At 34.4% G+C, this 57671-nt stretch carries 34 protein-coding genes, 2 tRNA genes and 3 rRNA genes (2 of these 39 cut by a window edge); 15 read left to right on the forward strand and 24 right to left on the reverse strand.

Going from position 1 to position 57671, the window contains the following annotated elements; translation table 11 throughout:
- The 3 genes from MYRA21_RS11555 to MYRA21_RS11565 form a co-directional block, all read left to right on the forward strand.
- Positions 1-917, forward strand: partial view of a hypothetical protein gene (locus MYRA21_RS11555; protein WP_006266687.1) — the 3' portion only. It extends 508 nt beyond the left edge of the window; only the last 917 of its 1425 coding nucleotides appear in the window; the start codon falls outside the window, past its left edge; its stop codon occupies positions 915-917.
- 21 nt (positions 918-938) lie between these two features.
- The gene (locus MYRA21_RS11560) at positions 939-3467 is read left to right on the forward strand and encodes a hypothetical protein (RefSeq protein ID WP_006256709.1); all 2529 of its coding nucleotides are present in this window, start codon (positions 939-941) and stop codon (positions 3465-3467) included.
- 69 nt (positions 3468-3536) lie between these two features.
- Positions 3537-6143: a hypothetical protein gene (locus MYRA21_RS11565; protein WP_006256708.1), complete on the forward strand. Its 2607-nt coding sequence runs from the start codon at positions 3537-3539 to the stop codon at positions 6141-6143.
- 124 nt (positions 6144-6267) lie between these two features.
- On the opposite strand, the gene MYRA21_RS11570 is transcribed toward MYRA21_RS11565, so the two are convergent.
- A complete protein-coding gene (locus MYRA21_RS11570; RefSeq protein WP_039329083.1) occupies positions 6268-8394 on the reverse strand; it encodes a M3 family metallopeptidase in 2127 nt (708 codons plus the stop codon).
- A gap of 313 nt (positions 8395-8707) precedes the next feature.
- Here MYRA21_RS11570 and MYRA21_RS11575 point away from each other — a divergent pair, with 313 nt between their 5' ends.
- From MYRA21_RS11575 to MYRA21_RS11605, 7 genes are all read left to right on the forward strand, one after another.
- On the forward strand, positions 8708-10699 hold the full coding sequence (locus MYRA21_RS11575; protein WP_039329085.1) for a S8 family peptidase: 1992 nt from the start codon (positions 8708-8710) through the stop codon (positions 10697-10699).
- 1073 nt (positions 10700-11772) lie between these two features.
- A 16S ribosomal RNA gene (locus MYRA21_RS11580) occupies positions 11773-13290 on the forward strand.
- Positions 13291-13369: 79 nt separating this feature from the next.
- Positions 13370-13443: transfer RNA gene (locus MYRA21_RS11585), tRNA-Ile, on the forward strand.
- Between the two features lie 93 nt (positions 13444-13536).
- Positions 13537-13610: transfer RNA gene (locus MYRA21_RS11590), tRNA-Ala, on the forward strand.
- Positions 13611-13729: 119 nt separating this feature from the next.
- Positions 13730-16612: ribosomal RNA gene (locus MYRA21_RS11595) — 23S ribosomal RNA — on the forward strand.
- Positions 16613-16719: 107 nt separating this feature from the next.
- Positions 16720-16829: ribosomal RNA gene (gene rrf, locus MYRA21_RS11600) — 5S ribosomal RNA — on the forward strand.
- The 16S, 23S and 5S rRNA genes sit together here with 2 tRNA genes alongside, the layout of an rRNA operon.
- Positions 16830-17108: 279 nt before the next feature.
- Complete coding sequence (locus tag MYRA21_RS11605) at positions 17109-19040, forward strand: nucleoside-diphosphate sugar epimerase/dehydratase (RefSeq protein WP_006260845.1); 1932 nt, start codon at positions 17109-17111, stop codon at positions 19038-19040.
- Here MYRA21_RS11605 and MYRA21_RS11610 read toward each other — a convergent pair.
- Positions 19037-20686: a hypothetical protein gene (locus MYRA21_RS11610; RefSeq protein ID WP_039329087.1), complete on the reverse strand. Its 1650-nt coding sequence runs from the start codon at positions 20684-20686 to the stop codon at positions 19037-19039. The genes MYRA21_RS11605 and MYRA21_RS11610 overlap by 4 nt on opposite strands.
- 130 nt (positions 20687-20816) lie before the next feature.
- Positions 20817-22109, reverse strand: coding sequence for a methionine adenosyltransferase (metK, locus tag MYRA21_RS11615; RefSeq protein ID WP_039329089.1), 1293 nt, complete (start codon positions 22107-22109; stop codon positions 20817-20819).
- Between the two features lie 455 nt (positions 22110-22564).
- On the opposite strand from metK, the gene MYRA21_RS11620 reads away from it, so the two are divergent.
- Positions 22565-23209: a carbonic anhydrase family protein gene (locus MYRA21_RS11620; protein WP_006259454.1), complete on the forward strand. Its 645-nt coding sequence runs from the start codon at positions 22565-22567 to the stop codon at positions 23207-23209.
- Between the two features lie 4 nt (positions 23210-23213).
- Positions 23214-23864, forward strand: coding sequence for a carbonic anhydrase (locus MYRA21_RS11625; protein ID WP_006259453.1), 651 nt, complete (start codon positions 23214-23216; stop codon positions 23862-23864).
- A 10-nt stretch (positions 23865-23874) separates the two neighbouring features.
- On the opposite strand, the gene MYRA21_RS11630 is transcribed toward MYRA21_RS11625, so the two are convergent.
- From MYRA21_RS11630 to MYRA21_RS11640, 3 genes are all read right to left on the reverse strand, one after another.
- Positions 23875-25044, reverse strand: coding sequence for an LETM1-related biofilm-associated protein (locus MYRA21_RS11630; RefSeq protein WP_039329093.1), 1170 nt, complete (start codon positions 25042-25044; stop codon positions 23875-23877).
- A gap of 62 nt (positions 25045-25106) precedes the next feature.
- Positions 25107-26471 (reverse strand): 30S ribosomal protein S6--L-glutamate ligase, encoded by a 1365-nt coding sequence (rimK, locus tag MYRA21_RS11635; RefSeq protein WP_039329094.1) that lies wholly within the window; start codon positions 26469-26471, stop codon positions 25107-25109.
- Positions 26472-27001: 530 nt separating this feature from the next.
- Positions 27002-29536 (reverse strand): ATP-dependent Clp protease ATP-binding subunit, encoded by a 2535-nt coding sequence (locus tag MYRA21_RS11640; RefSeq protein ID WP_006260846.1) that lies wholly within the window; start codon positions 29534-29536, stop codon positions 27002-27004.
- 250 nt (positions 29537-29786) lie between these two features.
- On the opposite strand from MYRA21_RS11640, the gene gyrA reads away from it, so the two are divergent.
- Positions 29787-32300 carry a DNA gyrase subunit A gene (gyrA, locus tag MYRA21_RS11645; RefSeq protein WP_006259449.1) on the forward strand — a complete coding sequence of 838 codons (2514 nt, stop codon included), beginning with the start codon at positions 29787-29789 and terminating at the stop codon, positions 32298-32300.
- Positions 32301-32318: 18 nt separating this feature from the next.
- Positions 32319-33593, forward strand: coding sequence for a tetratricopeptide repeat protein (locus MYRA21_RS11650; RefSeq protein ID WP_006259448.1), 1275 nt, complete (start codon positions 32319-32321; stop codon positions 33591-33593).
- Positions 33594-33713: 120 nt separating this feature from the next.
- Here the strand turns inward: MYRA21_RS11650 and MYRA21_RS11655 are convergent, their stop codons facing one another.
- The 11 genes from MYRA21_RS11655 to MYRA21_RS11705 form a co-directional block, all read right to left on the reverse strand.
- Positions 33714-35597 carry a DUF349 domain-containing protein gene (locus tag MYRA21_RS11655; RefSeq protein WP_006263173.1) on the reverse strand — a complete coding sequence of 628 codons (1884 nt, stop codon included), beginning with the start codon at positions 35595-35597 and terminating at the stop codon, positions 33714-33716.
- A 133-nt stretch (positions 35598-35730) separates the two neighbouring features.
- Positions 35731-36483 carry a shikimate dehydrogenase gene (locus tag MYRA21_RS11660; protein ID WP_006263174.1) on the reverse strand — a complete coding sequence of 251 codons (753 nt, stop codon included), beginning with the start codon at positions 36481-36483 and terminating at the stop codon, positions 35731-35733.
- A gap of 39 nt (positions 36484-36522) precedes the next feature.
- A complete protein-coding gene (locus MYRA21_RS11665) occupies positions 36523-37920 on the reverse strand; it encodes a tetratricopeptide repeat protein (RefSeq protein ID WP_006259445.1) in 1398 nt (465 codons plus the stop codon).
- 29 nt (positions 37921-37949) lie between these two features.
- Complete coding sequence (locus tag MYRA21_RS11670; protein ID WP_006259444.1) at positions 37950-39143, reverse strand: aspartate aminotransferase family protein; 1194 nt, start codon at positions 39141-39143, stop codon at positions 37950-37952.
- Positions 39144-39147: 4 nt separating this feature from the next.
- Complete coding sequence (locus MYRA21_RS11675) at positions 39148-40830, reverse strand: OstA-like protein (RefSeq protein WP_039329097.1); 1683 nt, start codon at positions 40828-40830, stop codon at positions 39148-39150.
- A 123-nt stretch (positions 40831-40953) separates the two neighbouring features.
- The gene (locus MYRA21_RS11680; protein ID WP_006259442.1) at positions 40954-42225 is read right to left on the reverse strand and encodes an adenylosuccinate synthase; all 1272 of its coding nucleotides are present in this window, start codon (positions 42223-42225) and stop codon (positions 40954-40956) included.
- A 27-nt stretch (positions 42226-42252) separates the two neighbouring features.
- Positions 42253-42723, reverse strand: a complete 471-nt coding sequence (locus tag MYRA21_RS11685; protein WP_006264998.1) for a Fur family transcriptional regulator — start codon at positions 42721-42723, stop codon at positions 42253-42255.
- Between the two features lie 97 nt (positions 42724-42820).
- Positions 42821-45037, reverse strand: coding sequence for a bifunctional (p)ppGpp synthetase/guanosine-3',5'-bis(diphosphate) 3'-pyrophosphohydrolase (locus MYRA21_RS11690; RefSeq protein WP_006264999.1), 2217 nt, complete (start codon positions 45035-45037; stop codon positions 42821-42823).
- 589 nt (positions 45038-45626) lie between these two features.
- On the reverse strand, positions 45627-46418 hold the full coding sequence (locus MYRA21_RS11695) for a hypothetical protein (protein ID WP_039329103.1): 792 nt from the start codon (positions 46416-46418) through the stop codon (positions 45627-45629).
- Complete coding sequence (locus MYRA21_RS11700) at positions 46415-46897, reverse strand: GNAT family N-acetyltransferase (RefSeq protein ID WP_039329104.1); 483 nt, start codon at positions 46895-46897, stop codon at positions 46415-46417. The genes MYRA21_RS11695 and MYRA21_RS11700 overlap by 4 nt, the downstream gene beginning before the upstream one ends.
- Positions 46898-46989: 92 nt before the next feature.
- The gene (locus MYRA21_RS11705; protein WP_039329106.1) at positions 46990-47892 is read right to left on the reverse strand and encodes a helix-turn-helix transcriptional regulator; all 903 of its coding nucleotides are present in this window, start codon (positions 47890-47892) and stop codon (positions 46990-46992) included.
- Between the two features lie 213 nt (positions 47893-48105).
- On the opposite strand from MYRA21_RS11705, the gene MYRA21_RS11710 reads away from it, so the two are divergent.
- Positions 48106-49479: an MFS transporter gene (locus tag MYRA21_RS11710; RefSeq protein WP_039329108.1), complete on the forward strand. Its 1374-nt coding sequence runs from the start codon at positions 48106-48108 to the stop codon at positions 49477-49479.
- Positions 49480-49507: 28 nt separating this feature from the next.
- Here the strand turns inward: MYRA21_RS11710 and MYRA21_RS11715 are convergent, their stop codons facing one another.
- The 7 genes from MYRA21_RS11715 to MYRA21_RS11745 all read right to left on the reverse strand — a co-directional run.
- Positions 49508-50581, reverse strand: coding sequence for a YhcG family protein (locus tag MYRA21_RS11715; RefSeq protein WP_039329110.1), 1074 nt, complete (start codon positions 50579-50581; stop codon positions 49508-49510).
- Between the two features lie 206 nt (positions 50582-50787).
- Positions 50788-51252 (reverse strand): GNAT family N-acetyltransferase, encoded by a 465-nt coding sequence (locus MYRA21_RS11720; RefSeq protein WP_039329112.1) that lies wholly within the window; start codon positions 51250-51252, stop codon positions 50788-50790.
- A 1-nt stretch (position 51253) separates the two neighbouring features.
- On the reverse strand, positions 51254-53851 hold the full coding sequence (locus MYRA21_RS11725; protein ID WP_039329114.1) for an SEL1-like repeat protein: 2598 nt from the start codon (positions 53849-53851) through the stop codon (positions 51254-51256).
- A 112-nt stretch (positions 53852-53963) separates the two neighbouring features.
- Positions 53964-54758 carry an RNA methyltransferase gene (locus MYRA21_RS11730; RefSeq protein ID WP_039330424.1) on the reverse strand — a complete coding sequence of 265 codons (795 nt, stop codon included), beginning with the start codon at positions 54756-54758 and terminating at the stop codon, positions 53964-53966.
- Positions 54759-54762: 4 nt separating this feature from the next.
- Positions 54763-56097 carry a DUF58 domain-containing protein gene (locus MYRA21_RS11735; protein WP_006263185.1) on the reverse strand — a complete coding sequence of 445 codons (1335 nt, stop codon included), beginning with the start codon at positions 56095-56097 and terminating at the stop codon, positions 54763-54765.
- A gap of 14 nt (positions 56098-56111) precedes the next feature.
- Positions 56112-57110: a MoxR family ATPase gene (locus MYRA21_RS11740; protein ID WP_039329117.1), complete on the reverse strand. Its 999-nt coding sequence runs from the start codon at positions 57108-57110 to the stop codon at positions 56112-56114.
- Between the two features lie 9 nt (positions 57111-57119).
- Positions 57120-57671 carry the 3' portion of a hypothetical protein gene (locus MYRA21_RS11745; protein ID WP_039329119.1) on the reverse strand. The gene runs 654 nt beyond the window's last position, so only the last 552 of its 1206 coding nucleotides appear in the window; its start codon lies beyond the right edge, outside the window; it ends in the stop codon at positions 57120-57122.

Genomic DNA, 57671 nt, shown 5'->3' on the forward strand with positions numbered 1-57671 from the left:
GTGAAATGATGGAGGTGCATGTAGATAAAGAAAAAGAAATAGATCCTAATGCTCCTGTTGTACCTTCTTTATTAAGAACCTATAAAGCAAAGAAGTTTGTATATAAAAACGAACAGGAAGATCTTGTAGATATTAAAGGGAGTGATTTGTTTGGTGGTATTGGAAGTGACGGAAGTCCTTCTGGAATAGAAACAGTTACATCATTAAAGCTAGAAGATGATTATAATAGTAAGGGGAAAGCATTAGTGTATAGTGATGAAAATAAGGATATCACAACTATTTATGTAGCTGATATTTTTACTAATTCAGAAACGTTAACTTCATTAAAAGCTGATATTAATACGAAGCAATTAATCTATACAGATGAATTAAAGAGCCCTACTTTTATTTCGTTTAATCAGATCGCTCAAGAACCTTGGTACGTTGTTAATACAACAGAACAGGCTACTAAAAATAACCAAGATATCTACATCAATGGTTGGGTAGGAATTGGGTATTCTGAAAAGTCTGATTCAGCTAAAGTACCTAATGAAAAATTGAGAATAAATGGTAGTATAACTGCTACGAATAGCTATTATGCAGACTATGTATTTGATAATTATTTTGAAGGATATTCTAATTTAAAATACGATTATAAGTTCTATGATTTAACTAGTGTAGATAGATTTATTAGAACGAATAGACATCTACCAGGTATAACTCCTATTGCAGATTTAGAGAAAACAGATCTAGGCTACTCATTTAATGTGTCTGAATTATCTATTCAGCTATTAGAAAAGACAGAAGAACTCTTTTTACATGTTATTGATCAACAAAAAGAGCTGAATAAAAAAGGATATCGCATTGAGAAGTTAGAAACTGAAATGAATGAAATGGCTAAACGCTTGCAAGCGTTAGAAGCATTATTAGTAAAATAGTAATCATTAAAAATAATATTGATGGAAATTAAAAAACTACATATCGATTCGTTTTATTCGGTTCTTTTGATTATGATTCTATTTCTTGTAAATGCTTCATTGTCTTTTGGACAAAATGATATGACGAAGTTAAAAGATGGTTCTGTTGCAGGTGTGACAAATGCTACTGCTGCTCCATATTCTATCTTAGAATTAGAAAGTGTTACGAAAGGTTTTCTATTGCCTAGAATGACCACCGTTGAAAGGGATAAAATTAATATTGACGATAAAGTAAGAGGAAATGGACTTGTTATTTATAATACAGATAATGATTGTATCAACTATTGGAGTACAACAGCAAATAAATGGCTTAGTGTATGTGGAACATTGCCTCCTGCAAAATTAACTTTAGACTGTTCTAAGGTTTATTTAAATTCGAGTGGAGCTAAAGAATTAAAACAAGGCCAAAGTTTAAGAGATACAGATGTTTTATACATTACAATTAATGTGGTAGAAACAGGATCATATAATATTAGTGCAGTAACAACAAATGGGTATTCTTTTAGTAAATCAGGAATATTCGAAACAAAAGGAGTTTATTCAATTGCATTAGAAGGATTTGGAACCCCATTAGAACCAAATGAAACACCAGGAGATCTAGTTACTTTTATGATAAATGGTAAGAAAGATACGACTTGTACTTCTATACGTATTAAAGTGAAATCATCTGAGTTAGATTTTAGACTTGTAGAACCTCAAACAGTTGATGTTGCTTGGTCAGCTTATAAAGGAGTTGCTTTAAATGCAAATGATAATAAAATTAAAGTTCTTGTTGATGTGACAACGGTAGGGTTCTGGAGAGTACAAAGTACAGAGACTCTAAATGGTATTAGTTTTAGCGGGTCAGGAGAGTTTACACAAGAAGGGAGAGCGGAGATATATCTATATGCGCAAGGAGTTCCAATAAATGTTGTAAATAGTACTTTTAAGTTTATTACGAATTCAAAGAATAATAAAACATCTAACGTTACAGCTGAAGTAAAAGTAGTTCCTACTAGTTTTGAATTAGTATGTAATACTAATGAAATACAAATGAGAGGAGAATATAAAGAAGATACTTTTTTAACTAAGAGTAACTCTATATTACTTCCTTTAAAAGTATTAGCGCCTGGTATAGTTGATATAGAATTAAATGGAATAATAAAAGGAACAACAGATACTCCTGTGAAATTTGTTGCACCAAGTACAACTTTGACTTTTAATGGATCTGATAATGTACAGTATGTGACCTTATATCCAGAGATGCAAAATGGACAATATGTGAAGATTCCTGTAAAAGCAAAAACTATTGAGTTTACTACTATAACACCTAATTCAGGGGGAGCTTTCTGTTCTTCTTTTCCAGTTATAAATGTAGTGGAACGTTCTAAGAATTATACATTCGATTGTTCTAGTGCTTTTGCTTTTTCAAATGGATCTACTAGTAGAAATAACAATTTTTTGGTAAATACTCCTTTACAAGCAGGTAAACATGGTATTGAAGTAAGTGTAAATGTAGGGTATGCAGAGAATTATACAATTAAAACAAATACTGTTAATGGTGTTTATTTTACAAAAACAGGTGTTTTTACTGATTCGGATAGAATGAAAGGAAAAGCAACAGTGACTTTAGATCCAGTTGGGATATTTACTACAGGAGGACTGACAGTGTTTAATCTTATAGCAGAAGGATTAGATTCTAATTCGTCTCTGTGCTCTGTAGTTGCACAAGTAAAAGCACACGATATAGTAGTATTGTCTTTAGGTGGAACAAATTACGGTGCCAATAGTAGTACTGTTTATGCTGGAGGAGCAATTCTTAAGAGTAGTACTAATTTTGGCCCAATGGGAACAGTAAAAGTGAATTCGGTGAGAGTATTAAGTACTAATGCTCAAGGAGCTGATCTGGATAGATTCATTGCTTCCAATAATGTGGATATTATTATCAATGTAATAGGATATAATTTTACTAGAACAGAAACACAAGATGTATTAGTTGCATTTGTACGTGATAAGAAAGGAGTATTAATCATTGGAGATGAGAGTACACCTAGAACATATACTAAGAATGTTATAGAAAGGTTAGCTGGTTTAACAGTAGGAGGTAGTAGTATAAGTGTGTCTAATAATTATACTATGCTGAATCCTGTGTTGTCTTCTGCAAATAACGAATCGATTATAAAAGGGCCTTTTGGAGATTTATCTGGTAAGGTGATGGGGAATGATGCACATAATGGATGGTATTACTCTAATTTGCCAAATAGTTATGTTCCTTTAGTTTCAAAACAAGGAGATGTTAATTCTATTTGGGCTATGAAACATCGTGATTTAGGGTTTGTGTTTGTTGGAGATGGCGGATGGTTTATAGGGAAGAAAGATTATAAGAATCTATCTATATTCCCTTCTAATTTTGATAGTCAAGGTGTTCCTAAACCAAAGAATTATGCAGATAATGGTGTTGTTTATAATGCTGTTTTATATGCTAATACATTGGCTTGGGCCATTGATTATGTTATTGAACATAAAAAGTAATCCTTGTTAATAAAAATTATAAACTAGGGAAGAATAGATTCCCTAGTTTTTATCAAAAAAATGAAGTTTATGATACAACATATAAGTTTAAATAAAAGCATCAGAACTGTACTGTTGATTCTCCTTTTCTATGTGTTAGGCCCAACTCAGATAAGTGTAGCACAGGTATTGACAGAAAAAGGTACCCAAATATCAGATGATTCTTCTTCTGATGCGTTAAATCCATTGAATTTTAGCCTTTTAGAATTAAATTCTAAAGAAAAAGGTTTTTTATTGCCTCGTATGTCTACAACAGAACGTATGCGGATTCCTAGTCATGAATTACTAGGCGGAATGGTTATTTATAATACAACAATAGAGTGTGTTGAATTTTATAACACAAGTCGTCAACAATGGATGAATGTCTGTGGGGATGTTGGTCCTGCAACATTTATTATACCTGATGATAAGTGTAGAGCAATAAAGATTACAGGAGACTATATTGAAGGTGTGTTTTTAGATTCTAGAAAAAATGTTATTACAGTCGATGTTAGTGTTAGTATACCAGGATCTTATGAAATTCAGGCTATTGCTTATGATAATACGGGGAAGGAGAATGGTTATAGCTTTTTAGCTAGTGGTATTTTTCCTCAAAAAGGCGATTATACTTTAGTTTTAAAAGGAAATGGAACTCCTGTAAAAGGATATGAACGTACTAATGGGGTTTCTGGTGGAAAGGATACAATTAAGTTCTTTCTGAATAAGAAACTAGCAACCTGCACACTTAGTAATGAAGTAGAGAAAAGAGCGTTGACTTATGATATAATTAAAGTAGAGCAGATTGGTAACTTTTATACGGGAGTAGATTTAAATGACGTTAAAACTACGGGGAAAATGCGTGTTACTATTAATAATATTTCTCAAGGTGGAGTTGTAACAATTACCACCCCTACTGTTAACGGGATTTACTTTAAGAAAACAAGAACATTGACATCTCAAGAAGTTAGTAGTAAAACGGCTATTATTGAATTGGATGGTTATGGTACTCCTACGTGGCCTATGCAAACTGATTTGGATTTTATTAGTAATTCTTATGTAAAAGTAGAACAAGGTGAAACACCAAGTGTATATCCATATTTTGCAGTAATTTCGAAGGTTGAGGTTATTATTGATTGTACTAAAGTGACCTCTGTTGGAGAGTTTTTAAAGAATGAACCATTAACTACTTCTCATAAAATTATGGTACCTGTTAAGGTTATCGCCACAGGGAGAGGAAAAGTAAGAGGTGTAATTGAAATTAGTTCAACTCAGACACAAAAGATAGAGTTTGAATCTGATATAGTTGACTTTAAGTTTAATGTTGCTACGAATGATATTCAGATGGTAGAGATGAGACCGATTGTTAATACAGGAAAACCTACGGTAGGCGGGACTACTTTACCTATGGTTATACAAATGTCTTCTCAAGGTATAAAAGAATATAATCCAACTGCAAGTAATGAGAATATTGTTAGTGCTAGTTGTGTATATAACTTACCTGTCAAATCTAAAGAAGCAGTGTTGAAAATTTATTGTTTTCCGGGCAATCAACAAGTATTCGGTAAGTATAGAGCTGGTACACCACTTAATGCCTCAAATTATGTTACTATAATAATGGAGGTTGTGGAACCTGGCGAATATCATATTGTGACGAATACTGTTGATGGTATTTACTTTGAAGCAAAAGGAGTTTTTACAAAGAAGGAGATTTTTATAGATGATACAGCTTTTGTATTATATGGAAAAGGAACACCAACAAATAATGATAAGAAGACTATGATACTTAATATGCCAACAAGTGTAGGAGCTTCTACTTGTAGTTTTGATGTAACATTAGCATTGTCTTCAAAGAAAATGTTGACTTACTCGAATAAAACTAGTTATGGTTACGGTTTTGATAGAGGACATTCTAAGGCTTTTATAGATAGTCCAAATAATTTTGGATCTTTACCTACTAGCACAGTAGCTATGGAGGGAAGTATTACAGTGATCGTTAATAATGATTCGACGATTAATAATGTTGCCTCTGAAATAAATACTTCTAACCCAGCTTTAATCAGTATAGGTTATAATACAAGAATGAATGAGACTGCAGCCATAGCAATAGCAAACTATGTTAGGTCAGGAGGGGCTCTTTTAGCAGTAACAGATGCAAATGATAATGCAAGTACTTATTATTTATTGAATGCTGTATTAGGCACAACTAATATTAGTGCTGTAAATATAGGTACTCGTTCAGGAACTATTTGTTCTATTCTTAATGTTGATGATCCAGTTTTAAATGGACCATTTGGGGATATTCGCAATAAAAAATTAGGAGATGATGCTACAACAGGTATAGCTATAGAACCAAACTCTTTAGGAAGAGCAATAAATGATATAGAAGTACTGTCTAGAGATTCGAATGGTAATATTTTTGCATTTAGGCACAAAGAACTTAATTTTGTGTGGGCAGGAGATGGTGGTTTTAACTCACAGAGTGGAACTAGCGGAGCTATGAGAAGTGATAATATTTGTCCTTTTTTAGTAGATAGTAATAATAGACCTATAGGTAAGTCAGGATATGGAAGAACCCCTTCTTTAACGAATCAGACAGTTTATAATTCACAATTTACAGCGAATGCTTTAGCTTGGCTGTTTAGTGTTACAACAAAATAACTTTTATTTACTTTATATAGCTTATCACTACGTTATCAGTGAAAAGTTTTTAAGATAGAAATATTAGTTCAGTAGTAAATGTATAAAAAAACCCTCCAGCTGGAGGGTTTTTATTCTATTTCAATTACTTCTTCGTAAAACCAGAGTACTTTAATAAAGCATCTATTGTAGGGTTTTTACCTCTAAAGTCTTTGTATAATTTGTCTAATGGAACAGAGTTTCCTTTAGATAAGATTTTATCTCTAAAGATTTGACCATTCTCACGAGTCATACCACCGTTTTGTTCTAACCAATCATAAGCGTCGAAGTCTAACATTTCTGACCACTTGTATGAATAGTATCCAGCAGCATATCCACCTCCGAAGATGTGGCTAAAGTAAGTACTGCGGTATCTAGGAGGTACAGTAGGTAAGTCTAAACCATATTTAGCTAAAGCTTCTTTTTCAAAAGCAAGTACATCAGTGATATTCTTATCAGTAGACACAGTATGCCATTCCATATCTAATAGAGAAGCACCTAATAACTCAGTCATGCTATATCCTTTATTGAATGTTCCTGCATTTTTCATTTTTTGAACTAAAGCATCAGGGATTACTTCTCCTGTTTTATAGTGTTTAGCATAATTCTTTAATACAGAAGGTTCGAATGCGAAGTGCTCGTGGAATTGTGAAGGGAACTCTACGAAGTCTCGCGATACACTAGTACCTGATAGAGTAGGGTAAGTTTGATTAGCAAAGAACCCATGTAATGCATGCCCGAACTCGTGGAACATCGTGATTACATTATCTTGAGATAATAGAGTAGGTTGACCTTTCGCTGGTTTTGGGAAGTTACCTACATTGTAGATTACAGGAAGTCTGTTTAATAATTTAGACTGACCTACGATATTACTCATCCATGCACCACCGCGTTTAGAATCTCTTTGGTAGTAATCTGTGTAGAATAACCCTACCTGACTACCATCCTCATTGAAGATTTCGTATACTTTTACATCTTCTTGCCATACAGGGATATCTTTGCGTTCCTTAAAGCTTAGCCCATATAATTGCGTAGCCATATAGAACACTCCATTCTCTAATACACTATTCATCTCAAAATAAGGTTTAAGCTCATTTTGATTTAATGCATACTTTTCTTCTCTGATTTTTTCAGCATAGTAGTTCCAGTCAGCAGCTGTTAGCGTGAATGGATCAGCCTCTTTATTAATTAATGCTTGGATATCAGCCGCTTCTTCTTTAGCTGCTCCTACTGCATAAGGACTTAGGTCTTTCAGAATTTTAGTAGCATTAGTAGCATTCTGTGCCATAGAGCCTTGTAGACTCCATTCTGCATAGTTAGCGAATCCCATTAACTTAGCTTTCTCAGCACGTTTTTTCACTAGAGATAGGATAGATGCTTTGGTATCATTGTCATCTCCTTTTTCAGCTCTTACCCATGCCTGATCGAATAGTTTCTTTCTAGTTTCTTTATTGGTCAGTTTATCTAGATCTGGTTGTTGTGTAGTATTGTTTAATGCGATTACATAACTACCATCTTCTTGTTTGATGGCATTAAGCTCGTCATCAGATAATCCTGCTAATTCTTCTTTAGTGAATTTAACTCCACCTTGTTTAGTAGCTGCTAATAATTTATCCCCAAACTGATTGTTTAAAGTAGCAATGTCTTGGTTTAGTTGTTTTAATTTCTCTTTATCTTCAGGAGATAAATTAGCACCTGATTTCTCGAAGTTTTCATAATATACATTCAGTAGTCTATTCTGTTCTTCATTTAGATTCAGAGAAGCTTGATTGTCATGAAGCTTTTTAATGCGTTGGAACAAGCCATCATTTAAGTATATAGCATCTCTATGACCAGCAAACTTTGGTGCCAATTCTGAATTAATTGCTTTAAGTTCATCATTAGTATGAGCTCCTGTTAATAACCCAAATACAGAACTTACTCTATCTAGTAATTCACTAGAACGCTCTAGTGCTTCTAAAGTGTTTTCGAAAGTTGGTTCTTCTGTATTGGCTACTATTTTGTCGATAGCTTCCATTTGACGACGCATTCCTTCTAATAATGCAGGTTTGAAATCTTTGTCTTTAATTTTGTCAAAGTCTGCTGTATAGTATGGCAATGTGCTTTCGTTAAAGAAAGCATTACTTTCATTCCAATCTCCTGATGAAGCAGCTTCGTTCTTTACTTTGTCACAAGAAATAGACAAAATAGATGCCCCTGCAACTACACCAAGTACGGTCTTTTTGATTTTCATAAATATTAAGGTTACTGTTAGATTTGTCCAAATATAAAGATTTATGTGTGATTCAACGAAATCTGTCCTATACATTATACCTTATTATGAATGAATAAAATAAGGATAACCGTATGGTAATTCATCTGTATTGCCTTGTATCTAAATGTGGTGATATGTATTTAAAGAGCATAAGTTTAAGGTATATTTATATTTCTTTTTGATAAAGATTGTTTATTTTGGTTGTATTTTTATCTGCATAATAAGAGTTTTTTTAGAACACAATCATATATTTGAACTTCTAAAGAATGTAATTTTAACCACATTGGTATTGATGAAGGATATAAGAAGTATAGTATATGCTTTATTATTTAGTAGTTCACTGTTTGCTCAGAGTCCTCAATTGAGAAATGAGATAAAGAGCCAACAGGATGAACAGAAGAACAAAGAGATTATACAGCAGTTTAGCAGAGAGGTAATGTCAGATAAAGAAGCTGTCTTACGATTTCAGCAACAATATAGTGTTCCTACTAAGGGAGTTTATAAGGATGGACGTATTTATCAGTTGAGAACTGTAGATAATGAAGGAATTCCTATTTATTACGCTACTCAGAATGCGTTATCACGTAGCCTGACAGGTGTAGATAATATTTCGAAAGGAGGTAGACAGAGAGTCAATCTTCAGGGTAGAAATATGATTATAGGGCTATGGGATGGTAAGCCTGCCTTTGAGCAGCATCAAGAGTTTAAGAGTGGCGCTTCGAGCCGTGTGATTTTAAAAGATCCAGATATCAATATTGCGAAGCTTAATGGCGAAGACTTAGAACGTGCAGAACTTGGAAAAAATCATGCGACTCATGTAGCTGGTACCTTAATAGCAAGTGGTGCTTATGCTCCAGCTAAGGGATTAGCTCCTGAAGCTAGTGTATGGAGTTATGATTGGGATAATGATATAGTAGAGATGGCCTCAGCAGCCCAATCGGGTTTATTGATATCTAATCATTCTTATGGGATAGCAGCATTAGATGATTATGATAATCCACTAGTTCCTCCTACTTATTTTGGATATTATAACAAGGATGCTTATCAGTTGGATAAACTTACTTATACATATCCATATTATCAACCAGTAATTTCTGCAGGTAATGATAGGGAGTATTATGATAAAATTAATCCTACTATGAATGGTAATGATTTATTATTAGGTAATACGAATGCAAAGAATGCTGTTGTAGTAGCCGCAGTAGGTGTAGATAGCTCAGATCGTTTAAGCGTGGCTAAGTTTAGTAGTTATGGCCCAACAGGTGATTTTAGGATTAAGCCTGATATCGCTGCACCAGGAGTGAAGATTATATCTTCAGCGTACGAGTTGCCGAGATATCATAATGCTAGTCCTTCAGTAGGTGTATATAAAGAGATGAGTGGTACTTCTATGGCATCGCCAGTTGTATCAGCTATTTTGACTCTTTGGCAGCAAGGGTATTTACAACTACATGATTTTCCGATGCGTTCTGCTACGTTACGCGGACTGATGACTCATACAGCAGAATACTTAGAAGAAAAGTACCCAACGAATAAAATAGGATGGGGAATGATTAATGCAGAAAGGGGAATAGAATTCATAAAGAATGTAAATGATGACAGTGCAGTCCTAAAAGAAAGTGTTTTGCTTAATAAAAAAGATTTTCGATATAAGTTTAAATTAGATAATCCTTCAGAGAGATTGTTAGTCACATTAAGTTGGACAGATAGGGAAGCGTTGTTTGATTCGAATGAATTAAAAGGAAGCTTTAAGAATAATAAACTGATCAACGATTTAGATATTAGGTTATACAAGGATGGAGAAGAATATTTTCCTTGGTATTTAAATAAAAACAGAAGTAACCTCAATGCACTAAAAGGAGATAATGATGTCGACAATCTGGAGAGAATAGAAATTGTAAACCCTGAAGCAGGAGAATATGAAGTGGTAGTGAGCCATAAAGGCGAATTGTCGTATGGTAGACAGGACTTTAGTTTACTAATCAGCAATGGAGATTTAGAAGGAATAGAAAAGATATCAACTATTGAAGGTGTAGAGCCTGAAGATATAGTGATTTGGCCAAATCCAGTTCAAGATATCGCAAATGTCGAAGTTACAAAGGATAAAGTATTTACTATTTCAGAAGTAGAGGTTTTTGATTTAAGTAATCGTTTAGTAAAACGATTTAATTTTACAGCGACTAATCGTGCAGTGATTGACATGAGAGAATTGGAACGAGGAGTATATCTATTGAATATAAATGTTGGAGGAGAGCGTGTTAGAGCAAAAATATTAAAGAAATAAGAATCATTTTTATATTCATATACGGCCCTGGACTATATAGTCTAGGGCTTTTTTATTGTCATCATAAGTTAACCCCCTTCAAGAGCGCGACAAGACTTCTTCAATATTGGTTCAAGAAAGAGGTGCTCAGGTAGAGTAATCTTGGAGAAATGTTGAAGCAGTGTTGAAGAAGTAGGTATGAAGGCTTGCTATTACTGTGATTAGGGAGTATTTAGGTTTTAGAAATATAATACTGGTAATATACTTTACTTGCTGATATACAGTTGCTTGTGAGGATAATTGCTCAATATGAGAATAAAAAAAGTACATCTGTTTTTCTTCGAAACAAGATAATAGCCATATAATAAGGGACTTTTCTTCTAAAAAAGCATACCTATATAAGTAGATCAACTACAAAAAAGTAGATAAAACACCTTTGGGTAGGATAAAGTAACATTTAGAAATAGACAGAAAGGGCATAAGAAGGTATATTCTCAATTATTACATATATATAATAGAGTACAATATTAAATACATTCCACCATCCAACCTTACATATATATAGTATAGAGATAGTATAAGGCTATAACCTTTAAAAAAAGACAAAAAAACTTTCGATCGTAAAAGGTGGTATAATAATGAGTTATGAAATACTTTTTAAAAACATTGAAAAAAAGGCAAAGATAAGTTTGGAAGTAAGAGAAAAGATACTACTTTTGCATCCGCATTAGAGAAGTGATAACGACTCTAGAGGCAGACGATCATAAACAAAAATTGAAGCAAGAGCGACTAAAAAATAAGCTTTAAGAAATTTACAAAAATAAATTTGGATAAGTAAAAAATAAGGTAGTATCTTTGCAGTCCGCTTCAGTAAAAACGGGAGTTGAGCGAAAAAATAAAGAGAAATATTTTATAGAAAAGTTTTGCTAATTCGAAATAAGTTTTTACTTTTGCACTCGCTTTGAAAAACAAGTGAGAATAAAATAACAAGACACGTTCATAAACATATTGGATTGACAGCATACAAATAAGAGAGTAAGGCAAATCGCTAAGATTTGGAATTATACTTTTTTAATTTACGAAATTAAAAATATACGATGAAGAGTTTGATCCTGGCTCAGGATGAACGCTAGCGGCAGGCCTAACACATGCAAGTCGAGGGGTAGAAGAAGCTTGCTTTTTTGAGACCGGCGCACGGGTGAGTAACGCGTATGCAACCTACCTTATACAGGGGAATAGCCCGAAGAAATTCGGATTAATGCTCCATGGTTTATCGATATGGCATCGTATTGATAATAAAGATTTATCGGTATAAGATGGGCATGCGTATCATTAGCTAGTTGGTGTGGTAACGGCATACCAAGGCAACGATGATTAGGGGTCCTGAGAGGGAGATCCCCCACACTGGTACTGAGACACGGACCAGACTCCTACGGGAGGCAGCAGTGAGGAATATTGGTCAATGGAGGCAACTCTGAACCAGCCATGCCGCGTGCAGGATGACGGTCCTATGGATTGTAAACTGCTTTTGTACAGGAAGAAACCTCCCTACGAGTAGGGACTTGACGGTACTGTAAGAATAAGGATCGGCTAACTCCGTGCCAGCAGCCGCGGTAATACGGAGGATCCGAGCGTTATCCGGAATTATTGGGTTTAAAGGGTTCGTAGGCGGCTTTGTAAGTCAGTGGTGAAATTTCCTAGCTTAACTAGGACACTGCCATTGATACTGCAGAGCTTGAATAATATGGAAGTAACTAGAATATGTAGTGTAGCGGTGAAATGCTTAGATATTACATGGAATACCAATTGCGAAGGCAGGTTACTACGTATTTATTGACGCTGATGAACGAAAGCGTGGGGAGCGAACAGGATTAGATACCCTGGTAGTCCACGCCGTAAACGATGGATACTAGCTGTTCGGTTTTCGGACTGAGTGGCTAAGCGAAAGTGATAAGTATCCCACCTGGGGAGTACGTTCGCAAGAATGAAACTCAAAGGAATTGACGGGGGCCCGCACAAGCGGTGGAGCATGTGGTTTAATTCGATGATACGCGAGGAACCTTACCAGGGCTTAAATGTAGATTGACAGATTTGGAAACAGATTTTTCTTCGGACAATTTACAAGGTGCTGCATGGTTGTCGTCAGCTCGTGCCGTGAGGTGTCAGGTTAAGTCCTATAACGAGCGCAACCCCTATTGTTAGTTACCAGCGCGTAGTGGCGGGGACTCTAGCAAGACTGCCGGTGCAAACCGTGAGGAAGGTGGGGATGACGTCAAATCATCACGGCCCTTACGTCCTGGGCTACACACGTGCTACAATGGCAAGTACAGAAAGCAGCTACCTGGCAACAGGATGCGAATCTCCAAAGCTTGTCTCAGTTCGGATTGGAGTCTGCAACTCGACTCTATGAAGCTGGAATCGCTAGTAATCGGATATCAGCCATGATCCGGTGAATACGTTCCCGGGCCTTGTACACACCGCCCGTCAAGCCATGGAAGCTGGGGGTACCTGAAGTCGGTGACCGCAAGGAGCTGCCTAGGGTAAAACTAGTAACTAGGGCTAAGTCGTAACAAGGTAGCCGTACCGGAAGGTGCGGCTGGAACACCTCCTTTCTAGAGAATAATTATAGAAGTATGATACTTTACTCTCGCTGTTAATACCAAAAAAAGAATAAAGAATTAAGTAATACAGAGTCTCGTAGCTCAGCTGGTTAGAGTACTACACTGATAATGTAGGGGTCGGCAGTTCGAGTCTGCCCGGGACTACTAATTTACTAATTCGATAAGGAAATACTAGAGGTTAAACTAACCGCCCAAAAGTTACTGTTAACTGTAAGCTGTTAACCAAACACTAGATACGGGGGATTAGCTCAGCTGGCTAGAGCGCCTGCCTTGCACGCAGGAGGTCATCGGTTCGACTCCGATATTCTCCACTAGGCATAATTGCCACAAGTTCATTGACATATTGATAAAACTTAACTAACAAAACAGTTAGAAAGAATAAAAATAATATAGAAATATATAGAAAGTACGATTCGAAAGAATTGTAAGCACATAAGCAAAATAAGGGCGTATGGGGAATGCCTAGGCTCTCAGAGGCGAAGAAGGACGTGATAAGCTGCGAAAAGCTACGGGGATTGGCACACACGAGTTGATCCGTAGATATCCGAATGGGGCAACCCACTATATTGAAGATATAGTATCCTGTATAGGAGGCGAACCCGCTGAACTGAAACATCTAAGTAGGCGGAGGAGAAGAAAACAAAAGTGATTCCGTAAGTAGTGGCGAGCGAACGCGGAAAAGCCCAAACCAAAGTTGTTACGGCAATTTTGGGGTTGTAGGACCACGACATTTCTTGCGGATTTAATGAGAATTACCTGGAAAGGTAAACCGAAGAGGGTGATAGTCCCGTATTGGTAAGAGAAGATAAGAATAGTGGTATCCTGAGTAGGTCGGGGCACGTGAAACCTTGATTGAAACTGGCGGGACCATCCGCTAAGGCTAAATACTCCTGAGAGACCGATAGTGAACCAGTACCGTGAGGGAAAGGTGAAAAGAACCGTGAATAACGGAGTGAAATAGATCCTGAAACCATACGCCTACAAGCGGTCGGAGCTTCTACGTGAAGTGACGGCGTGCCTTTTGCATAATGAGCCTACGAGTTACCGTTGCTGGCAAGGATAAGTGATTAAGTCATGGATCCGTAGCGAAAGCGAGTCTTAATAGGGCGCTTAAGTCAGTAGTGGTAGACGCGAAACCGTGTGATCTACCCATGGGCAGGTTGAAGTTTAGGTAACACTAAATGGAGGACCGAACCGTTTAACGCTGAAAAGTTTTCGGATGACCTGTGGGTAGGGGTGAAAGGCCAATCAAACTCGGAAATAGCTCGTACTCCCCGAAATGCATTTAGGTGCAGCGATGATCGATAGTTACTTAGAGGTAGAGCTACTGATTGGATGCGGGGGCTTCACCGCCTACCAATTCCTGACAAACTCCGAATGCTAAGTAATGATAATCATCAGTGAGGGCATGGGTGCTAAGGTCCATGTCCGAGAGGGAAAGAACCCAGACCATCAGCTAAGGTCCCCAAATGTATGCTAAGTTGAAAAAACGCGGTTTGATTGCCCAGACAGCTAGGATGTTGGCTTGGAAGCAGCCATTCATTTAAAGAGTGCGTAACAGCTCACTAGTCGAGCGATCGAGCATGGATAATAATCGGGCATAAGTATACTACCGAAGCTATGGATTTACGTTTTAGGACGTGAGTGGTAGGGGAGCATTCTAACGGCGCAGAAGGTGATTTGTGAGAATTGCTGGAGCTTTTAGAAAAGAAAATGTAGGCATAAGTAACGATAAGGGGTGCGAGAAACACCCCCGCCGTAAGACTAAGGTTTCCTCAGCTATGCTAATCAGCTGAGGGTTAGTCGGGACCTAAGGCACACCCGAAGGGGGACGTCGATGGCCAACGGGTTAATATTCCCGTACTACTGATAATTGTGATGGAGTGACACAGTGATGAAAGCACCGCGAACTGACGGAATAGTTCGTTGAAGCACGTACCTATAGGTTTGATAGTAAAATGCGTCAGACTTGGAGAAATGCGATAGTACTTTGAGTCTTCGGACAACGAGATAGTGTGCCTAAGGGCTGTCAAGAAAAGCTTCTAAACTTAGATTATTAGTACCCGTACCGTAAACCGACACAGGTAGTCGAGGAGAGTATCCTAAGGCGCTCGAGAGATTCATGGCTAAGGAACTAGGCAAAATAGACCTGTAACTTCGGGAGAAAGGTCGCCAGCGCAAGCTGGCCGCAGTGAAAAGGTCCAGGCGACTGTTTATCAAAAACACAGGGCTCTGCAAAATCGTAAGATGACGTATAGGGCCTGACACCTGCCCGGTGCTGGAAGGTTAAGAGGAGATGTTATCTTCGGAGAAGCATTGAATTGAAGCCCCAGTAAACGGCGGCCGTAACTATAACGGTCCTAAGGTAGCGAAATTCCTTGTCGGGTAAGTTCCGACCTGCACGAATGGTGTAACGATCTGGACACTGTCTCAGCCATGAGCTCGGTGAAATTGTAGTATCGGTGAAGATGCCGATTACCCGCAGTGGGACGAAAAGACCCTGTGCACCTTTACTATAGCTTAGTATTGTTCTTGGATAAGTGATGTGTAGGATAGGTGGGAGACTGTGAAATGGCGTCGCTAGGCGTTGTGGAGTCATTGTTGAAATACCACCCTTTGCTTATTTGAGATCTAACTCCCTTATTGGGGAGGACATTGCTTGGTGGGTAGTTTGACTGGGGTGGTCGCCTCCAAAAGAGTAACGGAGGCTTCTAAAGGTTCCCTCAGCACGCTTGGTAACCGTGCGTAGAGTGCAATGGTATAAGGGAGCTTGACTGAAAGACTAACAAGTCGAACAGGTACGAAAGTAGAGCATAGTGATCCGGTGGTTCCGCATGGAAGGGCCATCGCTCAAAGGATAAAAGGTACGCCGGGGATAACAGGCTGATCTCCCCCAAGAGCTCATATCGACGGGGGGGTTTGGCACCTCGATGTCGGCTCGTCACATCCTGGGGCTGGAGAAGGTCCCAAGGGTTGGGCTGTTCGCCCATTAAAGTGGCACGCGAGCTGGGTTCAGAACGTCGTGAGACAGTTCGGTCTCTATCTACTGTGGGCGTTAGAAATTTGAGTGGATCTGATTCTAGTACGAGAGGACCGAATTGGACCAACCTCTAGTGCATCTGTTGTCTCGCCAGGGGCATCGCAGAGTAGCTACGTTGGGAAGGGATAAGCGCTGAAAGCATATAAGTGCGAAACCCACCACAAGATGAGATTTCTTTAAAGGGTCGTTGGAGATTACAACGTTGATAGGCTATAGATGTAAAGACAGTAATGTCAAAGTCGAGTAGTACTAATAACCCGTAAGCTTATGTGAATCTCCCCTTGTTTAAATACAAGGGGAGGGCAACTTTCTAAAGTATAGTTAAGTTTAAAATATCAATATAGTTAAAAATATTAGTTACGTTAAAGTAACAACCGATTTAAGGTGGTTATTGCAGCGGGGCTCACCTCTATCCATTTCGAACAGAGAAGTTAAGCCCGCTAGCGCAGATGGTACTGCTAACCAGTGGGAGAGTATGTCGCCGCCTTTCTTTATAGAATCCCCAATCTCGTATGAGGTTGGGGATTTTTTGTTTATATGTATTTTATAATTGTGCTAATCCTTTAGATTTTCGAAGGGATCATCTGTATATATTTACTATTTGTTAATTTTAGTGTAGTGTTAGTTGTTAATATGTTCATAAAGATTAAATAATCTAGGAAAAGGGTGAAGACACTGTATTTTCTAGTGAAGAGTAATAAATGTGACATTTTATGCATTATATTTGCATTTAGAAAAATTGTAATAATTGCTACCAAAAGAAAATCGTATGAATAATGCGCTGAAAAGACAGTTAAAGCGTGATACACCTAGGGGTATCATATTTGTAATAGACTTGTTGATTGTCTTGTTTACCTATTTTATATCTAACCTTTTGTTAACTAATTTTTTTGGTAATTTCTCTATCGAATTAATGTTAAAGAGAATACCTGTATTATTAGTTTGTTATATTGTTAGTTTTTTGATATTTAAACCTTTTAAAGGTGTTATCAGACAGACAAGCATAAAGGATATCGAGACTATTTTTATTTCTTGCTTGTTTTCAGGAGCAGTCATGATGATTGTGAGTTTGCTACAAAGAAATGAGTTCTTAGGGAATAGTTTAGAGCCTTATTTAAGATATTCGTATTCATTTGTATTACTGCATTTATTCTTTACTTCAGCGATGCTTATTTTAGCTCGTTTGTTTTATAGTCAATTTTATCGTAGTTATGTATTAGATGTTAGAAATCATAAACGCGTGATTATCTATGGTGCTGGAGATTCTGGTATTATTACTGTTGGTGCACTGCAAGGAGATACAAAAGTTAGAACACATATAGTAGCTTTTGTGGATGACAATAATAGTAAATCTGGAAATAGACTAGGAGGTTACAGAATTTATAATCCTTCTATTCTTGATGAGACTTATGTTACTAGTAATCGTATAGATGAAATTATTATCTCAATTCAAAATATCACTAGAGAAAGATTAAATGATATATCAGAGGTATTAGAGAAACTTCCTGTAAAGATTAAAATAATTCCACCAGCAACAGATTGGTTAGATGGTTCATATACAAATAAGCAAATTAAAGAGTTAAAGATTGATGATTTACTTGGACGTAAAGCAATACAATTAGATAACCCTATTATTGGTAAAGAGATTGATGATAAAGTAGTATTGATTACTGGAGCAGCTGGGTCTATAGGTAGTGAAATAGCTAGACAAGTAGCTCGATTTAATTTTAAGAAACTTATATTAGTAGATCATGCTGAATCTCCTTTATATGATGTGCAACAGACTATGGTTTCTAATAAATGTAATGACATTATCTATGTTGTTGGGAATATTAGGGATACAAAGAAGATGGAATCTTTATTTGAACTTTATAGACCTAATTTAGTATATCACGCAGCGGCTTATAAGCATGTTCCTCTAATGGAATCATTCCCTTATGAAGCTATTCATACCAATGTAAAGGGGACTAAAGTGATTGCAGACTTATCAGTTCAATTTGGAGTATCAAAGTTTGTAATGGTTTCTACAGATAAAGCTGTTAATCCTACTAACGTTATGGGGGCAACTAAACGTGCAGCTGAACTATATGTATCTACATTAAAAGATAATGGTGTTACAAGCTTTATAGTTACTCGTTTTGGAAATGTTCTTGGTTCTAATGGATCTGTGATTCCATTGTTTAAGCGTCAAATAGATGCTGGAGGACCATTAACTGTAACACATCAAGATATTACACGTTTCTTTATGACGATTCCTGAAGCTTGTCAATTAGTATTAGAAGCTTCAATTATGGGGAATGGAGGAGAAATCTTTGTATTCGATATGGGGAAATCTATGAAGATATTTGACTTGGCTAAACGTATGATACGACTGAGTGGTTATAGTTATCCTGAAGATATTGATATTAAGATTACTGGTCTAAGACCAGGAGAGAAGATCTTCGAAGAGTTACTCGCTAATGATGAGAATACGGTGAAGACACATCATGAAAAGATAATGATTGCAAAAGTACGTAATCAAGATTTAGATGTGGTAAAAGCGAATCTAGAGATGATGTGTAACTATGTGTGTGAGAATGAGGGACAGGATGATGTAGAGTACTTAGTGAAACAATTAAAGATAATCGTTCCAGAATTTAAATCTCAGAATTCAAGATTTGAATGCTTAGATGAAGAAATAGAAAAATGTTCAGTTAGCTAACTGAACATTTTTTTTGTGTTATATGCTAAATCTGTAATCTCAGTAGGAAAATCATTTAATTCTAATATTTTGATTGCATTAGTTGTTTGTGGTTGACCTAGCTTTAATTTGTAGTCAAAATGTAACTCATTGTTGACAATACTTTCTTGTAAGTATTGACATTGATAACCTTCTTTCTCTAGTAGTTCAATGAGCTCTAGATCATGTGTGGATACAATAACTATATCTTTCTCTTTATTTAGATATTTAAGTATAGCATACGCAGCGGAGATTCTTTCTTTTGTATTAGTTCCTTTTAGTATTTCGTCTAATACATATAATTGTGGATCTGTAGTATTTGATTGTATTATAAAACGCTTTATTTGTTTTACTTCTTGTAGGTAATAACTAGTGTCATTATGTAAGTCATCTGTTATTCGGATAGAACTATTGATTTGGTAAAAATTAGCTTTATAAGATGTAGCGAATACATATCCTATTGTTTGAGCTAATATTGTATTTAAGGTCAATGCTCTTATGAATGTAGTTTTACCTGCCATATTAGAACCTGTTAGTAGCAGGCTTTTATTTTCTAAATGTATTGTATTACTTACACAATTTTCGATTAATGGATGGATTAGGTTTTCTATTTGTATTTCTTTGCTATTGTGGAATACAGGTTGACATAGTCGATTATTTGTTTGTAGAGAAGCTATTGAGATTGCTGTATCTATCTTTGCAATTGTTTCAAAAGAAGTTTTTAGCTCTTCTTTAGCATGTTGTGCTCTTAAAAGAAAAGATTCGAAGGTTATAACTTCGATATTAAGCATTATTTTTAGTAGTTCTATAGGGAACATTACTAATGTAGTTATCTCATCTTTAATAGCGCTGTCTGATGTGAAAAAATAGGTTAGTGTATTTAATTTGCGCAGTGTAGGTATAGCTTTTTTTGTTTCGGTAAAATTATATGCTGTAGATAACTTTTGCATCTTTAGTAACTGACTAGTTGAATTAAGAATATGTTTAAAGTTTTGTGTAGCACTTAGCTGATCATATTGCGCATATTTATTTTTATAATGTAAGACCAAGTTGACACTAAATACCGGAAGTAATACTAGTATCCAGATTAAACTATGTAAACTTAATAGTAAAGAACTAATTGTAATGATATTCAATACATAAGCTAGTTTTAGTTTGAACCGGTTTATTGTGATGTTATGGGTGAATAGAGTGTGATAGTAGTATATACTTCTATTCGTTAAGGTACTTAGTAGCATTTGTACTTTTAATCTTTCATCACTGTCAGTTCTGAAGAAATTAATTGTTTGATCAAGGTCTCTTACTTCTTCTGGTGACTTAATCGTGTGCAGTTTGTGATATAAGTATTGTTGTCCTATTAAGGAGTGTGTTCTGTCTAGATAAGTAAACGTATCGTCTAAATCAAGATCTTGATTAATAGTTTTGCTAATTGTTTGATACGATGTATTATGACCTAATGCGTGATGGTATGATGCTATTTTGTCAAAATTAAAATCAGTTAATCCTTTTGGATGTCCCCAGCTTTCTTTTAATTTTTGAAGTTGAGCATTCCTTTTGTTTCTATTTCTTTTTTTATCAAAAAGAATATATAGTATCAGTAATATAAATGCACCTAGAATCCAGTTCATAATTTTGGTTTAGTTAAGTAAATATAAACCAATTCTAGTAATGTGTATAAGAGAGGATTCTTCTTATAGGAAAATATAAAAAAAAAGAGACTACTAACAGCAGTCTCTTTATATGAATTGGATAAGAATATTACAAGCTAAATTTAGCTTTGATATCTTCTACTCTGTCTAATTTTTCCCAAGTGAATAATTCTACTTCTACTTCTTTAGTTTCTCCACCAGGTCTAGTGAATACTTTTTTTACTACTTGAGGTTTGCGTCCCATATGTCCATAAGCAGCAGTCTCGCTATAGATAGGGTTTCTTAGTTTAAGACTAGTTTCAATGAAGTATGGTCTTAGGTCAAATAACTCACTAACTTTTTTAGCGATTTCACCATCAGTTAGATTAACATTGCTTGTTCCGTAAGTATTGATGTATAAACCTGTTGGTTTAGCAACTCCAATAGCATAAGAAACTTGAACTAATACTTCATCAGCAACACCTGCCGCCACTAGGTTCTTAGCGATATGTCTAGTTGCGTAAGCTGCACTACGGTCTACTTTACTAGGGTCTTTACCAGAGAAAGCACCTCCACCGTGAGCACCTTTACCACCATAAGTATCTACGATAATCTTACGACCTGTCAATCCTGTATCTCCATGAGGACCTCCAATAACGAATACACCTGTTGGATTGATTAAGTACTCTATTTCTTCATTATTCTCAAATAAATATTTGTATTGAGGATATTTATTTAAAAGACGAGTAATTAAGATCTCTTTGATGTCTTTCTCTATTCGTGCTTGCATTGCTTTCTCAGCAACTTCTTTAGCTTGAGCAGAGTTATCCGTTGGTTGAACGAAATCATCATGTTGAGTAGAAAGTACGATAGTAACAATTCTGATAGGAGTATTGTTATCATCATATTCTAATGTAATTTGACTTTTCGCATCTGGTCTTAAATAAGTAACTTCCGTATTTTCTCTACGGATAGCTGCTAATTCTTGTAACAATTTATGAGAAAGGTCTAATGCTAGAGGCATATAGTCTTCAGTCTCTTTAGTTGCATAACCAAACATCATCCCTTGGTCACCAGCTCCTTGTTCTTCTGGACTCTTTCTGTCTACTCCTTGGTTGATGTCAGCAGACTGTTCATGGATAGCAGATAAGATACCACATGAGTTAGCGTCAAACATATATTCACTCTTAGTGTAACCAATACGTTTGATTACTTCTCTCGCGATTTGTTGTACGTCTAAGTATGTTTTAGATTTAACTTCACCAGCTAAAACTACTTGTCCTGTTGTTACTAAAGTTTCACAAGCCACTTTAGAATCTTGATCGAACGCTAAAAAGTTATCGATTAAAGCATCAGAGATTTGATCAGCAATTTTATCTGGATGTCCTTCACTAACTGATTCAGATGTAAAGTAATAAGCCATAATAATTATTTTTTAAGATTTTAAAAATAGAGGAAATGGCTAAAGGGGAAGTATCAATTTCTGCTTTAGCATTTTTTACCGAGGTTGCAATCAGTACAAATTTTTCCTCCTGTTATTTATGATGCAAATGTATTAACTATTTTGGTAATCAAACAAATATTTTTGTAATTTATATTTATGTTAACGATTGATGGTGTTTGTAAATAGATGAAATTTAAATGCTTATCGATAAGAACTGATTTGAAGACCTACTAATTTTATATCTCTGTATGGTTCATCTCTTTTTAACTCTTTTACATTGAAGAGTAAGATAAAGGTTAAGATATTAATTGTTAATTATTGTTTATGAATTATAGTATTAATAAAAATTACTTCAAAAAATAATAATACATTATATTTTATTGATTGTTTTGTATTTTTGCTATCAGTTTACAACTTAAATAAACAACAATCGAATGAGACTACACAACATAGAAGACCAAAAATTAGTTACACCAAAATTAGCTTTAGATTTCTTAGTGGAAGGAAATAAGCGTTTTGTAGAAAACTTAAAAGCACATAGTAATCTGTTAGAACAAGTAAACTCTACTAAAGAAGGACAGTTTCCATTCGCTATTATATTGAGTTGTATTGACAGCCGTACATCTGCTGAGTTAATCTTTGACCAAGGATTAGGTGATATCTTTAGTGCTCGTATTGCTGGTAATGTATTGAATGAAGATATTATTGGTTCTATGGAATTTGCATGTAAATTAGCAGGTAGTAAACTTATCATGGTTTTAGGACATTCACATTGTGGAGCTATTACTGGAGCTTGTAAAGGTGCAAAATTAGGGCATTTAACTAATTTATTAGCTAAAGTAGAACCTTCAATAGAGTATGTAAAAGAGAATAATAAAAACCTTGATATAGAATCGAAAGAAGCAGTTGATTTAGTTGCTTATCACAACGTAGATCATACTATTGACCATATCTTAAGTAAAAGTACTGTTCTGAGTGAAATGTATCAAGCAGGTGAGATAGGAATCGTAGGGGCTTTTTATAAAGTAGAAACAGGTGAAGTGAACATTGTAAAAGAAATGTTTGTAGAGAAAAAATAAGACTATGGCACATAGTGATTTTTATAAGAAAATTCTAGAACGCAATAAGCAATGGGTAGAGGAGAGACTAACTGTAAATCCTAATTACTTCAAAAGACTTAGCGAAAAACAAACACCTCCTGTATTATGGATAGGGTGTTCTGATAGTAGAGTACCAGCTAACGAAATTATAGGAGCAGAACCAGGTGATGTTTTTGTACATCGTAATATTGCGAATATGGTAATACACTCTGACATGAATATGTTGAGTGTTCTAGATTACGCTGTTAATATTCTGAAGATTAAAGATATCATTGTTTGTGGTCACTATGGATGTGGTGGGGTACTAGCTGCAATGAAGAATGAGTCTTATGGTCTGATCGATAACTGGATTAGACATATCAAGACTGTCTATAGATTACACAATGTAGAGTTAGATCAGATAGATGATGAAGTAAAACGATTTAATCGTTTTGTAGAGCTAAATGTACAAGAGCAAGTGTATGATTTAGCAAAAACATCAATCGTACAAGAAGCTTGGTCTCGCAATCAAGAACTTGGAATACACGGATGGGTATACGGTCTTAACTCTGGTTATGTAACAGATTTAAATGTAAACTTGATGAGTAATCAAGATCTAGACGAAGTATACCAACTTCGATTTAGAAAGATATAGTTTATGTTCGTTACTGCTCTGTATTTTCATTAAATGAAGAGGGAAGTAATGATGGGATAAACTTTAATAAAATAGGTAATAATATACCTCCTCCAGGTAAAATAAAGATAGCAAGAGAAGGGATGGTTTTAATAACTTCTATAGTTTGTTTTTTGACCATCTTTTTTTCTTCTTTATTTAAATCTCTATGTGTAGAATCCACTAATAACTTCATTAGTTGGGTGTTCTTCTGTAATTCATTTACTAGCCTAGTTTTGTTTCGCGTTAGTAATAGCTCGATATAGCTTGTAGAGTTTTTGATTACATTATCAAATAAGTTGCTTGATTTGTAATAATGGTAATCATATTTATTTTTAACCAATACTATCGAAAAGTAAAATATACTCTCTTCTATCATCGTCTGTGAATAAGGAATAGACAAGAATGGCTCTTCCTCGAAGTTAGGTAGTATAATTTCTTGTACATCGTTTTTCCATGAGTTACATACGATGTAGTCTATCATAAAGTTTGCCTCGAAGCTACTGATAGGAGTATTCGGTTTTATAGAATCAATAGCTGCGCTGTTATTAGTTTTGTCTAAAAAGTCTATTAGTTGTAGGTCTTTTTTGCTTAACTCCTCTTTATTTCTTTTAACAGATAATGTTATTTCTTTTAATTGTTCTACCGTGTGTTGTATAAAGATTGTCGGATCTGTTTTTTCATTGATATAAGCCTCGAATGCTAGTATATCAATGAATAATAGAATCATATTTAGTACAAAATCATTGTTTTTTGATTGAGAAAAGAAATGTTCTTTACATCTGATAGAAAAGATATTTTCTAGTTTGTTATAAGGGTTTTTTTCTTCAAAGAATGAAGAGAATATATTGCTCTTATGAGGAATGAATACTTCGTAAAACTCTATGAGCTTATCGATGAAACTCTGTTGATTATCCCCATTGTTATATATATAATAAATCTTTTCTAAAAGCTGTAAGTAGCAGATCTTAGAAAGTTCTTCTTGTGTGTATTTAAAGTTTTTATAAATACTTGGTAATTCATCAATATCAATTATTCCATAACTGAATCCTATTCTTCTAATCTGTGTTGAAATCTCATGACAGCTCTGAGTAGAGAAGATTTGATAGTCTAGGTGCTCTGTAAAGTACTTTTTGATCCAGCCGCTAGTAGATGGGTTCATAGCTTGTATTGATTTAAAAAGAATAAAAGTGGTGATGGTTAGATCACCACTTTTTTATAATATTACCATTTTACTTGTTTTTCTATCGCTTTAATCATCTCTGAAGCAATATCTTTATTTGTAGCACCTTCTATTCCTTCTAATCCAGGAGAAGAGTTTACTTCTAGTAGAAGAGGGCCTTTAGCAGAGCGAATAATATCTACTCCAGCTACTTTTAGGTTCATAGCTTTAGCAGCTTTGATTGCTATCTTCTTCTCTTCTGGTGTTACTTTGATTACAGATGCTGTACCACCTAAGTGAATATTAGCTCTAAACTCACCAGGTAGGGCTTCGCGTTGTATAGCTGCTACAACTTTTCCGTCTACCACGAAGCAACGTATATCCTTACCATTCGCCTCTTTAATAAACTCTTGAACTAAGATGTTTGCATTAAGACTTTTGAATGCATTGATCACACTTTCTGCTGCTTTTTTCGTTTCTGCTAGTACTACACCTTTACCTTGTGTTCCTTCTAATAATTTGACAATAAGAGGACTTCCTCCCACCATCTTTATTAAATCATTAGTGTCTAAAGGCGAGTTAGCAAAACCAGTAGTAGGAATGTCTACACCGTTATTTAATAATAACTGAAGAGAAAACAGTTTGTCTCTTGATTGTGCTATCGCTGCAGCACTATTTAAACTATATACTTTAAGAGATTCGAAATGTCTAGTTAACGCACATCCATAATAGGTCATACTTGGTCGTATACGAGGTATCACTGCGTCAAAATCATTTAGAACTCGCCCACCTCGATAGTGTATCTCTGGTTGGTTAGCATCTAGTTTCATATAACAGTATTTCAGATTTAAGAAGTGCATTTCGTGACCTCTTAATTCTCCTGCTTCTATAATTCTTTTATTGCTGTATAGTTCTGGGTTACTAGCTAATAATCCTATACGCAGACCTTTCTTCTCTATTTTTGGTTTAGTATAGTATTCTTCTAGTTTTTCTGTTGTTGGTTGACCTAGTAAGAAGTGTTTTTCAGGATCTACTAACACACGTCCTCCCATAGCCTCTCTTCCTAGTAGCATTCTATATCCCATAGAATCTCTATTAGTCAAAGTCAGTTCTATCACCCAGTTTGTATCCGCAATGGATATTTCTGTTTGGATTACGTATCTAGATTCTCTAGAGCCACTAGAGCTCTTCACGATTCTTTTATCTATTACCTTAGATTCACAGTGGATAACAGTTTTTCCATTGTTTTGCAGAGGATTGACATCAAATTTGACCCACTTTTCTCCCTCTTTTTCAAAAGGAACAATGTTTATAGCATGTAACGCAGATGTCTTAGCACCCGAGTCAACACGCGCTTTAATAGCAGGGATATTTAAAGTAGAAAAAGAACACCATTCTTCACTACCAACAATAACTTTGTCTAACATATATTAATAATAATCTAATGCGAATGTAGTGTATTAAAGATAATGCTTTTACACGAGATAGAAAAAAAAGTAAAATTTAATGATTTTACAACATATTGATGCCACTTTAGAGAGAATACGTGATAAATAAACTTGTTAAGTGTTTGATTGTTTATGTTTTATAATAAAATATGGATCGTAGTTAGAGCAGTAAGGTGCTAAGAGTGGAAGAAAATAATCCAATCAAAAGGTAAAAGAGTAGGTATGATGCAGTGTAATAGCTTGGATTTAAGAAGATAAAATATAAGGGCTTAGCTTGCACTTTCTTGAGGTTTGCTAGGGGTATCCTTGGGGTTTACTAGGCAAAAAGCGGGTTTTGTCGAAGGAATGTCCTAGAATACTCCTAGAAACCCTAAAGCAACTTAGAACAAAATAAAGAAAAGTAGAGTCTAGAAGGGAAGGGAAATAGGCGAAGTAAGGGAATAAAAAAAGAGAATATCCTTTAAGGATATCCTCTTTTTATTGACTTCTTCTTGAGAGAAGAATGTTTATTATTTTGCTATAATTGCTATTTCTAATGCATCTTTAGCTTCGTTAAGTTTCATCTCGATACTGTCACCTAACGTTATTTTTGAATTTACAATCTCCTCTGCTAGAGGATCTTCGATATACTTCTGAATCGCTCTTTTAAGAGGTCTTGCTCCATATTGTTTATCAAAACCTTTTTCGGCAATAAAGTCTTTTGCGTCTGGACTTAATGTTAATTCATAACCAAGGTCAGTAATTCTTCTAAACAATTTCTGAAGCTCTATGTCTATGATTAAGTCTATATGATTTCTTTCTAAAGCGTTAAATACAATGATATCATCTATTCTATTTAAAAACTCAGGTGCAAAGGCTTTTTTCAGCGCATTTTCTATCACAGATTTAGAATGTTGATCCGTTTGTTCCTGTCTAGCAGTGGTGCCAAAACCTACTCCTTGTCCAAAATCTTTTAACTGACGTGCTCCGATATTAGAAGTCATGATGATAATCGTGTTTCTAAAATCAACTTTTCGTCCTAAACTATCTGTTAGATGTCCATCGTCAAGTACTTGTAGAAGCATATTAAATACATCTGGATGTGCTTTTTCGATTTCATCAAAAAGAATCACGCTATAAGGTTTTCTTCTGATTTTCTCTGTTAACTGACCACCTTCTTCATAACCAACATATCCTGGAGGCGCTCCTACTAATCTAGAGATAGCGAACTTCTCCATGTATTCACTCATGTCGATACGGATAAGAGCATCTTCAGAGTCAAACATTTCTTTAGCGATTACTTTAGCTAATTGTGTCTTACCAACTCCTGTCTGTCCTAAGAAAATAAAGGAACCAATAGGTCTATTAGGGTCTTTTAATCCAGCTCTATTTCTTTGGATTGCTTTCGCTATTTTACTAACGGCTTCGTCTTGACCAATAACCTTACCTTTGATTAACTGAGGAAGATTAGCAAGTTTAGTGATTTCTTTTTCTGCAATTCTATTTACAGGAATGCCTGTCATCATTGAAACAACGTCAGCAACATTCTCTTCAGTAACCACTATTCTGTTTTCTTTTACTTCTTGTTCCCAGTTTTCTTGAGCTACAGCTAAGTCTTTTTCTAGTTGTTTTTCATCATCTCTTAAACGAGCAGCCTCTTCATACTTCTGTTTTTGTACCATTTCATTCTTTTGCTCCTTAGTATGTTCTAGTTTTTGTTCTAGTTCAAGGATATTATCTGGTACATTGATATTAGTGATATGAACACGAGAACCTACTTCATCCATAGCATCGATAGCTTTGTCTGGTAAGAAACGATCACTCATATATCTGTTCGTTAGCTTAACACATGCTTCGATAGCTTCATCAGTATAAGTAACATTATGGTGGCTTTCGTACTTGTCTTTAATATTGTTTAAGATCGTAATTGTTTCGTCTACAGTAGTAGGTTCTACGATTACTTTTTGGAAACGACGTTCTAAAGCTCCATCTTTCTCGATATGCTGTCTAAACTCATCTAATGTTGTAGCACCGATACATTGGATTTCACCTCGAGCTAATGCAGGTTTGAACATATTAGATGCGTCTAGTGAACCCGTAGCTCCACCAGCTCCTACGATAGTATGTATCTCATCAATAAATAAGATAATATCATCATTCTTCTCTAGTTCATTCATTACAGCCTTCATTCTCTCTTCAAACTGTCCTCTGTATTTAGTACCCGCTACAAGACTAGCTAAGTCAAGAGTTACGACTCTCTTGTTATATAAGATACGAGATACTTTTTTCTGAACAATGCGCAGAGCTAATCCTTCCGCTATAGCAGATTTACCTACACCAGGTTCACCGATTAGTAGAGGGTTGTTCTTCTTGCGTCTACTTAGAATTTGAGATACGCGTTCTATTTCTTTTTCACGCCCAACTACAGGATCTAGCTTGCCATTCTCAGCCATTTCGGTTAAATCTCTACCAAAATTATCTAATACTGGAGTTTTACTTCTCTTAGATGTTTTAGCTGTAACATTGTCATTACTGTCAGTACTTTTACTGTCATCTTGGCTTGCATCGTCAAAAGTTTGTGCTTTTGGACTTTCGAATAAATCATCAGAAGAGTCTTTTTGAGCCTCACTAGTATTTAAATACGCTTGTTTCACAGCTTCATAATCCACCTTCATCTTATTTAAGATTTGTGTAGTAGGATCATCGCTATTTTTTAGAATACAAAGCAACAAGTGAACAGTGTTTATCTCTGTACTTTTGAATAGTTTTACTTCTAAGTATGTAAGTCTTAATGCGCGCTCAGCCTGTTTTGTGAGGTGCAATTGTAGTTTGTTACTCAGCAGTTCTTTATTATGAGAAGCAGGGTTTAATGTTTCTATTTTGTGACGTAGAAAATCAACATCTATGTCCAGGTTATTTAAAATATTAGACGCTTCACCTTGTTCCACTTTTAATAGTCCTAGTAATAGATGTTCAGTACCGATAGAGTCATGACTAAGCCTAATAGCTTCGTCTTTGCTATATGAAATCACATCTTTTACTTCTTGTGAGAAATTATCATCCATTTTTCAATTCAAATTAGGTGAATATTCATTTTAATCTTTAAAGATACAAAAAGTGTACCTATAATATAAAGCTGACAATAGCTAATTGACAAAAAAAAACTTTAATAAAAAAGGAAGAATGTGTTTTTTTTAGAAAAAATCAATTTGTTAGATAATCAAATGAAATACTTGTATAAAAACGTGGAGAAAACCTATAAAAACTGTATATTAGCGCGTTTAATAATTTGACAATTTTTAATTTTATATACTTATGTCTGAAGGAGAAAAGTTAATTCCTATTAACATAGAAGAGCAAATGAAATCTGCTTATATCGACTATTCGATGTCAGTTATTGTTTCTAGAGCGCTTCCTGATGTTAGAGATGGCTTAAAACCTGTTCATCGAAGAGTATTATTTGGAATGTATGAATTAGGCATCATGTCTAATAGAGCACATAAAAAGTCTGCGAGAATTGTAGGAGAGGTTTTAGGTAAATATCACCCACATGGAGATAGTTCAGTGTACGACGCTATGGTACGTATGGCACAGGATTGGAGTATGCGTTATCTACTAGTGGACGGACAAGGTAACTTTGGATCTGTAGATGGAGATAGTCCTGCAGCGATGCGTTACACAGAGGCAAGAATGAAAAAGATATCTGAAGAGATTCTTGCTGATATTGACAAAGAGACTGTAGATTTTCAATTAAACTTCGATGATACTTTAGAAGAACCTAAAGTAATGCCGACTAGAATCCCTACGTTATTAGTGAATGGGGCATCGGGTATCGCAGTAGGTATGGCAACGAATATGGCACCTCATAACTTATCAGAGGTTATAGATGGTACATTAGCTTATATCGATAATAACGATATTGAAATCGATGAATTAATCAATTATATTAAAGCTCCTGATTTCCCTACTGGTGGTATTATCTATGGATATGAAGGAGTTCGTGAAGCTTTTAAAACTGGTCGTGGACGTGTAGTAATGCGTGCTAAAGCTAATTTTGAAGAAGTAGATGGTAGGGAGTCTATCGTAGTGACTGAGATTCCTTTCCAAGTTAATAAAGCAGAAATGATTAAGAAAACTGCTGAAGCTATTAACGAGAAAAAGATCGAAGGTATCGCTACTATTCGAGATGAATCTGATAGAAAAGGAATGCGTATTGTATACGTATTAAAGCGTGACGCAGTTCCAAATATTGTTTTAAATACACTTTATAAATATACTCAATTGCAGTCTTCTTTTAGTGTGAATAATATCGCATTAGTAAACGGAAGACCTCAATTATTAGATTTAAAAGAGTTAATCTCTCATTTCGTTGATCACCGTTTGGATGTGGTGACTCGTAGAACTCAGTTTGAGTTAAGAAAAGCAGAAGAAAGAGCGCATATTTTAGAAGGATTAATTATTGCATCTGATAATATCGATGAAGTAATTGCTCTTATTCGTTCTTCTAGTAATGCTGATGAGGCTAGAGCTAAATTAATAGAGCGCTTTAACTTATCAGAGATTCAAGCTCGTGCAATTGTAGAAATGCGTTTACGTCAGTTAACTGGACTAGAGCAGGATAAACTACGTGCTGAGTATGAAGAGATCATGAAGTTAATTAATCATTTAAGAGAGTTATTAGCTAGCGTAGAGCTAAGAATGAACTTGATTAAAGAGGAATTAACTGAGATAAAAGAAAAATATGGTGATGAGCGTCGTTCTGTTATAGAATATGCAGGAGGAGATGTTAGTATCACTGATTTAATTGCTGATGAGCAAGTGGTGATTACTATTTCTCATGCAGGATATATTAAACGTACTCCACTGACTGAGTACAAAACTCAGAATAGAGGAGGAGTAGGACAGAAGTCTGCTGGTACAAGAGACCAAGATTTCTTAGAGCATATGTATGTGGCTACTAATCACCAGTACATGTTGTTCTTCACTCAAAAAGGTAAGTGTTTCTGGATGAGAGTTTATGAAATTCCAGAAGGAACTAAGACAAGTAAAGGACGTGCTATTCAGAACTTAATCAATATTGAGAATGATGATAAAGTGAAAGCGTTTATCTGTACTCAAGATCTTAAAGATGAAGAGTACATCAATGAGCACTTCGTTATCATGGCTACAAAACAAGGTCAGGTGAAGAAAACTCCATTAGAGCAATATTCTAGACCTCGTCAAAATGGTATTAATGCGATTACGATTAAAGAGGATGACGAATTACTAGAAGCAAAATTAACTGACGGTAAGAGTAAGGTGTTATTAGCACTTCGTTCTGGTAAGTTAGTTCGTTTTGATGAAGAGAAAACTCGTCCTATGGGTAGAACTGCTTCAGGAGTTAGAGGTATTACATTAGCAGATGACAAAGATGAAGTAATCGGTATGGTGTCTGTAAGTGATTTAAATAGTGAGATTCTTGTAGTATCAGAGAATGGTTATGGTAAGCGTTCTTCTTTAGATGAATACCGTGAGACTAACCGTGGAGGTAAAGGAGTTAAGACAATGAACATTACTGATAAGACAGGGTTGTTAGTGTCTATTAATTCTGTTACTGATGCAGATGACTTAATGATTATTAACAAATCAGGTTTAACTATTCGTATGAAGGTTTCTGATCTTCGCGTAATGGGACGTGCAACTCAAGGAGTTCGTTTAATTAATATTAAAGGAAACGACTCTATCGCAGCTGTATGTAAAGTTATGGCAGAGGATGATGAAGATATCTTAGAAGGAGATGTTGATACAATCATTGATATTGATGATCAAGGGAGTGATAATTTAGAATAAAACACATACCAATATATTATGAATAAAAGATATGTTTACTTATTGTCAGCTTTAATGTTATCAGGGTTGACAATGGCTCAAAAGAAAGAGCTTAAAGACGCTGAGAAAGCTGTAAAAAAAGGAAATGTAACTGAAGCAACTGCTGCGTTAAAAGCAGTTGAGGCAGTATTAGGAAATGCTTCTAACGCTGAGAAAGCACAATATTATGCTCTACAAGGTACATTAGCATATTCTCAAATTCAAAAAGATGTAGATGTAGATAATAACGTTGATGCTATTATTGCTTCTTACAAAAAATTGAATGAGTTTGAAACAAATAAAGGAAGTAAAATCGTTAAACAGGCTGATGAAGAGATAGCAAGTGTTGCAACTAAAGTTGTAGGACAAGCTATTGAAGATAATGGTTCTGCTAATTATAAGGGAGCGACTAGACGTTTTACTCAAGCTTATCAGTTAAGCCCTAAAGATACAGTGTATTTATACTATGCTGCTTCTACGGCTATTAACTCTAAAGATTATGCTACTGCTGTAGAGAACTATAAGCAATTAGTTGATCTAGGATATAATGGAAGTGAGTCTTACTATACAGCTATAGAGAAAGCTTCTGGTCAAGTACAAAGTTTTGGAAAAGACTCTAAAATGCGTGACTTGATGGTAAAACAAGGTACTCATACTGACCCTAAGTTTGTAAAAGAGGATTCTAAAAGACCAGAAATTCTTAAGAACTTAGTGTTAATCTATAGCCAAGAAGGTAAAACAGAAGAGGCTGAGAAAGCTATCGTAGCAGCTAGAGAAGCTAACCCAGATGATATCAACTTATTATTAACTCATATGGATCTTTATTTAAAGTCTAATAATATGGGTAAATATGAGGAGTTAGCAAAACAAGCTTTAGCTAAAAACCCTAATGACGATGTATTATTATACAACTTAGGAGTTACTAGTTTTGATGCTGGACGTTTTGAAGATGCCCGTAAATATTATGAAGAAGCTATCCGTATCAACCCTAAGTCTGAGAATGCTTATTTAAACATGGCTTTCCTTAAGTTACAACCAGACCAAGAGTTGACTAATAAAATGAATAGCTTAGGTATGTCTGCTGCTGATAATAAGAAATATGAGCAGTACCAAAAAGAAAAACATGCTATTTATAAAGATGCGATGAATGACTTAGAGAAAGTTATTTCTATCAATCCTGGTAATGAAGCAGCTATTAGTACTTTAAAAAATATTTATCGTGCATTAGAAATGACAGATAAATTAAAAGCATTAGAAGCTAAAACAAACAAATAATAATAGGATTCTATTATAATATAAAAAGGTGGATTTATTAAATCCACCTTTTGTTTTTTAGAGCATTTCAGTTTACTATTAAACAAAAAAAGAGAAACATTAGTTTCTCTTTTTTTGTACTTATATATTTCTAATTTGGGTTAGTTTATCTTCCCAGATTTTTAAATCATCTCTTTGTTTTTCGATGCTCTTTTTAACTTCTTTTACAAAAGGATTGTCATCAGTAGCATTGTGAATATAAGCTAGGTTGTTTTCTAATTGAATGATAGAAGAGTTTATTTCTTCTATTTTTCTTTGAATAAATAGAGCTTCATTCTGTAGCTTTCGCTTGTCATTTGTCTCTAATATAGATTCTAATCTATTATTAAATTTAACAGCTTCAGTTTCTCTTTTACTCAAACTTAGTTTATCAAATAGTACATCTAGAATCTTGTTGAACTTACCTTCTATAAAACGTTTATTAGCAGGTACAGCACCAATAGATTTCCAGTTATTGATATGATTCTTAATCTCTCCTAGATCTGTCTTGTGATCACCAGATAGTTGGAATCCTTTTAATAAATCTAAGTATTCTTTCTTTCTATTATAAGCATCTAATTCTACAGCTGATTCTTTATTTTTAATAGCATGGTATCTATCAAAGTAAGAGTTACAAGCTTCTTTAAAATCAGCCCATAGTTGATCAGAGTATTTGCGAGGTACATGGCCTATTAGTTTCCAGTCATCCTGTATCTTTTTCATTATAGGAGTAACCTTTGCAAAATCTTCACTGTCCTTTAATTCTTGAGCTCTTTTTATCAATGCTAGTTTTTTAGCATAGTTGTCTTGTTGCTCTTTTTTAAGCTCTTTGTAATAAGCATTTTTATTGCTATTAAAGTTTCTTGTAGCTAGTTTAAATAGATCCCAAACTTGCTCATTATTATCTAATGGTACTTTACCTATAGAGAAGAAACGCTGTCTTAGCTCTTCTACTTTAGCTATTTCTTTCTGCCATTGGTTATGGTTGGTTATCTTTTGCTTAGAAAGAATGTCTATTTCGCTTATTATAGCCACTTTTAAGGCAAGATTTTCTCTTTCGACACTTCTCAGTTGTTCGAATAATATTTCTCGCTTATCGTGCAGTTGTTTAGTGATTTCGCTGAACTGATCCCAGATTTGTTCTCTTATCTCTCGATCTACAGGACCGATCTCTTCTTTCCAGATTCTGTGTAGCGTCTGTAACTCTCTAAATGACTTAATAATGTCGTCATTCTCTAATAGCTCTTCTGCTCTTGCGATTAGCTTTTGTTTCTGTTCTAAGTTATATTTAAAGTCAAGATCTCTTGATTCTCTATCTAGGTGTAACTGATCGTAGAATCTCTCTACATGGAAGTGGTAGTTATTCCATACGTGATTGTATTTGTCCTTTGGGATAGGTCCCGCAGTCTTCCATTCTTCTCTAAGTTCTCCTAATTGTTTTAATGCATCACCGTTATGCTCGTTTTCTATTAATTGTTTTAATTTTTCTATAATAGATAAACGTTTTTCTAGATTTACATTAAGATTATTCTGAAGTTGTTTAAAGTATGCATTTTTAGCTACTCTATACTCATCATAGTATTTGTCAAAATCAGTTTTAATAGGAAGGATGTATTGAAAATCTGACTCATTCGCATCAGGATTCTCATCAAAGAAAGCTTCTTTCTTCTCATCCACAAGATCATTATACTTAGTATAGAATTCTTTTTTGATGTCTTCTACGTGATCTTTAATAGCTGTTACTTTGTAATTCTTGATTAGCTTATGAAGTTCCTTAGTTAGCTTCTCTAAGTCTAGTTTTTCATAGTTAACAGTAGGGATATTGCTTTCTTCATAAGAAGCTAAATCTTCACCTTCTTCAGCATTTGAAGCTGTAATAGAATCAAGAGCTTTTTCTTTATCAGTTGGGACAACCGCATTTGAATTTGATTCCGGTTTTTGTCCATCTGCTAGCTCATGCAGGTTATCATTCTTTTGTTCTAACATGTTTGAAAAAGTATTTATTTAAACAATATGTAGTAAAGCACAATAAATAAACGTGCTCTCTCAAATTTAGGAAAAAATATTGAATAAATCGCATTTTTCTTTTGCTAGAACTATTTATATCAATTATTTAGTATTAATCTCCACTGAATGGCTTATTCCAAATCTTATATGCTTTTTCTGCTTGAAGTACTAGCATTTCATAGCCGTTCTTTACTTTTGCACCATACACTTTTGCTTCTTTCATTAAGGTCGTTTCTTGAGGATTATAGATAAGATCGTATACTATATGTCTCTTCGATAGCAAGTGTACAGGGACTTCAGGCATCTGATCAATATTAGGAAAAGTCCCAACAGGTGTTGTATTGATTATAATGGTATAATGATTCATTACTTCTGCAGTTAGTTCGCTATAAGTTAGGTTATACTCTTCTTTTGTTCTGCTTACGAAAGTGTATTTTATACCTAATTTTTTAAGAGCATATTCTATTGCCTTGCTAGCTCCTCCAGTACCAAGTATTAAGGCGCGCTTATGATGGAATTTAAGCATTGGTTTTAGAGAATGGTAAAATCCATACCAATCCGTATTATAACCTTTTAATTGGCCTTTTTTATTAATTTGAATCGTGTTAACTGCTCCTATAGCTATAGCTTTTTTAGAAAGTGAGTCTAGATATGGGATAATAGATTGTTTATAAGGGATAGTTACATTTAACCCTTTAATATCCTTGTGGTCTTCTAGTATTTTAGAAAACTCATTTATGTTTTGTAAATCAAAGTTTACATAGATACTTTTTCTATCTTTTAATTTCTCAAACTTTTCTGCAAAGTAGGTACGTGAGAAAGAATAATCTATGTTTTTACCTATTAATCCGTAGCGTTTAGTCATATTGAGTTCTTATAAAAAAAGCTATTCAGAAGAATAGCTTTATTGTTTATTGTGATTTTTGATAATACTTTGTACTATAGGATTCTCCCATTGATTAGGGAAGTATGTCTCTATAATTGTTCTCTTTTCAAAGTTCTTGTTTAGACCATTAGTTAGACATTCTGTACCTTTATCTATATCATGTAGGGTAAAGTGTATAACAGCTAGTCTATAATCTATCTCAGCATCATTAGGATGGAAGTTAGCTATTTGTAAAAGCTTCTGTATAGCAGTGTCAAAATCTCCTAGAAGATATAATACATCTGCCCAACCAGTCCAATGCTCTACAATATCAGTTCCAAGCTCTGCAGCTACCTTATAACCTCGTTCAGCTTCTTCAAAGTTAAACAATGTTTTATTTAGAATAGCATGTCTTATCCAGTATTTTTCATTGAATTCATCAATTTGTAATGCTTTTTGTAGATAGAATAATGCTTTTTCGTAATTAGTTTCTATGATACATAAATCAGTCAATGCTATCCAACCTTTGTCTAGCATAGGATCTTCATGTACCGCTCTTTTGTAATACTGATAAGCTTGCGGGAAGTTATTAAGACTCTCATGACAACTACCTATACGCATAAGTACATAAGAATTAGGATCGTCTAATTCTAGTGTAGTCATGTAGTTTTCAATAGCTTCTTTATACTTATTTAGCTTTTCTTGCGTTTTTCCCTTTTCGATATAAGCTCCGATAAACTCTTCATCTATCAAGGTAGCATAATCAAAAGCCCACTCTGCCTTCTCATAATTCTTAACAGTGAAGTATTGTCTTCCTAATTGGTGCCAAGCAATCTCACTATATGGATTCTTATCAATAAATTTAGTTAAGTACGATATAGCTTCCTCATTCTCACTAAGGAAGTCAAAACAGTATATAACATTATATAAAGCAGACTGATCCTCTTCATCATGTTCTAGACATAGGATAAAGTTATCTTTTGCTTGATCTATTTTATCTAATAATAGATATTCCATTCCTAATAAAGAGTAGACATCTGCTAGATCCTCTGTCAGAGTCAATGCTTTTTGTAGAGATACAATAGCCTCTTCATGTCTTCCTTTTTTAGAGTATACAGTAGCGCGTTGAATGAAAACTTCTTCATTCTCCGGATCGATACTCTCTATTTCGTTTAATAAGCGGTCAGCAGCTTCTAATTTGTTTTGGAATACTAATAATTCTACTTCTACCAGTTTTAACCCAATAGAGTTAGGATGTTGTTCTAGTCCCAGTTTTAGTGCTTTTTTCGCTAGGTTTAGCTTTCCAGAATCGAGATAGTGTAGAATGATATTCTCAAACTCTTCTGAATCAAAAAACAAAACCTTATTGGTCTTTAACATAGACTCAAAACGAGATAGAGATAATTTGTATTCTTCTTCTTCGTTATCTAAATGCATATTTGTATTTAAGTTGATTATTTAGGATACTATAATCCTAATTCTTTTTGTACTTCATTTAGCGCTTCAATGATGATAGCACATCCTTCTTTTATTTCTGTTTCTGATACTGTAAGGGGAGGAGTGATTCTTATCGCTTTTCCTTCAAATAGTAACCAGAATAATATTAATCCTTTGTCTTGACACTTCATGATCACTCTATTGGTGATATCAGCACTAGGTGTCATAGGAGCGATCATTAAACCACGACCTCTGATTTCTTCAATAAGAGGGTGAACTAATAGCTCTCTAAACAACTTTTCTTTTTCTAGTGTCTGAGCCATAAGGTCAGTTTCTACTAATTCTCTTAAAGTAGCTAAACTCGCTGCTGCGATAACAGGGTGCCCACCAAAAGTAGTGATATGACCAAATCTAGGGTTGTCATATAACAGATTCATGTGTTCGTCACTAGCAGTGAATGCACCTACAGGCATCCCACTAGCCATACCTTTTCCCATAACGATTACGTCAGGAACTACATCATAGTTTTGGAACCCAAACAGTTTACCTGTTCTACCGAAACCAGGTTGGATTTCATCTACGATCATTAACGCACCTACTTCAGTACATCTTTCACGTACTTTAGTTAAGAATCCGTCAAAAGGCTCTACAAATCCAGCACCTCCTTGTATAGTCTCTAAGATGATACCAGCTGTTTTAGTTGTTATCTTTTGTAAGTCTTCTACGCAGTTAAAGTGAATGAAGTCTACATCTGGAAGTAATGGTCTAAAAGCACGCTTTCTTTCCTCAAACCCCATAACACTCATAGAGCCCATAGTATTACCATGATAAGCGTTAAAGCAAGATATCAGTTGACTTCTTCCTGTTACTCTTTTTGCTAATTTTAAAGCACCTTCAGTAGCTTCCGTACCTGAGTTTACTAAATAGGTCTTATTTAGTGGAGCAGGGATATTCTCTGCTAGCAGTTTACAGAATTCTACAGATGGGTCTTGGATATATTCACCATATACCATTACATGCGAATACTTATCTAATTGATCCTTAATCGCGTTATTTACTCTTTCGTGTTGATGTCCTAATGTACATGCAGATACACCTGCTACGAAGTCTAAATACGCTTTGTTATTCTTGTCATATATATAAGATCCTTTAGCATGAGAAATCTCCATTGCTAGAGGATTAGGTGAAGTCTGTGCTTGGTATTTATAAAAATCTTCTTTCATTACTTTACTTTTTGTCTTTTTTAGACGCTTTATTCTCTTGTTTTTTGCTGTCCTCTTCTAGCTTTTTAGATAGACCAGGTGTCGCTTTTATTGTTTCAGGGAGAATGTCTATAGGCTTGTTATAACCTTCTTTCATGTCTTCTCTCGCTTGTTCTCCCTTTTTTTCTTTATTTATTTCTTCATCAGTGAATATATCTTCTAATGAATTTATTTTTTCATCCCCTCTGTATAAGAAATCTCTTAATAGACGAGCATTCTTAGGTAGTAGCTTTTCAGGGTAGAGATCACCTTTAGGATCTACGTACTTCGTAGCCGTATTAATCTTACCTTCTAGGAAAGTAACATTGATATGACTGCAAATCCCTTTATCTATACCTACTAATTCATTCTTATCATTGTACATATAGTAGATAAGTTCAGCATTTTTAATCAGGTCTAACTCATCTAATTTATTCTCTTTAAACTTACCATATAAGTTAACACCTTTTAATTGATTATAACCATCTCCGATAGTATCTTTTTGAATCACGAAGGCATTTTCTAATACTTTTAGAGAGTCCATCTTCTGTGTCTCTGCATTACTTAGTAGGTGAATAAAACGACCTGTGACCTGGCTATCTCCATTCCAGATAACAGGTTTACCTATCATTTGTGTTAACCCCACTTTTTCACTCCAGTGAATAGAGTCAGCTTTACCACTCATGCTATCACGTAGTATACGAGCATCGTTAAAGGCACGTATTACGCGCTCTTTATCTTTTCCAGTTAGTAAGATACGTGGAGCATGCATATATACAGAATCTCCCTCTTGTGACTTCATACTAACTAAAGCTTTTTTAGTAACGAACATTGAGTCTTGAGCTTTGTATAACTCTGCGTAGTGTCCTGTTATTTTACTTTTATTGATTGTATCTGTTATTCTAACGTTATTCGTTGCAGAAGCAAAATCTTTTAGTTTAGAGTAATAGATAGAGTCTCCTTCTATTTTTCTTTTATCATACCAGATAAAAGAGTTTTTTACCATCTTACCTAAATCGTTTTTTACATCGTAAAAGCCATTTTCTGTATAGATATAATCTTCTTTGTTAGTTATTGTTGAAGGACCAAATACATACGAGTGTTGTGGTACTTCATAGAAATCTAAGTGATTAGACTTGATCACTGTTCCTTTATCTGAAGTTACTTTTACAGCTGTGAAGAATTGGAATTTCTTTTCAGTAGTATAGTAACGTCCTTTTTCACTTTCTAATACGTTACCCTTGTTGTGAATAGTGGCATGACTATCATAGAATACAAGGTCTTTAAAACGATCGTACTTTAAAGTATCGGTCTCTAAGGTAGAGTCTGGAGAAGTAAGTAGTACATCACCTTGTGCATAAGCAAAACCATTGATTCCATTATATTCAGCATAATGGCTATTCATCGTTAGGGTATCACCTTGTACAATGTGAACATTCCCAAAAAGCTTTAGGTAGTTTTCTTTTTCGAAGAAGTACGCTTTATTACATGTCATATTCATACCGTCATGCTCAGCAGAGATATTTCCTGTTAAGATTACGGCATCTGGCAGTACTTCATGATTGATATCAGAGTAGTCTGCGTGATGTATGATGATTTTTTTTTTGTTTTGACTAAAACCTAGTAATGCGAATAGTATAAAAAGTAAATAATACGGTATTGTTCTCAAGTCACTATATTTTTTTCAAATTTAAGTAAAAAATGCGTACAAAGATTTTAGTTAAGAAGAATTTATAAACAGGGTAGTAGAAGGGCAAAAAAAAACACTTCCTAAGAAGTGTTTTTAAGTATCTTATTTTACGATAGTCTGTGTTCTATCTGGACCTACAGAAACTATTTTTACAGGTACACCTACTTCATCTTCGATGAATTTGATATACTCTTTTAGTTCTACTGGTAATTGATCATACTCTGTCAATCCTGTTAAGTCAGCTTTCCAACCTTTTTTCTCAACATAAATTGGTTCAACGTTTTCTGGCTCGATATTGTAAGGTAAGTGAGTGATCTCTTCACCTTTATACGAGTATTTAGTACATACTTGTAATGATTCAAAACCTGATAATACGTCAGCTTTCATCATGTATAATTCTGTAACTCCATTCACGTCTACTGCGTATTTTAAAGCTACTAGGTCTAACCATCCACAACGTCTAGCACGTCCTGTAACAGAACCGAATTCACGTCCTACCGTTGCCATAGTAGCACCGATTTCGTTATCTAATTCTGTAGGGAATGGTCCACTACCAACACGTGTAGTATAAGCTTTAAAAATACCAAATACATTTTTAACTTTATTTGGAGCTACTCCTAATCCTGTACATGCACCTGCTGCCGTAGTAGTAGATGATGTAACAAAAGGATATGTTCCAAAGTCAACGTCTAACAGCGATCCTTGTGCACCTTCTGCTAGGACAGATTTACCTTCTCTTAGAGCTGTATGGATATAGTTTTCACTATCGATGAACGTTAATTTCTTTAATTGCTCTACTGCTGCGAAGAACTCTTCTTCTAATTCAGCTAAGTTGTATTGCAATTCTACATCGTGGAACTTAATCATTGCCTCATGCTTATCTGCTAAATTGCGGTAACGCTCTTTAAAATCAGCAAGTTCAATGTCTCCAACTCTTAATCCATTTCTACCAGTTTTGTCCATATAAGTTGGGCCAATACCTTTTAATGTAGAACCGATTTTAGCTTTTCCTTTTGCTGCTTCAGAAGCTGCATCAAGTAAGCGGTGAGTAGGTAAGATTAAGTGAGCTTTTCTAGAAATTAATAATCTTGTGTAAATGTCGATGTTGAACTTCTCTAATCCCTCAATCTCTTTGATGAAAACTACTGGGTCAATCACTACACCATTTCCAATGATGTTAATAGAATTTTTATGGAAAATTCCAGAAGGGATAGTGCGTAATACATGTTTAATCCCATCAAATTCTAAAGTGTGTCCCGCGTTTGGTCCTCCTTGAAAACGAGCAATGATGTCATATTTAGAAGTTAGTACATCTACGATTTTACCTTTTCCTTCATCGCCCCATTGCAAGCCTAGTAGTAAGTCTACTGTCATTGTTTGTGTTGTTAAAAAGTTTGAAAATTAGTTGTTGTTTTCCACTTGTTCTTCCTCTTCTACTGTTTTTCTACTTCCGTAGAAGTATAGAGAATGATTGTGGATGTCTATATTAAAGATTTCTTCAATTGTCTTTTTAATAGTCTGTATACGCGGATCACAAAACTCGATTACTTCTCCTGTATCGGTTAAGATAATGTGATCATGCTGTTTATCGAAATATGACTTCTCGTAATGTGCTTGGTTTTGACCAAATTGGTGTCTTCTTACAAGCCCACATTCTAAAAGAATTTCAATAGTATTGTAAAGCGTAGCTCTACTTACACGATAATTTTTATTCTTCATTTTGATATAAAGAGACTCTATATCAAAGTGCTCTTCGCTATCATATATTTCTTGAAGAATAGCATATCTCTCAGGTGTTTTACGATGTCCTCTTTCTTCTAAAAACTTCGTGAACACATTTTTTACGATTTCTTGATTTTTTTCACTTCCCATATTCAAAAATATCTTAGTTGCAAATATAGAGCTATTTTCGTTTGAATTATAATAAATCAAATAAGGTTAGTCTATATGCGAATAAATTATAATTATTTTATGATGGATTTACACGTGTTACTTTTTCTATTCCCTCGATTTTCTTAAGATTACCCATCATTTTTTTCAGTACATCATTGTTTGGAACGATCACTGTGATAGATCCTTTAAATATACCAGCATTTTCACTTAATGAGATACTGCGAATATTGATGACTTTACTTTCTATGATAATCTTCGTAATCTCAGTAGTTAGACCAGCAGAATCAAGACCTGTAATATTGATAGTCGCTTCGAAGTTCATCGCTTCCTTAGAATCTACCCAATGTGCCTGGATGATTCTATAAGCATAATTAGATCGCATACTGATCGCGTTAGGACAGTCAGTCTTATGTACTTTTATTCCTTCATTTATCGTTACGAATCCGAATGCATCATCACCTGGTATAGGGTTACAACAAGTAGCTAGCTTGTAATCTAACTTCTCATTGTCTTTACCGAATACAAGTAAATCACCTGTTTTATTAGCAGCTGTATCTGTGATAACTGGGATAGAAGGCGCTCTTTTTATTGTCTTTTTAAAGAAGCTAAATAAAGAGTTGTTTCTATTGGCAGCGTATTCTTTTAACTGAACGTTATCAATGACACCAGCTCCAATTCTATAGAATAAATCTTGACTTGTTTTTAGCTTGAAATAAGCTACCATTTCATTGACCGTTTTTTCGTCTAGATTTACCTTTAGGTGTTTTAGCTTGCGCTGTAGTTGTTCTTTACCATCTTCAGCTATGCGCTTCGTATCTTCATTTAAAGAACTCTTAATCTTGTTTTTAGCACGAGTCGTAGTCACATAATCTAGCCAACTTACGCTAGGTTTTTTGTTTTCTGATGTGATTACTTCTACTTGGTCACCACTGGCAAGTACATGATTCAGCGGTACTAGTCTGCCATTGACACGAGTACCTCTAGTACGCAAGCCTACCTCTGAGTGTATCGCAAAAGCAAAGTCAAGGGCTGTAGCTCCTTTAGGTAGAGATTTAATTTCTCCTTTTGGAGTAAAGATGTAAATCTCTTTAGCGTATAAACTTAGCTTAAAGTCTTCTACGAAATCTACAGCATCTGTTTCCGCATTTTCTAATGCTTCTTTCAGTTGATTAAGCCATCTGTCTAAGCTGTTTTCTTCTGTGATACCTTGTTTATACTTATAGTGAGCAGCATACCCTTTCTCAGCTATCTCATCCATGCGCTCACTTCGTATCTGTATCTCTATCCACCTTCCTTTAGGTCCCATCACTGTGATGTGTAATGCTTCATATCCAGTAGATTTAGGAGCTGATATCCAATCTCTAAGTCTGTTTGGGCTAGGGCGGAAGTGGTCTGTCACAATAGAATAAATCTTCCATGCGATAAATTTCTCATCATGTGGAGTAGACTTATAGATAATACGCAACGCAAATTTATCGTAAACCTCATCAAAGGTTACGTTCTGAGCCTTCATTTTACGACGGATAGAGTAGATAGATTTTGGTCTACCTTTCATAGAATATTCTACTTGCTCTTCGTCTAATGATTTTTTTAATATCTCACTTACAGTCTGTATGTACTGATCTTGTTCCTCTTTACTTTCTTGCATTCTATTGACGATGTCTTGATAGATGCGAGGTTCTGTATATTTTAGACCTAAGTCTTCTAGTTTAGTCTTGATGTTAAATAATCCTAGTCTATGTGCTAAAGGGGCATAGATATATAAAGTTTCAGACGCTATTTTGGCCTGTTTATAATCTACCATGCTTTCCATAGTCTGCATATTGTGAAGTCGGTCAGCTATCTTAATTAAGATTACACGGACATCATCATTTAGTGTCAATAGCATTTTGCGGTAGTTTTCCGCTTGCATTGAGATATGAGGATCTGGTTCTAACAGCGCCATCTTTGTCAATCCTTCAACAATTTTGGCAATTTTAGGATTAAACCATTCTTCTATTTGCTCTACCGTAATATCTGTGTCTTCTACTACATCATGCATTAAAGCAGCTGCAATAGAAGTAGGACCTAAACCGATTTCTGAAGCGACAATTTTGGCCACAGCAATTGGGTGGAAAATATAAGCTTCTCCAGATTTTCTTCTTTGGTCTTTATGAGCTTCAACCGCTACATCAAATGCTTTACGGATTAGTTTTTTATCATCCTCAGATAAGGTCTGATAACTTATTTTTAAAAGCTCTTTGTATTCTTTAGCAATTGCTTTGTTTTCTAATTCAATTTCTTCCTCTGTCATATATAATTCGCAACTTTTATATCTAAAATAGTGTTCATTAAATATAGTGAAAAAACAGTTATAGGAGGACTATGATTTGTTAAAAAAATAGAGATTTATTATTTAGTTTTATTTGTTACACCTTGTTTGTTGTCAATTGATTAGATAGTATATTTGGATTTATATAAGATTAAGAGGGCTAAATAATAGAGTAAATGATAGTAAAATACTGACTGATAAAGGTGAAATGATAAACTGTATGTTTATGAAAGAGATATATTATATATGATATTGTGTAATTCTTAAGAATAATCTAGTAAATCTCTTTTGTTGTCCTTAATGTATAGGTTTAATCTCATTTGGAATGAGTAAGTAGTAATTAAGACATGAATCTGTAATCACTCCGTTATTTTAGCCAAAATAACGGACTCACTACGGACTCATAACGGACACAGTACGGACTTATACCAAATCAATCTAATACCATTCAGCTAGAAAACTAGAGTAGTTTAGGATAATTAGTTAATCTGAAATATTTTATGAGTCATTAATCTGAAAGTGGCTAAATAACGATTAGAAGTTCTATAGAGCAATTAAATGAAAATAGAATCTATTTTCCCATTGCTCTTCTTCTTTCTGCTACTTCTGACATGTACTGTTCTATATACGGAAGGACTTCTTCTAAAGTAGGGATGCCATCAAAAGCCTTAGTCTTTCCGCCAAAGTATCCTCTTAGTTCACTCTGTATTTTTCCTTCTTTATTCACTATAGATACGGTGTTGTCCACACTAGTACTCCCTTCTAATACTAATGAAAATTGATATAACTTTTGAGAGCAATACTTAGCTTGTTCTATTAGCACCTCAATAGGCAGTGTATTTTTAGTAATCTGAGTAGTTAACCCATGGGCTTGATGTAAAGTTGCTTCTTCAGTTGGTAAGTTTAAGAAAGGATGACCTACTTGTAGAGGTTGGTTCATTAAAGATTTAGTGTCCTTTTCCCACCAAAAACCTCTTGCGATAACTTCAACAAATTGGTCATGAAACTTAAAGATATAATGCTTAAAGTCTGTACGCATATCTTCTACATCCCCACCGAATTCATAAGCTCTTCCATAATGACTTTTTTCATACCTATATCGTTCCATCTGCCATTTTGAATGCTGTACTACATAGACCCAAGGCACTTCCTTATCTTCTGTCCAGTCATCTGGATAGGGAAGATATTCTCCACGACATACTCGTATCGCATCTAGATTACTAAATGTGATACGTCCGTACTGCTCATCTTCTGTGTTAAAGTAGATACCTGTAAGTTCGTCATCATACAGTACAGTAGGTGATAATACATAATCTGCTTCTATTGGTACGGTGATACCTATTGCATAGTCAGTTTGATTCATTTGTTTTGTACTTTGTCATCAAGGCGCATACGCATAGAGATATTAAAGGTCTCGAACCCTTCTCTTAGGTATAAGTCTATTGCTTTATTATTTTGAGAGAGAACACTTAGTTCGAAGTAGTCTACCTTATTTTGAACTCCCCATTCTTTGACAGTTTGGATTAGCTTCTTTCCATAGCCTTTTCCGCGACTATCTGGGTTAACGACTAAATCCAATAGGTAAACTAAACGTTGCTGCACAAAGCAGTTATAGGGTGGTGCGCTCTGTAACTGTGCTATAGCAAAGCCTTGAACTTCTTTATCGTCTTCTGCTACAAAAATAATAAAATCATTTTCTCCTTTGATAACACTTTCTATAAAAGCAGTGTCTTGCTGAGCTACCTTCATATAGGCAGGCTCTAGTACTGCCATTCCGTCAAAGAGGGTACTGTATAGTTTATGTATCGCAGGGATGTCGTCTAAGTGTGCTTTTCTTATCATGGGTTGTAGTATTAAGTGACTAAAATATAGGTTTATCATTAGACTGACTAGGACATATGATATTTTTATATGAAAGGAGTTGGTAGCATAGGTTATGTTTTTATCTTAGTAGGTAGCTGACCATAGTATTTCTTAAATGCTGTGGAGAAGTGGTGACTGTGTTTATAACCTACATACTCTGCTATCTCGTAGATATTATACTCTCTACTTTTTATCATTTCTAAAGCTTTCTGCATGCGCAGGTCATGGATATACTTAAACGTAGTCGTTCCGAAGAGTGTTTTAAAGCCTTTCTTTAGTTTGGTTTGGTTAATACCTACTCTCAACGCTAACTCTTGTATCGTGAAGTCTTTGTTATAATTATCTGTGATATACGATTTGATTTCGTGTAGTGCCTGTTCATCTTTTCGGTGAAGGCTTAATTCTTTATGGGGTCTATTATAACTCCAATTGTGGTATTGTAATAAATGAGCTTCCTCTACTTTATTATTGATATAGTGTTCTGCAAGTTTTCCTTGATATGGATTAGAGATAAGCTGTTGTAATACTTGTAATGTATTAAGATTTAAGTCAAAGATGAGTTTAGAAGATTGGCTACCTAATAGCTCTTCTAAGTATTCTTTTTCTTCTTCAAATAAGTTGGTGACAAAGGTTTTGTTTACGGCTATTTCTAAGAATTCTCCTCTTTTGTCTTTTGCTGTTTTCATAATGTGTTCATAAGGAACAGCTTTTTCTTTAAACAATAGAGCCCCTTGCTCATGAATGTTGAGGTTGTCATGGTTTAAGGTTAAGCTACTTCCTTGTATACAGCTACATGTAAGAATAGATTCTTTAGTAGGGAGTACAGTGTGATAGAAGTCTTCTTCGGCAGTATATACCCCGTGTTTAATACTCGCTATAGCAGTATGGATTACTGTAATATCCATAGTATGTGTAGCTCCTACTATATGATGACTATCTACGATTAAGTTCCCTTGATTATTTCCTTGTAACATAGCTTATGTTTCTTATCATCTGCAAAAATAAGTTTTTATATTGGTTTTAAATAAGTTGTTAGTGAAATGATTTGTAGTTAGTTATGATACTTCTTCTCACGTTGTTTTATGACCTTATAGCGTTGTCTAGTAAGTATAATTCTTTAGGAATTTTGTAAGGTAATAATAGCTTAGTTGAGATAAAGCTTTGACTAAGTTTTTAAAATGTATTTTATGATTTTTAAAGACAAATGGTTTATACTATTTATATTATTAGTAGCCACTATACTTTCACCTTTAGATTTTTATATTGTCAATTTAGCATTACCTTCTATACAACACTCTCTTCGATCAAGTAGTAGTGAACTGCAGATGATAGTATCTTTTTATACTTGTGCTTATGCTGTGTTTCAGATATCAGGAGGGAGATTTGGAGATATCTATGGAAGGAGAAAGATATTTATAATTGGTTTAGTGGGGTTTATTAGCTCCTCAGTTTTATGTGGAATATCGCAGACACCCACTGTTATGATAGCTGGGCGAGTGATGCAAGGGGTATCAGGAGCAGTTATGATACCACAGGTTTTGGCTATTCTGCATACGCTTTTTGATGAAAGAGAAAAGCGTTTAGTAATGGCTTTGTATAGTTTTACTTTTGGGATAGCCGCAGCGTTAGGACAATATCTTGGAGCAGTATTGATAGAGTGGAATATATTTGACTTAGGGTGGCGTGTGATATTCTTAGTTAATTTGCCTGTTGGGTTATTTGCGTTGGTAATGGCAGTTATCGCATTACCAAAACAAGATCATAAGTCTATAGAAAAAGTGGATTATAGAGGAACTGCTTTGTTAAGTTTAGGATTAATGAGTTTTATCTATCCTTTGACTACTATAGTGGAGAGGGGAATAGATATACAGACTATAGCATTCTTAATTGCTTCAGTAGTGTTTTTGTACTTGTTTGTCAAGGTTCAGAATAAGCGTAAACATGAAGGGAAGAGTATATTAGTTGACTTTACTATCTTTAAGTTTAAGAATCTGAAATTAGGTGTGATTACAAGTTTTCTTTATTATGCAAGTGGAGTGTTTTATTTAGTATTAGGTATTTATTTACAAGAAGAATTACACTGGACAAGTATGGAGGCAGGTAAGGCTATTATTCCTTTCGGCATAGGTTTTATTATAATGTCGTTGAGCTCTTCTTTAATAAGTAAGTATTTTAAGCAGACTATTCTTTCTTTAGGATTAGTTGTGTATGGAATAGGTTTCTTATTATTACTATATACTTTGTATAGTTTTGAGCCCTTTTTGTTTAAGGTTGATTTATTTGTAATTGGATGTGGAATGGGATTGACATTAGCATCTGTAGTTCGATTAAGCTTAAGTAATATACCTGTTCAGTTCGCAGGATTAGCTTCAGGAGTTGTCAATTGTGGTTTGCAGATAGGTTCAGCATTTGGAGTAGCTGCTATTGGAAGTGTGTTTTTTGGCATTGCTCAAACTATAGATTATACTTTAGCGTTTGCAGTAGTGCTGGCTTTAATTTGTGTATTATTACTAATAGCTTTGTTTTTGAGTTTTGGCATTGTCAAAGCTCTAAAAGAGTAAGCTGCTTGTTTTTAAAATAGATAATATATTATGAGTGCTCACAGAATAATTCTTTAAGTTTGTTTTGTAAAGTGTTTTTGTCAGGTAATTGCATTTTATACTCAGCAACCATAGTAGGAGAAAGGCTTCTACTCATAGAATATTCTACAACTTCTACATCTTTATCTTTGCATAGTAATATTCCTATACTGGGGTTTTCATTATCTCGTTTGACATCTCTATCTAAGGCTTCTAAGTAGAATTCGAGTTGTCCAATATGTTCAGGTTTAAATTTATCTGCTTTAAGTTCAAATGCAATTAAGCATTGTAGAGCTCTATGATAAAACAGAAGGTCAATGTAAAAGTCACTATTACCTACCTGTACTTTATATTCTTGTTCAATAAATAGGAAGTCTTTTCCTAACTCTAAGATTAGCTTTTTCATTTGAGTGATTAGCCCCTTTTGAAGATCACTTTCATTATGTGAATCAGGTAATTGTAAGAAGTCGAATATGTAACTGTCTTTAAAAACAGCATTTATATCTTGAGATAAATTGTTGATAGAAGGAGAGTATGATTTAGAGTTTAACATTGTTCTTTCATATATAGAACTATTTATTTGACGTTCTAAATCTCTAACACTGTATTTTTCTTTTACACACAATTGAATATAAAACTCTCTCTCGTCTTTTGACTTACATCTAGAAAAAATAGTTCTGTGGTGTGTCCAGCTCAGTTGGACGAGCATAGTTTTTTTGATGTTTTGAGGGAATAAATGAGCAGAGGCTATTTTAGGTGAGTAGGGAAGAACAGGTTGTAAATCAGTGTGTTGTAATTGTGTCCTCACTGAGGACACAATTACAGAATCACAGTAAGTTTCATAGAACTGAATCATTCTATATAAGCTCCTTTTATTGAATCCTTTAAGTTCTGGATTGTGTTCTTGAATGTATTCAGCTAAATCATTTACAGTCTTATCTCCCCAATCAGAAGTATTGAGTTTGTGGCTGATATAATATCCAATGTTCCAATAAAGGTTAATTAATTCTACATTAACAGCTTTAACAGCATTGTTTTGAGATTGCTTTATAATCTGAATAATATCTGTGAAATGATGTTCCATTCTTATACTTAATTGGTTGTATAAGCACAAGTTAGTTTTTTTAGATATGACAGTAATATTAAATAATTGTAATGTTTGAAAAGTGAATGAAATAAATGAATTAGGAGAACTAATAATCTTCGGGAGGTGTGTGTATGTAGTTGTATGTTAGGTGTTTGCAATTGTGTCCTCAGTGAGGACACAATTGCACTCATAATGCGAATGCACTATATTTTGTATCTCATTACAGTATGAACAGGCTCGAAATGTTCTTTGAGATATAGTTCATAAGCACGTTTATTTTGTTCTACTACAAGAAGCTCTATATAGTCTACTTTCTTCTCTTTTGCCCATTGTTTAACGGCATCAATTAATTGCTTCCCAATTCCTGAGCTACGATACTCAGGCTCTACATAGATATCAGCAAAGTTGAGGTATCTATGTTGCACAAAGCATTCATAAGGTAAAGTATGCTCTATAAACAAGGCAACCATACCAATTAGTTGTTCATTATCTACAGCAATTAAGAAATCCCATTCATCAGATTGTATGGTTTCTTCTAAGAATTCAATAGCAGGTAGGTCAGCTTTAAAGTAATCAGGTTGATATTCTTGCATCACTATAAACTGCTTTTGATAAAGCAATTGTAATTGAGGTATATCTTCTAATTTAGCAGGTCGTATTTGTATCATATTATTTAAACCATTTACTTAAGAAGTTTTTCAATGTGTTTTTACCTTTAAAATCTAAAGGAATATCTAAATCGTGTTCTTTAGCTATACCTAAGTAATAAGCCAACTTTTCACTGTTTTTAAACTTCTCATCATAGGCATAAATATACAACAAATCAGTAGTAGCATATACATAACCTTTAGCTACTGCTTGTTCAAAGTATTCAATAGCTTTAGCTGTATCTTGTTTGACTTCATAACCAAGGTTATAGAATTTACCCATTAAGAAAGACCCTAAATGATCTTCTTCTTTCAGGTCTTTTTTAATATACTTCAACGCTTTTTTATACTCACCAAGAAGGTAATAACAATCAGCAATATAATTAGTCACATAGAAGCCCCATGTTTTGTCTAAAGGAAGAAAGTACTTTAGTGCTTCTTTAAAATCTCTTTCAACTCCCTCAGCGCCTTCATAGTAAATATAAGCTAAGTTAAGTTTAGCTTGACTATTTCCTCTTTCAGCTCCTAGTTTATAATATTTTATGGCTTGTTCACTGTCATAGGCTACTCCTAAGGCTTCAAAATACATATAACCAATGTTTGTAGCAGAATAATGATTACCCAACTCAGAAGCCTTTAAAAATAACTTTAATGCTTTAGGATAATCAAGATGTTCTTCTTCAGTTAAATATTTGTACCCTAAGTCTTGCAAGAGATCATCATTGTTTAATTCTTCTGCAAAGCTCAGTAATTGTTCATACAACTCTGTAAAGTCATTTTCTAAGTAATAATCTTTAATCTTAGTAATATAAAAAGGTTCTAAATTTTTATAATCCCTTAGTGTAAATTGTTTTGACTGTACTGTAAAAGAAGGTTTAAACAAACCTACTTCACCTTCCTGATTGTAATGCATTCGAGTAGCTAATGCTATTAATTGGGTATTAGATAATAGTTGCAAACTATTGTCATGCCAAGTATATACACCATTGTTTTTGTAAATAATAACAGGGTAGGTACTTTTGTTTAGAGGGTGTATTGTTATATAACTACATCCTTCTACTAATGGTATTTCTTCTTCTGTTCTTATTAATGACCATTGATTGTTTTTTAATGCATACAAATCATCTGCCACATTTTTTAAGTCTGTACAAACTTGTAATGGAGTAGTCCATACCCGTCTGTTACAATCATAAATACCTTTTTTCTTGCCAGAACTTACATATACTTCACCTATTCTAAGATTGATATCCATTAAGATATACTTTTCTATACGACCTTTTATAGGTGCGAATAAGTTTTGTTGTAACTCAATATCATAGATAGACATTCCAGCATCAGTGATTACTTTAATACATTTCTCCGATAACCCTTCTGCTGTTTTTACATTATCTAAGACAAGTTCTCCCTGTGCATTAATAATTTTCTTGAGTTTTGTGCCATTTGTTGAAGGAACTAATAAGCAATTACCTGTACCAATATCTGTGATATCACTAAAATCAAAGTTACCTATAAAACTATACTCGTTAGAATACATGATGTTTTTATTCTTCTGTTTTCCACAGAAATATTGATAATAGTATTCGAATGGAGCAGTAGAGGTAAACGGTATACACTCTTTTCCCTTATAATTAAATACAGCGTATAAATCACCTTGTAGAACATTGTAATAATCGTCTTTTAGTAGCTCTATTTCATCGTAGATAAAGTCTGTGATATAAGATTGAGATGTAAGATTATATAGTGCATATTTCTCTTCTTTCTTTAAAGAACAAGTTATTATGGTGTCATAGTTTTCAGGATCATCAGTATTACTCTGTACATAAGTGATACCCGTATCACTCACATAGTCCCAAACAGGCTCTAAGACAATCTTTCCTGTTTTATCTATTAATCCACATTTATCATTTAAAATAATATAAGCTAATCCACTTTCTTCAAACTCCCCAATTCCATCATAAATAGCAGGTAGAATAATCTCTCCATCAAGTTTTTTTATTCCCCAACGCTCGTTCTCTTCAAAGTGTAAAAAGTCATAGTTTGGTTGAAAAGCAACTTCTAACCAATCCCATCCATAGTTAGCATTATCATTATTAAGATACTCTTGGAATGTACTAAAAGGAAAGAAGTAACTTGCAATATCAGAGTTGTTGAATTGCTCTACGCTAGCATTACTGTCTAATAGCTCTTTAAACTCAGCAGCTAATCGCTCTATAGTAGCTAAATATTCTTTAGCTAGAGCTTTATGACTACCTTCACTCATATTATAGACATCAGAACCATCAAGTACAAAGCTATCTCCCTCTAAATTATTGAAGTAATATAGTTGCTTTTGATAAGACTCAAAATAACTAGGTTGATGTTCTTTAGGAACGAGTATATCTATATTTGATTGTATCCACTGATGAAACTGTTCAAATAAAGGCATGGCTTCTTTCATTCTGAAGTATAGAAGATAAGAAGGTTTAAGACTGTAATCTTTTAACTCTTTAGACTGTACAGGAATGCAGAATAGGGGAAAGAAGAATAAAGGTATCTCATATTTCCACTCTCCTACGAAATGATATTCTACTTCTCCCTGTGATGTTAAGTCTATATTAGTTACGATATGTCTATGTCCCATGTTACTTTATTTTTGCATTCAAAAATAGAATAAAAGTCACAAATATTTATGGCTATTTATAGCTAATTGGAAGTATAAAAAAAGCACCTTGGATAAGGTGCTGTATATCTTGTTATTTAAAATCTCGTTGGCGTTTTGCTTCGAACAGTAAGATAGAAGCTGCTACAGATACATTCATGGAGTCTATCACACCACTCATTGGTATGATAATATTCTTCGTACTAGCATCTCTCCATTCTTGAGTAAGTCCAGTAGCTTCTGTACCTACTACGAAGGCAGTAGCTTCTTTATAATCTCTTGTATGATAAGAAGTCGAATCTTGTAATGTAGCACAGTAGATATTGATATTGTGTTTTTTTAGAAAGGCAATAGCATCCGTAGTAGAAGCCATGGCTATCTGATTTGTAAAAACACATCCTACACTAGAGCGAACTACATTAGGATTATAGATATCACTTTTAGGATTGGCGATGATGACAGCATCTATATTAGCCGCATCAGCAGTTCTAAGTATAGCACCTATGTTTCCAGGTTTCTCTGTAGCCTCAGCTACTAAGATTATAGGGTTCTCAGAAAGCTTTAGATCCTTTAGGTCTAATGATTTTGTATGTGCGATAGCTATTACCCCTTCAGTTGTATCTCTATAAGCTAGTTTCTGATATACATCTTTAGATATTTCTATTAGCTCTGTTTCTCTTGAAATAAAAGGTCGCAGAGAAGCCTCAGACACAAGGTCAGGATAGAATAAAAGAGTCTTTAATGAATATCCTCCTTTAGTTGCTAATTCTATTTCTCGAATCCCTTCAATAACAAATGTACCCGATTGTTTCCTATTTCTAGATTTTTCTTGAAGTTGAACAATGCTTTTAATCAAGGTGTTTTGTGAGCTTTCTATTTTTTTAATCATCATATTATAAGGTACCCTTAGCTTTGATTTGTAGGTATTTATTAATCGTGTTTATGGATAATTCTTCAGGAGCAGTTAGTATAGATTGAATACCATATTTGGTTAATTCATTTACTATTAAACGCTTTTCAAAGTTAAATTTTTCTGCAATTACTTTGTCAAAAATATCATCTGTGTTTTTAGCCTTTTTTTCAGTGAGTTTAGTTAACTCTGTATTCTCAAAGAAAACGACTAATAGAACGTGATTTTTTGCAATAGCTCTTAGGTAAGGCAATTGTCTTTTTAAGCTAGATAAGGATTCAAAATTAGTGTAAAGAATAATCAAGCTACGATGTGTAATCTTATGTCTAATATGCGCATATAGTTTTCCGAAGTCACTTTCTACAAAGTTAGTATTGACTCTGTATAATTGTTCCATGACTTTTTGCAATTGACTTATTTTACTTTCAGCAGGAAGTTGGTTTGTGATATTCTCTGAGAAAGTCATTAATCCTACTTTGTCATTTTTCTTAAGAATAACATTAGATAAGGCTAGGGTAGAGTTAATCGCATAATCTAGTAAAGATAAACCATTAAAAGGCATCTGCATCACACGCCCTCTATCGATGATATTATAAACAGACTCTGTATTCTCATCCTGAAACTGGTTGACCATTAATTGACTAGATTTAGCAGTCGCTTTCCAGTTAATATTGCGTATATCATCTCCTAATACATATTCCTTTATTTGTTCAAACTCAGTAGTAGTACCAATCTTTCTGATTTTCTTCATCCCAAAAGCATACTTGTTTTTAGAAAAAGCAATCAAATCATATTTCTTCATTTGAATGAAAGAAGGGTAGGTAGCTAAGGTAACGTCATCACAAAAAACAAATCTTCTAGATACTAATTTAAGAGGACTAGATATATATACATTTAACTTCCCGAAGACATACTCTCCTCTAGTCGTAGGTCTTAAGGTATAGCTAAGTGTTTTTTGTTCCTTAGGAGCCAAGGTTTTAGTGATTTCAAAATCTCTTTTCTGAAATTGAAAAGGGATTTCATCTATAATATCGCATTGTACTGTGATATTATATTTATTCTCTATGGAGATATAGATGGTATTATCATCACCATTAGATAGCTTTTCTGGTAAGATACGCACAGCATTTACTTTATTCTTCTTATTGAATAACAGGGTGATATCTACCAATATGATAGCAAAAAATAATACAAATAACCCCCAAACAACTTTATACAGTATTGGAAATATAAAGGCAAGTACAAATAGAGCTATAATAGCCCCTAAGACCATATACACTCGTTTTTGTAAATAAAGTTGCTTGAATAATTTAAACATAAGTATTGTTTTTATTACCTAGGAATATCTATTGATTCGATGATTTGATTAATAATATCATTCGCTGTCACACCCTCCATCTCTCTTTCAGGAGATACTATGATACGGTGTTTTAGTACTGGTATAGCAGCTTCTTTAATATCCTCAGGCGTCACAAAGTCTCTGTTATTAATAGCAGCGAATCCTTTTGCAGCATTTAGAATAGCAATAGAGGCACGAGGAGAAGCTCCTAGATATAACAATGGATTAATACGAGTATCAGCAACAATCTTAGCAATGTATTCGATGATCTTCTCTTCAACGATAATTTCTTTGATTAGCTTCTGGAAAGAAATGATCTCATTAGGAGTAGCTACTTTATTGATCATCGTAGTTTTCTTTTTATCTAATAATTCATGTTCTCTTTGAACGATAGCGATTTCTTCTTCTAATGAAGGATAGTCTATATTAATCTTAAATAAGAAACGGTCTAATTGCGCTTCAGGTAATCTATAAGTACCTTCTTGTTCAATAGGGTTTTGAGTAGCTATTACTATAAATGGTTCACTCATTTTATAAGAATGTCCATCTATTGTGATTTGGCGTTCTTCCATTACTTCAAATAGCGCAGCCTGAGTTTTGGCAGGAGCACGGTTTATCTCATCGATTAAGATAAGATTAGAGAATATTGGACCTTTTTTAAACTCAAATTCGCTTTTTTGCATATTGAAAATTGAGGTACCTAATATATCAGAAGGCATTAAATCAGGCGTGAACTGAATACGGCTAAAGCCCATATCGATAGTCTGAGCTAATAATTTAGCAGAAAGTGTTTTGGCTACTCCAGGCACACCTTCTAATAGAATATGTCCATTAGCCAATAGAGATACAATGATTTGATCTATCGTTTTATCTTGACCAACGATTACTTTCTGTATCTCACTTTTGATTCCTTTTATCTTTTCTTGTAACAAACTCAAATCTAGTCTAGATTCGAAATGTAAGTTTTCTTCTGGGGTTACTGTATTTTCCATAGTATATCTTTAATCAATGATTTTCTCAATTATTTTGTTTAATTCGATTAGCATTTCTTCTGATGCATGGTGTGGGGCAGCTTTAAACTGCTCTATAAACCTGATAAATTTGACGATATCTTCTTTGTCTTTCTTGGTTTTGATATGTAGGTTATTGATAAATACTTCATCTAGTTTAGTAGTGTCTAGCCAATGTACACGTCTTATTTTTTCTAAGGTGTATATAATGTGTTTATTTATCAAGTCCTCATAGTCTTTATTTTGAATATAAAGATTAGACACTGTTTTGGTAAATTCAACAGTGGTGTTAGACAGCGGTGTGATAATCGGTATTACTCTCTGCTTCCTTTTTGCAGTGAAAATGATAAACACAAACAAGGTTCCAAGGAAGAAATACCACGCCCATGTCAAGGCTGGATGTTTAAACACAAATCTAAGAATAGAAGTAGAGTGGTACTCATTATCTCCTGGTAGTCTAGATACAGTGAAGTAGGTGTTCTGTTGAGGTAAGTAAGATAATACACCCTGTACATAAAGGTGATTATTACTTTCTAACAAATT

Source organism: Myroides sp. A21, from assembly GCF_000807225.1.
In the GTDB taxonomy this organism is placed as follows: Bacteria; Bacteroidota; Bacteroidia; order Flavobacteriales; family Flavobacteriaceae; genus Flavobacterium; species Flavobacterium odoratimimum.

Bases quoted from the DNA above. Each gene is read 5' to 3' on its own strand.
- MYRA21_RS11560 (WP_006256709.1), top strand. From the start codon at position 939: ATGGAAATTAAAAAACTACATATCGATTCGTTTTATTCGGTTCTTTTG.
- MYRA21_RS11565 (WP_006256708.1), top strand. From the start codon at position 3,537: ATGATACAACATATAAGTTTAAATAAAAGCATCAGAACTGTACTGTTG.
- MYRA21_RS11570 (WP_039329083.1), bottom strand. From the start codon at position 8,394: ATGAAAATCAAAAAGACCGTACTTGGTGTAGTTGCAGGGGCATCTATT.
- MYRA21_RS11575 (WP_039329085.1), top strand. From the start codon at position 8,708: ATGAAGGATATAAGAAGTATAGTATATGCTTTATTATTTAGTAGTTCA.
- MYRA21_RS11605 (WP_006260845.1), top strand. From the start codon at position 17,109: ATGAATAATGCGCTGAAAAGACAGTTAAAGCGTGATACACCTAGGGGT.
- MYRA21_RS11610 (WP_039329087.1), bottom strand. From the start codon at position 20,686: ATGAACTGGATTCTAGGTGCATTTATATTACTGATACTATATATTCTT.
- metK (WP_039329089.1), bottom strand. From the start codon at position 22,109: ATGGCTTATTACTTTACATCTGAATCAGTTAGTGAAGGACATCCAGAT.
- MYRA21_RS11620 (WP_006259454.1), top strand. From the start codon at position 22,565: ATGAGACTACACAACATAGAAGACCAAAAATTAGTTACACCAAAATTA.
- MYRA21_RS11625 (WP_006259453.1), top strand. From the start codon at position 23,214: ATGGCACATAGTGATTTTTATAAGAAAATTCTAGAACGCAATAAGCAA.
- MYRA21_RS11630 (WP_039329093.1), bottom strand. From the start codon at position 25,044: ATGAACCCATCTACTAGCGGCTGGATCAAAAAGTACTTTACAGAGCAC.
- rimK (WP_039329094.1), bottom strand. From the start codon at position 26,471: ATGTTAGACAAAGTTATTGTTGGTAGTGAAGAATGGTGTTCTTTTTCT.
- MYRA21_RS11640 (WP_006260846.1), bottom strand. From the start codon at position 29,536: ATGGATGATAATTTCTCACAAGAAGTAAAAGATGTGATTTCATATAGC.
- gyrA (WP_006259449.1), top strand. From the start codon at position 29,787: ATGTCTGAAGGAGAAAAGTTAATTCCTATTAACATAGAAGAGCAAATG.
- MYRA21_RS11650 (WP_006259448.1), top strand. From the start codon at position 32,319: ATGAATAAAAGATATGTTTACTTATTGTCAGCTTTAATGTTATCAGGG.
- MYRA21_RS11655 (WP_006263173.1), bottom strand. From the start codon at position 35,597: ATGTTAGAACAAAAGAATGATAACCTGCATGAGCTAGCAGATGGACAA.
- MYRA21_RS11660 (WP_006263174.1), bottom strand. From the start codon at position 36,483: ATGACTAAACGCTACGGATTAATAGGTAAAAACATAGATTATTCTTTC.
- MYRA21_RS11665 (WP_006259445.1), bottom strand. From the start codon at position 37,920: ATGCATTTAGATAACGAAGAAGAAGAATACAAATTATCTCTATCTCGT.
- MYRA21_RS11670 (WP_006259444.1), bottom strand. From the start codon at position 39,143: ATGAAAGAAGATTTTTATAAATACCAAGCACAGACTTCACCTAATCCT.
- MYRA21_RS11680 (WP_006259442.1), bottom strand. From the start codon at position 42,225: ATGACAGTAGACTTACTACTAGGCTTGCAATGGGGCGATGAAGGAAAA.
- MYRA21_RS11685 (WP_006264998.1), bottom strand. From the start codon at position 42,723: ATGGGAAGTGAAAAAAATCAAGAAATCGTAAAAAATGTGTTCACGAAG.
- MYRA21_RS11690 (WP_006264999.1), bottom strand. From the start codon at position 45,037: ATGACAGAGGAAGAAATTGAATTAGAAAACAAAGCAATTGCTAAAGAA.
- MYRA21_RS11695 (WP_039329103.1), bottom strand. From the start codon at position 46,418: ATGAATCAAACTGACTATGCAATAGGTATCACCGTACCAATAGAAGCA.
- MYRA21_RS11700 (WP_039329104.1), bottom strand. From the start codon at position 46,897: ATGATAAGAAAAGCACACTTAGACGACATCCCTGCGATACATAAACTA.
- MYRA21_RS11705 (WP_039329106.1), bottom strand. From the start codon at position 47,892: ATGTTACAAGGAAATAATCAAGGGAACTTAATCGTAGATAGTCATCAT.
- MYRA21_RS11710 (WP_039329108.1), top strand. From the start codon at position 48,106: ATGATTTTTAAAGACAAATGGTTTATACTATTTATATTATTAGTAGCC.
- MYRA21_RS11715 (WP_039329110.1), bottom strand. From the start codon at position 50,581: ATGGAACATCATTTCACAGATATTATTCAGATTATAAAGCAATCTCAA.
- MYRA21_RS11720 (WP_039329112.1), bottom strand. From the start codon at position 51,252: ATGATACAAATACGACCTGCTAAATTAGAAGATATACCTCAATTACAA.
- MYRA21_RS11725 (WP_039329114.1), bottom strand. From the start codon at position 53,851: ATGGGACATAGACATATCGTAACTAATATAGACTTAACATCACAGGGA.
- MYRA21_RS11730 (WP_039330424.1), bottom strand. From the start codon at position 54,758: ATGATTAAAAAAATAGAAAGCTCACAAAACACCTTGATTAAAAGCATT.
- MYRA21_RS11735 (WP_006263185.1), bottom strand. From the start codon at position 56,097: ATGTTTAAATTATTCAAGCAACTTTATTTACAAAAACGAGTGTATATG.
- MYRA21_RS11740 (WP_039329117.1), bottom strand. From the start codon at position 57,110: ATGGAAAATACAGTAACCCCAGAAGAAAACTTACATTTCGAATCTAGA.